This window comes from Pseudomonas sp. GW821-FHT02H06 (assembly GCF_059421525.1).
This window is the reverse complement of sequence record NZ_JBWKVD010000004.1, coordinates 1-55,144: the sequence shown is the minus strand read 5'-3', so window position 1 is coordinate 55,144 and position 55,144 is coordinate 1. Positions and strand designations below refer to the sequence as shown.

Sequence of the window (55,144 nt, the reverse complement as noted above, 5' to 3'; positions counted from 1 at the left end):
CCGCGGTGGCGCCGCCGTCCTTCCAGGTTGAGAGCAGATCGACCACTTGCCCGAGGAACGAGAAGAGCCAGGCTTCGTAAAGCGATACACAGGCGCTGAGCACCGCAAGGGCGAGGATATAGCCACGCGCTCCACGGGTGCAGGCCCACAGAAAACGCGCCAGACCTACTGGTGGCGGCGGTGCTTCGTCGGGTGGGAAGGGGTCGAGCCGTCGTTCAAATACGCGCAGCATGAGGGTCTCCAAAACTGTCCAGTGGCGCAGATTCTGCCATTGAATGGCTAACTTGAGGGTTCGAGGCTTTCACGGGTGGGTCGTTCCGCCCGATTTCGAGACTGTCTCGCGGCGTCCGGGACGCCAACATGATGGTTGAAGATCAGCAGTCGGTGACTGCCGGTAAGTGATCGCTCAACAGATCCCGTGCTAACTTCCCGGCCGTTTTCTATCATGCGGACTTTCCGTCCGTACGCGCATTCAGGTCCACCGACATGACACACATCTCCGAACGCCTTCTGGTCCAAGCGCACCTGGACGCCAAACAGCCCAAAACCCTGAGCCCGGAAGAGGAGGCTGAGTACCGCCGTTTGATCGCCGCCGAGCTCAAGGCTCAGGACGCTGTGCTGGTCGCTCACTACTACTGCGATCCGGTGATTCAGGCGCTGGCGGAAGAAACCGGCGGTTGCGTTTCGGATTCTCTGGAGATGGCGCGATTCGGCAAAAACCATCCGGCGAAAACCGTTTTGGTGGCCGGGGTGCGTTTCATGGGTGAAACCGCAAAAATCCTCACTCCCGAAAAACGCATCCTGATGCCAACCCTTGAGGCTACCTGCTCGCTGGACCTTGGTTGCCCGGTCGAGGAGTTCGCTGCGTTCTGCGATCAGCATCCCGAGCGTACCGTGGTGGTTTACGCCAATACCTCAGCCGCTGTAAAAGCCCGTGCTGATTGGGTGGTGACGTCCAGCTGCGCGTTGGAGATCGTCGAGAGCCTGATGGACAACGGCGAGAAAATCATCTGGGCGCCCGACAAGCATCTGGGGCGTTACATCCAGCGCGAGACCGGGGCCGACATGCTGTTGTGGGACGGCGCCTGCATCGTGCACGAGGAGTTCAAGTCCCGGCAGCTTGAGGACATGAAAGCGTTGTACCCGGACGCTGCCATTCTGGTGCACCCGGAGTCCCCCGAATCGGTTATCGACCTGGCTGACGCCGTGGGCTCTACCAGCCAGTTGATCAAGGCGGCGCAAACGCTGCCGAACACCACCTTCATCGTCGCCACCGATCGCGGCATCTTCTACAAGATGCAGCAGCTGTGCCCGGACAAGGTCTTCATTGAGGCACCGACCGCAGGTAATGGCGCCGCATGCCGCAGTTGCGCCCATTGCCCGTGGATGGCGATGAACACGCTGGCGCGCACGCTTCAGTGTTTGCGCGAAGGTACCAACGAAATCTTCGTCGACCCGGCGGTTATCCCTCACGCCGTTCGGCCGTTGCAGCGCATGCTCGACTTTACTCAGGCGGCGCGGATGAAAGCTTCGGGTAATGCATGATCTGTAGCGGCAAGCTTCAAGCTTCAAGCTTCAAGCTTCAAGCTTCAAGCTCCAAGCGAAAAGGCGATTTGCTGCGTTCCACCTTGCAGCTTATGGCTTGCCGCTTGTAGCTGACTTCAGTTCATCATGTCCTTCACCGCCCGCTCCTGAGCAATGATTTCCTGCTGCCGCGCGTCGATGCGTGAGGCCAGCTGGAAGTTGTTGTTCGCCCGTCGCTTGGCAAATTCAAGCTGTTGAATCGCCTGCTTGAAATCGCCCATCAGCGCGAAGTATTCGGCACGGGCCTGGTGCAGGCCGATGGTGTTGCCCGACAAACCACGGGTATCCGCCACCTGATTCCAGATGTCCGGATCGTCCGGGCGGCTCTTCAACAGAATCTCCAGAGACTTCAGCGCTTCCGGCGCCTTGGACTGCTTGAGCAGGACGTCGACTTTCGCCTGATTGAGCGGGTAGTTGTCCGGGTACAGGTTCAACATCCGGTCCACCCGCTGTTGAGCATCGGGCAGGCGATTGTTGGAGATGTCCAGATTCACGGCGGCGAGGTTGTAGGGAATGTTGTCCGGCGCCTTGTCGAGCAGGGGCTTCAGCGTCTCGCGGCCCTCATTCAGCTGACCCGCTTTGGTCTGGGCCAGTGCCAGACCGTAGCGAGCCGCATCGTTTTTCGGGTTCTCAGCCAGTTGCGCACGGAAACGCTTGGCCGCCATGCCCGGGGTTTCTTCGTATATCAGCACGGTGCGTGCGCGCATCAGTTGATACGCAGGGCTGTCTTCCTTGCCGCCGGGCTTGGCTTGCTCGGCGCGGTTGCGCGTGTCGGCAATACGGGATTCGGTCACCGGGTGGCTCATCAGGAATTCCGGTGGCTTGGCGTCATAGCGATACTGGCGCGCCAACCGCTCGAACATGGTGGGCATGTTGCGCGGATCGTAGCCGGCCTTTTCCAGATTGAGAATGCCGATGCGGTCGGCTTCTGCTTCGTTTTGCCGGGAGAACCGCGCCTGCTCCTGAATCGCGGCGGCCTGGGTGCCGGCAATCGCGGCAATCCCCGCATCCCCCGCGCCCGCTGCGGCCATGACAATACCGGCGAGCATCGCCGCCATCACCGGCACTTGCATGCGCTGCTGCGCCTGCACGCCCCTGGCGAAGTGCCGTTGCGACAAGTGAGCCAATTCGTGGGCGAGGACCGCGGCGTATTCGCCTTCGGTCTCGGCATGGAGGAACAACCCGCCGTTGACTCCGATGATCCCGCCGGGCGCTGCGAAGGCGTTGATCTCCGGCGTGTTGATCAGGATGAATTCGAGCCGGCGGTCCTGCACCTGGCTGGTTTCGGCCAGCCGATAGACCGAGGACTCGACGAAGTCCTTGAGCAGCGGGTCGGACAGCTGCGCCACTTCAGAGCGCAGCAGCCCGAGCCAGGCACGCCCCAGGTCATGTTCTTGCTGGGGAGAAACGATGGATGAACTCGCGTCGCCGAGGGAGGGCAGGTCATCTTCTGCGAAGCTCGGCGCTGCCAGCAGGCATGCGAGGGTCAGCAGCGTGGGGCGCAAAAAATTCATGCACGAAACTCTGGGGCAGAAAGGCGCCACTGTAGCTGGCTCGATGGCTTGCTGACCAGAGTGGGGTATTCTGGAAAACTTGTAAGAATGTTCTTCCGCCTGACTGCTTTTATGCGAGGGCGGATGTGTCTATCCGGAGAGAAACGATGTCTGACGCTGTAGGACACCCCGCACCCTGCGATGCAGAGCTCGACGCCAGCGGCCTGAACTGCCCGCTTCCCTTGCTCAAGGCCAAGATGGAACTCAATCGTCTGGCCAGCGGCGCGGTCCTCAAAGTGACGGCCACCGATGCAGGCTCGCAGCGCGACTTCCGTACCTTCGCAAAACTGGCCGGGCACGTGCTGCTCCACGAAGAAAACGCTGACGGCATTTATCGGTATTGGCTACGCAAGGCCTGAGCGTTTCTGACCCCTCGCAACCCCCTTAGGATTCTTGATGTTCAAAGTGCTTCGCGACTGGATACAGCGCTACTTTTCCGACGAGGAAGCGGTAGTGCTGGCAGTGCTGTTGGTTCTCGGATTTACCGTTGTTCTCACCCTCGGCGGCATGCTTGCCCCGGTGCTGGCCGGACTGGTGCTCGCCTTTCTGATGCAGGGGTTGGTCAACCTGCTTGAACGCCTGCGGGTCCCGGAAGGTGGCGCAGTCGGACTGGTCTTCGCGTTATTCATGGGGGCGCTGGCGCTGTTTTTGCTGGTTCTGGTCCCACTGCTGTGGCGACAGCTCATCACCTTGTTCAACGAATTGCCCGGCATGCTCGCCAAGTGGCAGTCGTTGCTGTTGCTGCTGCCGGAGCGTTATCCGCATCTGGTGTCGGACGAACAGGTCCTGCAGGCCATCGAAGTGGCGCGCGGCGAGGTCGGAAAGTTCGGGCAATGGGCGCTGACGTTTTCCCTGTCCAGCTTGCCGCTGTTGGTCAACATGATGATCTACCTGGTGCTGGTGCCGATCCTGGTGTTCTTCTTCCTCAAGGATCGTCGGATGATCAGCCGTTGGGCGAGGGGCTATCTGCCCCGGGAACGTACGCTGATTACCCATGTGGCCGAGGAAATGAATCGGCAGATCGCCAACTACATTCGCGGCAAGGTCATTGAGATCTTCATCTGTGGCGGGGTGACGTACATCGCCTTCGTGACCATGGGGCTGAATTACTCGGCGTTGCTGGCGATGCTGGTGGGGATTTCGGTGGTCGTGCCGTACGTGGGCGCAGTCGTGGTGACGGTGCCGGTGGCGTTCATCGCGCTGTTCCAGTGGGGCTGGAGCGATCAGTTCATCTATCTGATGGTGGTCCACGGCATTATCCAGACCCTGGACGGCAATGTGCTGGTGCCGCTGCTGTTCTCCCAGACCGTGAGCTTGCACCCGGTCGCGATCATCTGCGCCGTGCTGTTGTTCGGAGGGCTATGGGGGTTCTGGGGGATTTTCTTTGCGATTCCGCTGGCGACCCTGTTCAAGGCCGTACTGGACGCGTGGCCACGGAACGAACCGACGGTGGCGCCGTTGTTATAGGCGTTGCCTCGCTTTTTGTAGGAGTGAGCTTGCTCGCGATCGGCGTCGTCATGGTCAACCTACGATGACTAAACGGCCCCCGATCGCGGGGAAGCTCAGGCCTACATTATGGCGATCAAGCCTTGTTCAGCGCCTTGGCTGCTTCCAGCACCGCCGCCACATGCCCCGGCACTTTCACGCCGCGCCACTCTTTACGCAGCACACCGTCCTTGTCGATAAGGAAGGTGCTGCGGTCGACGCCCAGGTATTCCTTGCCGTACAGCTTTTTCAGCTTGATCACATCGAATAGCTGGCACAGCGATTCATCTTTGTCCGAAATCAGCTCGAACGGGAATTCCTGCTTGGCCTTGAAGTTCTCGTGGGATTTCAGGCTGTCCCGCGAAACACCGAACACCACCGTGTTGGCGGCCTTGAAGTCGGCGTGATGATCGCGAAAGCCCTGGCCCTGGGTGGTGCAACCCGGGGTGCTGTCTTTCGGATAGAAATAAAGAACGACTTGCTGACCTTTGAGCGCCGACAGGCTGACCGCCTGTTCGCTCGTGGCCTGCACCTGAAAGTCGGCAACCGCTTGGTCGAGTTCTACAGCCATTCGAGACTCCTTACATCGGTGCTTGAGGGCGCCATGGTTCGATCAGCGCATCGAGATTGAGTGCGTCGGCGAAGTCCAGGAACTGGTCACGCAGCCAGCTGATCTGGGTACCGGCCGGCAATGTGACGGTGAACGTCGCGTTGAGCATGGTGCCGCCGGTCTGTGGGGCCTGATAGGTGTCGCAGATCAGGTTTTCCAGCTCGACGTTGTGGTCGATGAAGAACTGGCACAGCTCGTTGATAATGTCCGGGCGATACGCCGAACTGACGTACGCCACGTAAGGCAGGGCTTCCGGACGGTTTTCCAGCGAAGCACTGCGCACCACATTGACGGTGAAGGCGTGTTTCTTCGCCAGGTTGGGCAGGCCGGTTTCCAGACGCGCCAGGGCGTCCCAGCTGCCGGATATCTGCAGGATCAGCGCGCTGCACTCACCGTGGCGAGTGAGGCGAGAGCTGACGACCGAGCAACGGCTTTCGTTACTGGCGCGGCACAGGACGTTGGTCAGCTCCATTGGGTTGGCGCCAAGGGCACTGATGACAAGGAATTGTTCGCGAACTGTGGGGATGGATGACATGCAGCATTCCTAAACGATGAGCGGTCGGTACGCAGCAGGCCTGTGCCGGCGGGCTCGACGGACGAAGGCATCGTGATGTCGCCCCGACCCGCAGCCGTCAATCGCGGCCATGAGCCTGTCATGGCCGCGATAACGACGCAGGGCGGGTAAGTGACGACAAAATCGAGCAGTCGAACGAGCCGGGCAGATGACCCGTACCGATCAAAGACCGAAGGGTAGCGAAAACCGGCGCCGAGGGGAATGCTCGCCTTGTGCAAGGATCATGGCGCCAGTACCATTACCGCTCTCTTTTTCCGGCAGGAGCGGTTTGCATGATTGCGGGCAGTATGGTGGCACTGGTCACACCCATGGATGCACAAGGTCGTCTCGACTGGGACAGCCTGAGCAAACTGGTGGACTTTCACCTGCAAGAGGGCACCAACGCCATTGTTGCCGTCGGCACCACCGGTGAATCCGCGACGCTCGACGTCAACGAGCACATCGAAGTCATCCGCCGCGTGGTTCAGCAGGTCGCTGGCCGCATTCCGGTCATCGCCGGCACAGGCGCCAACTCCACCCGCGAGGCGGTCGAACTGACCACCAACGCCAAGAACGCCGGTGCCGATGCCTGCCTGCTGGTCACCCCGTACTACAACAAGCCGACCCAGGAAGGCTTGTACCAGCACTTCAAGCATATCGCCGAAACTGTCGACATCCCGCAGATTCTGTATAACGTGCCGGGCCGTACCGCCTGCGACATGTCAGCCGAAACCGTTATCCGCCTGTCGACAGTCAAAAACATCATCGCCATCAAGGAAGCCACCGGAGACCTGCAGCGCGCCAAGGATATTCTTGCCGGCGTGAGCAGCGACTTCATGGTCTATTCCGGCGATGACGCAACTGCCGTCGAGCTGATGTTGCTCGGTGGCAAAGGCAACATCTCGGTCACCGCCAACGTCGCGCCGCGCGCCATGGCCGACCTGTGCAAGGCCGCGATGGCCGGTGATGCCGACACCGCCCGCGCCATCCACGAAAAACTGATGCCGCTGAACAAGACCTTGTTCATCGAATCGAACCCTATTCCCGTGAAATGGGCCCTGCATGAGATGGGTTTGATGCCAGACGGTATTCGTCTGCCGCTCACCTGGCTCAGCGAGTCCTGCCGCGAGCCGCTGCGTCAGGCCCTGCGCCAGTCCGGTGTATTGGTCTAATGAGGAAGCATTACGCAATGAAGCGACTGGCCGGACTTTCCGCACTAGCCTTGATTATCTCCAGCACCAGCGGTTGCAGCTGGCTTTTTGGCCAGGACGGTTACTTCCGCGATCGCAGCAGCGATTACCTGGAAGCGACCCAGAAGCCGCCGATGCAATTGCCCGAAGGCGTTCAGGAAGTCAAACGTCTGGACCCGTTGCTGCCGATTCCGCGCAACGTCGCCGATGACACCCAGAAGGGTGAATTCACCGTGCCGCGTCCGCAACCTCTGACTACTGCTCAGGACTCCGGCGACTACACGCTGCAAAAGAGCGGCGACAACCGCTGGATTCTTGCCCAGCGCGCACCGGCTGAAGTCTGGCCTGTGGCGCATCAGTACTTTGAAGACAACGGCTTCCGTATTGCCGAAGATCGTCCGCAGACCGGTGAATTCAACACCACCTGGCAGCGCATGGACGAACTGTCCGCATCGGTTGCCAAGCGCATGGGTTCCAGTGGCGATGCCGCCAACACCGAAACCCGCGTCCGCGTTCGTATCGAGCCGGGCGTGCAGCGCAATACCAGTGAAATCTATGTGGTCAGCGTGCAACGTCCGGCCGGCAGCCGCGATGACCCTGCCTTCCCGTCCCGCAGCACCAACGTTGGCCTCGACTCCGTGCTGACCGATGACATGCTGGCAAGCCTGACCCGCACTGCCGAGAAGGGCGGTTCGGTTTCCCTGCTGGCGGCGCGTGATTTCGACACCCCAAGCCGCGTTTCCCTCAGCGAAGACGGCAGCGGCAACCCGGTGCTGAACCTGGGCGCGGATCTGGATCGCGCGTGGTCGAGCGTCGGTCGTGCGCTTAACCAGGGCGACTGGCGCGTTGAGGACATCAACCGCAGCCTGGGCCTTTACTACATCAACTTGGCGGAAAAAGCCGACAAGCCTGAAAACAAGCCTGGCTTCCTCAGTCGCGTATTCGGCAGTGAAGAGTCTAAGGAAGAGAAGGAAGCCCGCGCGGAGCGTTATCAGGTTCGCCTGAGCAAGGTCGGTGAAAACGTTCAGGTCACGGTCGAGAAGAACATCAACACCGTTGCACCGACTGAGGTCGCTCGTCGTGTGTTAAGCGTCATTCAGGACAACCTGGGTTAAGTGCGCTTCGCGGTTCTGGGCAGCGGCAGTCGCGGCAATGCCACGCTGGTTGCGAGCAACGACACGTACGTGCTGGTCGATTGCGGTTTCTCCCTGCGGGAAACCGAACGACGGCTCGACAGGCTGGGCGTCAGCGGCAAGCAGCTGAGCGCCATTCTAGTGACCCACGAACATGCCGATCATGTGCATGGCGTGGGTTTGCTGTCTCGGCGCTACGATGTGCCGGTGTATCTCAGTGACGGCACGCTGCGCGGCATGCGCAAGCCGGTTGAAGCAGGGCTTCGGCTGGTGGGCGGGCAGGGTCTGCGCATTGGTGGTCTGGGCATCGACGTGGTGTCGGTGGCTCACGATGCGCTGGAGCCTACCCAATTCGTGTTCAACGACGGACGCCGGCGCTTCGGGCTGTTGACTGACCTTGGTTCGTATTGCCCGATGGTGCTCGACAGCTACCGTGGGCTCGACGCGCTCATGGTCGAGTCCAATCACTGTCGCGATCTGCTCGCCCGGGGTCAGTACCCGTACTTTCTCAAGCAGCGGGTGGGTGGTGATCACGGTCATTTGAACAATCATCAGGCTGCCAGTCTGGTGAACGAGCTGGGATGGCAGGATCTGCAGCACTTGGTGCTGGCCCATCTGAGCAGCAAGAACAACCTGCCGCATCTGGCCCGGCAGTGTTTTGTCGACACCCTTGGGTGCGACGAGGACTGGCTACAATTGGCCGATCAGGATTCAGGGCTCGACTGGCGCGAAATCGCCTAGCGTCCCAAACGGGCGACTCGCCCCCCACTATTCAGCAAGACTCAGCAAGCGGAGCCCATCATGGAAAAACGTGAAGAACTCTACCGCGGCAAAGCCAAGTCGGTTTACAAGACCGATGACGCTGACCGCTTGATCCTGGTGTTCCGCAACGACACCTCGGCGTTCGATGGCAAGCGCATCGAACAACTCGACCGCAAAGGCATGGTGAACAACCAGTTCAACGCCTTCATCATGCAGAAGCTCGAAGCCGCCGGCATTCCGACCCAGTTCGACAAACTGCTGGGCGACAACGAAGTGCTGGTCAAGAAGCTCGACATGATCCCGGTCGAATGCGTCGTGCGTAACTACGCCGCCGGCAGCCTGGTCAAGCGCCTGGGCGTAGAAGAGGGCATGAAGCTCAACCCTTACACGTTCGAGCTGTTCCTGAAGGACGACGCCAAAGGCGACCCGTTCATCAACGACTCCCACGTCGTCGCGTTCGGTTGGGGCACCGCCGAGCAACTGGTTCGCATGAAAGAGCTGTCCCTGAAGGTCAACGAAGTCCTGAGCAAACTGTTCGACGACGCCGGCCTGCTGCTGGTCGACTTCAAGCTTGAGTTCGGCGTCTTCAGCGACGGCTCGATCGTCCTGGGCGACGAGTTCAGCCCGGACGGCTGCCGCCTGTGGGACAAAGAAACCCGCAAGAAAATGGACAAGGACCGCTTCCGTCAGGGTCTCGGCGATGTCATCGAAGCCTACGAAGAAGTCGCCCAGCGTCTCGGCGTACCGCTCTGATCCAATGCTTCAAGCGCAAAATGCTGCAAGCATCTGAAAGAACGCGAAAAAATCCTTTAAAAGGGTTCGCGTTCCTCGAACGAACTGTTATGATGCGCGCCGTTGGAGAGATGCCGGAGTGGCCGAACGGGACGGATTCGAAATCCGTTGTACTGGCGACAGTACCTAGGGTTCAAATCCCTATCTCTCCGCCATTATTTGAAAAGCCCCAGAAGTTATGCTTCTGGGGCTTTTTCGTTTCTGGCGTTTGGAATACCGGAAATCGTGAGGAGCACAGCCGGCTTCCGCTGTTTTCTGCATCACTGGTAAGCTGAGGGTGCTTTGCATTTTTTCGCTTGGAGGCGGTGATGCGCGGATATACCCAGTTAATTGATTTTATGCAGGATTTGGGCGATGGCATTCTTGACCACCTCCCGGAGGAGCAAAGGGTAGCAATTCTGAGTGTCGAGGACATTGTCGAGCTTTGGATGCAGCGGAAGTCATATCTTCAAGCCCTTTCTTTAAAAAAAGACATAGTGAGCTACGCAAAGCTTGATGAGGCAGGCGATTATTCTGTTGATCAGCTTCTCGATGACTTTGATCTGTGCTTTATCCCGGAAAGATTTGGTTGTGAGGATCACATTTTTCTCACCGGTATCCTTGATTTGATTAATTTGCATATCGAGAAAAAGCGTCAAGGTATGCTTGTTAAGTACTTTGGTTGGTTAGGTTATCAGGAAGCATGAGGTAATCATGCGTCAGTACGTACGGTTGATTGATTTCATGCTGTCTTTAGGCACGGCCATCCAGGATTATTTGCCTGAAGATGAGCGCGCCAACGTCCCTGACTTGAAATCTTTTCTGGATGAATGGACTTCGAGAACTTCGCTTATCGAGCTTTACCGGCTGCGTAGCGACATCAGGTCATATTTAGTTAAGCACACTGCCGGTGGTTACACCGTAGATGAATACAGTGTCACTTCTTAGCAACCTCAAGAGGTGTCCATGCGCGGATTTATGGAACTCATCGACTTCATGAAACATCTGGCTGAGGGGCTACTGGATTATCTGCCTGAGGATCAGAGGGTAGGACAGCTCACAGCGGATCAGGTAATAGAGAAATGGATGAAAGGGAAGTCGTATTTTGCAGCACGTTCCCTCAGGCATGATCTCAAAAGCTATATAAGGCTTTATAAGTCCGGAGACTATTCCGTAGATGAAATATTGTCGTGGTACGACCTTTCCTTCATTCCAGAAAGGTTTGGCTGTGAAGAGTGGGAATTGTTCGCGAGCATATTGTGTTCAATCGACGCCCATGTTGAGAGAAAACGAAAGGATCTGTTGATCAAGGGATTTGGCTGGCTAGGTTTTCGCTAGATCAAGTCAGTGCCGGGCTGGGGAAATGCTTCGTCACCTTGCCCGGAACTTTACTTTTCCCAACCCCCGCCTACTCTCGATCTCACGCCCACTAGCGGTACAAGATCGCTCCACGCCCCACCCCAATCCTTCCAGTCAGTCAGAGAAGCCATGATCACCATCCAAGAGCTCAACGACTTCATCAGCAATCCGGAACTCAATGACTCGATCGCCCAGGTCTGGACGTTGATCGGCAAGCATTTCGAGCAGGCGCAGAGCACGTTGCCGGCTGAGCGGGCGATGCCGCGCAAGGAGTTGTCGTTTCATGATCATGTGCGGCTATTGGGTTACCTGGCGCTTCTGGTCGAAGGCATCCCCGGGGATGTGGTCGAGATTGGTGTCTGGAAGGGCAAGTCGCTGGTGCTGATGAATGAAGTCTGCAACCGCGAGCGCCGCATCATCGGGATTGATCCGTTTGAGCTGCCCAATCAGTTTGAAGAGTTCAGCTATTACCAGGAGAACCTGTTCTCCAACGCCCTGGTGCTGAGGGGCTATTCGGAGTTGTGCGCCGAGCGTTTCTACAACCTGTCGCCTAAGGTGGCGCTGTTGCACATTGATGGCGGTCACGCCGGGCGCAATGTGCTGCTGGATTTCCTGCTGTATTCGCCAAGCGTCGTACCAGGCGGGTTTATCGTCTTCGACGACTACGGGGACTTTCAACACTCACCGGAGGTAGGCCCGGCGGTCGATTTGCTTCGCGCCACGGGCTATTTCAAAGGATTCAACGTGATTGGGTGTGTGCATGGCTTTGAGGCGAGCTATGTGATCCAGCGCGCTGGATAGGGCTCCCCCAGCACCAAAGGTCGGTGCACCGGTTGAGATTACACACAATCAAACCCATTCCGCCCAACGCACCGCCGTCAATCCATACCGCCGGGCATGGGCGATCAGTGCCGTTAGCTCTTCCCGGGTCTTGGACAAATTGTGCAGTACGCCGATGCCCGCGTGCAGGCAGGCGTAGTACCAGGCATCGGCTTCGTTCAGCGCTGAATCGGGTTGGAGGAATACTCGCTGCTCGTCCAGAAAGCGGTAGTGGATACGAAAGATGCGCTGGCCTGACATTAATATCTCCGATTTGATGTCAATGTGACTGCAATGGCTCATCGCCAGTTCAATATGTCAGGTGTTTAGTACCTAGGCCTGAGGTGACTACGGCCAAAACTCCATTTCTCAAAACAGCCAGTCCGGCAGCACGTCGTTTCCTCTGTGACCCGCCGCGCCATTTTTGTTCCTGATACGGGGCTATTTCCTGACCGCTCCGACGACTTCCGGCCATCATTTCGCAATCGGTGAGCGACAAAATGTCGCAATCGTTTTCAGGCGAGTAAGATAGGCACCCTGTTTTTACCCCCCTATTTTTTCGGACGGATCCTGCGTTGAGCGTCGTGTACATCGACCTCCGGGGCATCGTTTCGACGTCGTATTGATAGAGCAAACAGAGAAAAGGCGATCACTGCAAATGACCAAGACCTCGCGACCTTTATATATTTCCTATGCTGGCCCTTCGTTGCTGGAGATGCCGCTGCTCAACAAGGGCAGTGCCTTTACGCCGCAAGAGCGCATCGATTTCAACCTGGTCGGCCTGCTGCCCCAGAACGTCGAAACCATCGAAGAGCAGGTCACCCGCGTTTACAACCAGTACCGGCAATGCGCGAGCGACCTGGATAAACACATTTATCTGCGCTCGATTCAGGACAACAACGAAACCCTGTTCTTCCGCCTGCTGGATTCGCACCTCGACGAGATGCTGCCGATCATCTACACCCCGACCGTGGGTCAGGCGTGTCAGGAATTCTCGAAAATCTACCGCACCCACCGCGGGCTGTTCATCTCCTACCCCGAGCGCGATCGCATCGACGATATCCTGCGCAGCGCGACGAAAGATCGCATCAAAATCATCGTGGTGACGGACAGCGAGCGCATCCTTGGCCTGGGCGACCAAGGCATTGGCGGCATGGGCATTCCGATCGGCAAGCTGTCGCTCTACACCGCATGTGGCGGCATCAGCCCGGCGTACACCTTGCCGATCGTGCTCGACGTGGGCACCAACAACAAAGAGCTGCTGGACGACCCGATGTACATGGGCTGGCGCCATGAGCGCGTCACCGGCAAGGAGTACGACGACTTCATTGCTCTGTTCATCGAGGCGGTGCAGAGCCGCTGGCCGGACGTGCTGTTGCAGTTCGAAGACTTCGCCCAGACCAACGCCATGCCGTTGCTGGAGAAGTACCGCGATGAGTTGTGCTGCTTCAACGATGACATTCAGGGCACCGCGTCGGTTGCCGTGGGCACCCTGCTGGCGGCGTGCAAAGCCAAGCACGAAACCCTGGGCCAGCAGCGGGTTGTGTTCCTGGGCGCGGGTTCGGCCGGTTGCGGGATCGCCGAGCACATCATTGCGGCCATGGTCATCGAAGGCCTGAGCGAAGCCGAAGCGCGCAAGCGCGTGATGATGGTCGACCGCTTCGGGCTGCTGACTGACAGCATGGACAACCTGCTGGACTTCCAGAAGAACCTCGCGCAGAAGTCTGCCGATGTGGCGGGCTGGTCGAGCGGCGAGGGTTCGCCCGAGTTGCTGGACGTGGTCGCCAACGGCAAGCCGACTGTGCTGATCGGCGTGTCCGGCCAGCGCGGCCTGTTCACCGAGCAAGTCATCCGCGAGATGCACAAGCACTGCGCCAAGCCGCTGGTCATGCCGCTGTCGAATCCGACCTCTAAGGTCGAAGTCACGCCGCAGGAAGTACTGACCTGGACCAATGGCGACGCGCTGGTGGCGACCGGCAGTCCGTTTGCTCCGGTCACCGTAGGCGATCGAACGTTCCACATCGCACAGTGCAACAACTCCTACATCTTCCCGGGCATCGGCCTGGGTGTTGTGGCGTCGAAAGCCACGCGCATCACCGACAAAATGCTGATGGCCGCCTCCAACGCGCTGGCGGAATGCTCGCCAATGGTGACGGGCAAAGGTGACGCTGTCCTGCCGCCGCTGAAAGAGATCCAACAGGTGAGCAAGAAGATTGCCCTGGCCGTGGCCAAGCAGGCTCAGGCTGAAGGCATGGCGCTTGAGACCACCGAAGAGATGCTCGTCGAAGCCATCGAGCGCAACTTCTGGATGCCGAACTACCGCAGCTACCGTCGCAGCGCGGTGTAATCGCATCCGTTACTGACAGCAAACGCTTCAACCCGGACCGCCCCATGGAAACATGCGGCGGTCTTTTGTTTTGTGGCGAAAAACTTCAGGATGGGCCCTGCATAAAAACAAAAAATATCAGCGAGGGATGCATGCAAACGGACGTCGGTCTCCATGACTACATCATCGTCGGCGCAGGCCCGGCGGGCTGCCTGCTGGCCAATCGGCTGTCGCAGAATCCTGCTCACCGGGTTCTGCTGCTCGAAGCCGGCGGTCAGGACAACTACGCCTGGATTCATGTGCCGGTGGGCTACCTCTACTGCATCGGCAATCCGCGCACCGACTGGTGCTTCAAAACCGAAGCGGAGCCCGGCCTCGGCGGACGTGCGCTCAACTATCCTCGCGGCAAAGTACTGGGCGGATGCTCCTCCATCAACGGCATGATCTACATGCGTGGCCAGGCCCGGGACTACGACGGCTGGGCGGAGCAGGGCAACTCGGGATGGGGATGGAAAGACGTCTTGCCGATCTTCAAGCGCTCGGAAAACCACTACGCCGGCGACTCTGAATTCCATAGCCAGAAAGGTGAATGGCGCGTCGAGCAGCAGCGTCTTTCATGGACGTTGCTGGATGCGTTCCGTGAGGCAGCGGCGCAAACCGGCATCCCGTCGATCCCCGACTTCAACGGCGGCGACAACGAAGGGTGCAGCTATTTTCAGGTCAATCAGCGGCGCGGTGTGCGCTGGAATGCGTCCAAGGCATTTCTTCGGCCTGCGTTGAAACGCCCGAACCTGACGGTGATCACCGATGCGGAAGTGTCGCGCGTGGAGTTTGAGAACAGCCGCGCTAGCGGGGTGATTGCACGCGTCAACGGAAAGGAACAGACGCTTCGCGCCCGGCGGGAGATCATCCTTTGCTGCGGCGCCATCGGATCGCCCATGGTCCTGCAACGCTCCGGCATCGGGCCGCGTCCGCTGCTGGAAAAGCTCGGCATTGGCGTACGGCATGAGCTGCCCGGCGTCGGCGCGAATTTGCAGGATCACCTGCAGTTGCGCCTGATCTACAAGGTCAGCAACGGGCAGACGCTGAATCAGATGGCGGGCAGTGTGTGGGGCAAGATGAACATGGGCCTGCGCTATGCCCTCAATCGCAGCGGTCCGTTGGCGATGGCGCCGAGTCAGTTGGGTGCTTTTGCACGCTCGGGGCCGGAGCAGACAAGCGCCAATCTCGAATACCACGTGCAGCCCTTGTCCCTTGAGCGCTTCGGCGAGCCGCTGCACGGATTTCCCGCATTCACTGCGTCCGTGTGTGATTTGCGCCCGCAGAGCCGTGGCACGGTGGAGATCCGTTCGGCGCTGGCCGATGCCGCGCCGATCATTCGCCCGAACTACCTGAGTCACGAGACCGACCTCAAAGTGGCCGCCGACGCGATTCGCCTGACCCGTCGCATCGCCGCCGCGCCTGCGCTCGCTCGCTTCGAGCCGGTCGAGTACCTGCCCGGCGCGAGCCTGCAAACCGAGGAAGAACTGCGCGAGGCGGCCAGCGTTGTTGGCACGACGATCTTTCACCCGGTAGGCACCTGCAGGATGGGGCAGGGCCGTGATGCCGTAGTCGACGAACGCCTGCGCGTGCACGGCATAACCGGCCTGCGCGTAGTAGATGCGTCGATCATGCCGAACATCACCTCCGGCAACACCTGCTCGCCGACCGTAATGATCGCCGAGAAGGCGGCGCAGATGATTGTTGAGGATGAATTGAGGAACGGAATGCCAGAAATAACGAGCCTGACCACCTCTCTTGAAACCGAGGTTGATTTGGGCGAGCGCTGAACTCTATTGCTCTACAAGCAAACGCCTAAACCGCGCTCAGGCGGTCAACCATGTCAGGGAATTTTTCGACCAGTTTGATCAGCAAAGCAGCCTGTGCATTGGGTTTGGACTTCTCCTGCTCCCAGTTGCGCAGGGTGCTCGTGCTGGTCCGGATCCGCCGCGCAAAAACGTTCTGAGACATGTGCAGCCTTTGCCTCAAGGCCACTATTTCCTGCGCAGAAATCTCAGGCGCAGGCCTGTCTTGAAAGGTATCGCCGCGAAGGGTGAGCTTCCCTTCTCGGTGTGCAGACATTTCCTCAACGCCCTCCATCATTTCTGCGAACAGGTCGCGCTTATTGCTCATCGTTTGCCTCTCTTGCGCAGCTCTGCGTCGATAGCGGCCTTCAATTGACGCTGCTGATCAGCGGTCAAGTTCGAGACCTCATCCTTGTCATAGATCGAAAACATCCAGATCTGGCGATCATTGATTAGCCAATAATAGATAACCCGCAGGCCGCCACGCTTGCCTTTGCCTCGACGTTCATCGTGCCAGCGCAGCTTTCTGAATCCGCCCGTTCCTGGCATGAGATCCCCTGACTCGGGGCTTGCCAAGATATGAATCTGGAGCGCGCGATAGCCATCATCGTCGAGGTAGCCCGGCCTCAGCCGGCTGAAAGTTGTTGTTTCGAAAAATACAGCATCCATAAAAGGGTAGGCAACCTGATTATGTTTGGTCGTAGCTGTAAGCTAGCGGTCGCAGTGAAATGCTTCACCTCGTTTTCTGCCACCAGCTGTTGCATCGCTTCATTGCGTCCAGCGAAATGCCGCGGCAACACAACAATCCCACCCCCACCAATCGTTCTCATCCTTTTCACAAAAAATTGATGGCCCGATGCCTAAAGTTCGCAGCATCGGCGGGGTTCCTCCCGCGTTTATATTCTCATTTCCAGCCAAGCAGACTTTTATGCTCAACGTCAAAGCAGTTCGTCCCGAGCTTGTGACAGTGCTTGCCAGTGCCTTTTTGTTGATCGGGTTTAACCTGACCCTCTGGCAGCATCTATTTGCGATTACCGACTCGGACGGTAAGGGCCTGTTGTTGCGTTGTGCTTTTGCGCTGATGGTGTTCTGCGCGTTTAATATTTTCTTCACGCTGTTAGCGTTCAAGCGTGTATTGAAACCCGTACTGATCTGTCTCTTTTTTATCAGCGCCGGTGTGGCTTATTTCATGAGCCAGTATGGCGTGATGATTGATTCGGGCATGTTCCGAAACTTCGCTGAAACCAATGTCACCGAAGTGCGCGATCTGCTTTCTTTGAAGTTACTCTGCTACTTGTTCTTTCTGGGTGTCGTGCCTTCGGTGATTCTTTTCAAAACACCCATTGCCTATCGGCGCTGGCCTCGCGAGTTGCTGAGCAAAGCGCTGGTGTCCGTCGTGTGCGCGGTCGCTATCGGTGGTGTTGCGTTGATGAATTACCAGGGGCTGTCCTCGCTGTTTCGCAATCATCACGAGTTGCGCCTGATGGTCGTGCCGAGCAATTACCTGGCGGCGTCCGTGGGTTACTTGAGCGAGCAGGCCAAGTCTGCGCAGCGGCCGTTCGTGAGTATTGGTCAAGACGCCAAACTTGCCAGCGATTGGCAGCAGCACAAGCGCAAGTCACTGACCGTGCTGGTCGTTGGCGAAAGTGCGCGGGCCGAGAACTTCGGCATCCTGGGCTACAACCGCGACACCACGCCACAGCTGAGCAAGGAGCGTGGCCTGCTCACGTTTACTGACGTGCATTCCTGCGGCACGGAGACGGCGGTGTCGGTGCCGTGCATGTTTTCCAACATGGGCCGCAAGGATTACAACGCCACGACCGCACGCAATGAAGAAGGCGTGCTCGATGTGCTGAAGCGCGCCGGGCTCGATGTCATCTGGCGCGACAACCAATCGGGCTGCAAGGGCACCTGCGACCGGGTGACGATGCAGGATGTCAGCAACTTCAAGGATCCGGCGTTGTGTGCCAACAACGAGTGCCGCGATGAAATCCTGCTACAGGGGCTGCAACACTTCATCGACACACTGGACAAAGACACCGTGCTGGTACTGCACCAGATGGGCAGTCATGGTCCTGAGTACTTCAAGCGTTATCCGAAAGAGTTCGAGAAGTTCACCCCGGTGTGTGAAAGCAATGCGCTGAATAATTGCTCGCGGGAAAGTATCGTTAACGGTTACGACAACACATTGCTGTACACCGACCATGTACTCGCGATGTTGATCGACATCCTGCGCAACAATCAGGGCAAAGTAGACACGGCCATGGTTTATCTTTCCGACCACGGCGAGTCGTTGGGTGAATACAACCTGTTCCTGCACGGCACGCCTTATATGCTGGCGCCCGATCAACAGAAACATGTCCCGATGATTGCCTGGTTTTCCGAGAGCTATCAGCAGTCGTTCGCTGTGGATACCCACTGCCTGCAAAAAGAGCGAAACGCGCCGCTCAGTCAGGACAACTTGTTTCATTCCATGCTGGGCCTGTTGCAAGTGCGCACAAGCGTTTATAACCCGGCGCTGGACATGTTCGCGGGCTGTCGGGGGATTTATACGGACGGGGTACTGGCCAATGAGTGAGCCCCTCAGCAAGCAGGTTCACGTCGAAGACGTGCGCCAGCATGAGCACACTCTCAGCCGACGCCTGAGTCTGTGGCGCGATGCGCAGCTGGCGCGCAAAGCGTTGCGGAATGCGGGCGAGCCCGGGCTGGTGCTGGACTTGCCATCGGGCTCCGGGCGTTTCTGGCCGGTGCTGGCCGAACACGCCAATCGGGTGATCCTCGCGGCCGATCCTTCAACCGACAGGCTGGCGTTCGCCGAGGCACAGTCATCCAGCGAGGTGCGCAAGCGCATCCGCACGTTCCAGAGTTCGGCGTTTTCCATCGGCCTGTCCGCCAACGCGGTGGACTGCATATTCTGCATGCGTTTGTTCCATCACCTGGGCGATAGCGAAAAACGCGGTGCGATTCTCGACGAGTTTCACCGGGTGACCCGCGACACGGCCATCGTCGCGCTGTGGGTCGACGGCAACGTGAAATCGTGGCGTCGCAAACGTCAGCAGGGCCGACTGGAGGTTGGTATGTCCGCCCCTCGTAATCGATTCGTGGTGTGCCGCAGCGACATCGAATCCGAGTTCGCGCGGGCGGGTTTCAGAATCGTTGATCACCACGACTTTCTCCCCGGCTACGCCATGTGGCGCGTGTACGTGCTGCGCAAGGCGGGCCAGTGATCAGTGATCGGATGGACGGTCGTCGCCACGGCGGCTATTTGCGCGCTTCAAAGATGAAGTTGTTCGAGACTTGCAGGACGGATGCCCGGTAACTGCTTGTAGCGATATATACTGCGCGCCATTCTTCGAGGGAGAGCCGTGTGGCCATCGATATTCACTGGATTCGCGACGACCATAGCCTCGCCGAACATTGCGCACAGTGGCAGACCCTGCCCTACGTCGCGCTCGACACCGAATTCATGCGGGTCGACACCTTCTATCCCATCGCCGCGCTGTTGCAGATCGGCGATGGTTCAAGCGCCTATCTGATCGACCCGTTGCTGATCAGCGACTGGAAGCCTCTGGCCGCGCTGCTGGAAAACCCTGACGTCATCAAAGTCGTTCACGCCTGCAGCGAGGACCTCGAGGTGCTGTTGCGCCTGACCGGCAGCCTCCCGGCGCCGCTGTTCGATACGCAACTGGCCGCGGCCTACCTGAACCTCGGGTTCTCGATGGGTTATTCGCGTCTGGTCCAGGAAGTGCTGAACATCGACCTGCCTAAAGGCGAAACCCGCTCGGACTGGCTGCAACGCCCCCTCTCGGAAACCCAGATCAGCTACGCCGCCGAAGACGCCGTTCACCTGGCCGAGGTGTACAACCTGCTGCGTCCGCGTCTTTCCGATGAAAAGTACGCGTGGGTGCTGGAGGACGGTGCTGAACTGGTCGCCAATCTACGCCGCGAAACCGATCCTTATGACGCTTACCGCGACGCCAAGCTGGCGTGGAAGCTGTCCCGTGCGCAGCTCGCCGTGCTGCGTGAGCTCTGCGCCTGGCGCGAGCAACAGGCGCGCCTGCGTAATCAGCCACGCAATCGCATCCTGCGCGAACATTCGCTCTGGCCGCTGGCCAAATCCCAGCCCGACAACCTCGCCGCGCTGGCGAAGATCGACGACATGCACCCCAAGACCGTGCGTCAGGACGGAGAGTTTCTGCTCGACCTGATCAAGAAAGCCGGCAGCGTGTCGCCGGATCTTTGGCCGCCCGCGTTACCGGAGCCGCTGCCGATCGAGGCCTCCAATGTGCTCAAGAGCCTGCGCGTCATTGGCCAACAGCAAGCCGAGCGTCTCGACATGGCGCCGGAATTGATGCTGCGCAAAAAGACCCTCGAAGCCCTGCTCAAGACCGGTTACCCAGACGGTCCCTATAAACTGCCCGATTCGCTGCGTGGCTGGCGCCGCGAATTGATGGGCCAGATGCTGCTCGACAGCCTGGCCAACGTCGGAGAACAGCCTTGAAACGTATTTGCTCCATCTACCGTAGCCCGCGCAGGAACGAAATGTACCTGTATGTCCTCAAGAGCGACGCCCTGGAGCGTGTGCCCGAGGAATTGCTGACCGCGTTCGGCAAGCCGCAGCACGCCTTCAATCTGGTCCTGTCGCCGGAGCGCGCCCTGGCCCGCGAAGACATTCACGCGGTGCTCGCCAATCTGGACAAGCAGGGTTACCACCTGCAGATGCCACCGGCCGAAGACGATTACATCGAGCACCTGCCCGAAGAGCTGCTGCGCCGCAACGATCCGATGTGATCGATTTCTGACCCTGCAATCCACCGCAGGGGTACACCGGACCGTCGCATGCGTCAGACCTGACCGGCTCAACCGAGCGCGGTCCGGAACGCTGCGCGGTCGCATGCCCCGTTTATTCGAGTTTTGAAGCCATGCGCGTTCTGATCGCCGAACACGATTACCCCATTTACACCGAACTGCTCCGCCAGACAGCCCCCGAGATCGAAGTGCTGAGCAGCGGTAACTCCGCCGAACTGTCAAAAATGGCCGCCGAGGCGCCGATCTGGCTTGGCCAGCCTGACCTGCTGGCGAATCTGCTGCGCCAGGGCCACAAACCGAAATGGCTGCAATCGACCTGGGCTGGCATCACGCCGCTGCTGGCTGACGGCCTGTACCGCGACTATCAACTCACCCGCGCGGTTGGCATCTTCGGTCAGGTGATGGCCGAGTTCGTGCTGACCTACATGCTGGTCCACGAACGTGAAGTGCTGGCGCGGTTGGTCAGTCAGGTCGAGCGCAAGTGGGACAACCGCATGGGCCGCAGCCTGTCCGGGCGCAAGGCGTTGATCGTCGGGACGGGCGACATTGGCCGGTGCGTGGCGCAGTTCCTCGTGCCGTTCGGCGTCGAGCTGTATGGCATTGCGTCGAGTGCGCGGACCGAAGCGCCGTTTGTTGAGGTGGCTGCGCTGGAGGACCTGCCGCGTCTGGTGGCCGAGGTTGATTTCGTCATCAATCTGCTGCCCAACACGCCGCAGACCCAGGATCTCTACAACGCCAAACTGTTTGCCCGCTTCAAGCCTTCGGCGTTGTTCATCAACGTCGGTCGGGGCACGGCGGTGGTGGATGCGGATCTGGTCGAAGCGCTGAAGGAAGGACATCTGGCGGGGGCGGTCATTGATGTCTGCCGGCAGGAGCCGCTGCCCCAGCGTCACCCGTTCTGGACGGCGTGGGGCCTGTTGCTCACCGGTCACAGCTCGGCACCGACGTCGCCGCCGGCGATGACCCAGCTGTTTGTGGACAACCTTAAGGCCTATAAGGCCGGCGGGGCGTTGCGCGGAGAAGTGGATTTCGCGAAGGGGTATTGAAGCCTGTCCTTGTGGGACCGGCTTCAGCCGGGAAGAGGCCAGTGTGTACGCCATCCATTTTGTGGAGTGGCCCCGACGCCTTCCCGGCTAAAGCCGGTCCCACTAAAACCGAGCGTCCAGCTCTTACAAACTGAAATCCCCCTCAGCCGCCAGCTCAGCCAGCGGCCGACGCGGGCTCGGCGTCTCGCGGGCCTGAAGGTATTCAGCCAGCGTCGATTTATCCCCCAGCTTGCCGATCGCCACCGCCGCATGCACTGCGTATTCCTCCGGAATCTTCAGCGCCTGGCGAGTCAGTTCCTGATCGAACCCCGCCATGCCGTGGGTGTGCCAACCGCTGAGGCTTGCTTGCAGCGCCAGGTATCCCCACGCCGAACCCGTGTCGAAGGTGTGCCACAGCGCCGGTGTTTCTTCAGTCGCGCCGGGAGCGGTGAAGGTGGTTTTGGAAATAATGATCACCAGCGCCGAGGCATGCTGTGCCCAGCCGCGATTGAATTCATTCAGCAGGCCGAGGAAACGCTCCCAGTTCGGCGTGTCTCGGCGGGCGTAGAGAAAACGCCATGGCTGTGAGTTGTACGCAGAGGGCGCCCAGCGCGCGGCTTCAAAAAAACTCAGCAGGGTTTCCTCGGGAATGCTCTCGCCGCTGAACGCGCGCGGCGACCAGCGCTCGATGAATTGAGGGTCGATGGCGTACTCGGCAACACGGGGATTGGCGCTCATGGATGCGATCCTGAAAGAGAGATAAAACCATCCGCCTGGGGCCAGGCGACGTGATCATTCAGATGGGCCGTGGACGGCAGGCATCGTCGAAAAAGACTAGGGTAAGGCGCGGGCATTGGTGGTGCTGCCCGCGAGGGCCTAACGCTACTGCGCCGCCTCGCTGCTGACAAGCCTGCCGTATTTCCCGCTCAAACCCGATCTATCAGGCGCGCGCGTCTTACCGACAGTCGCCAATGCTTGGCCCAACTGCCGTGTACCTCTAGACTGGCGGCCTTTCATTGCCCCACAGCTGTTTGCGCGAGAACCATGGCCGCCATCGTTGAACCCTTCTGGATACGCAAAACCCTCGATCAACTCGATGCCGTCGAGTGGGAGTCGCTGTGTGACGGCTGCGGTTTGTGCTGCCTGCAAAAGCTCGAGGACGAGGACGACGGTAGCGTTTATTACACGCGCATCGCCTGCAAGCTGCTGGACCTGAAGACCTGCGCCTGCACTGACTACCCGAATCGCCGGGCCCAGGTCCCGGACTGCATTCAGCTGACGCCCGGAAAAGCCGACGAATTCAAATGGCTGCCGCCCACCTGCGGCTATCGGCTGGTCAGCGAGGGCAAGGACCTGCCGCTCTGGCACCATCTGGTGTGCGGGGACCGGGAACAGGTGCACAAACAGCGTATTTCTCAGTCCGGGCGCATGCTCAGCGAAGGCAGCGTGCCTGAGGACGACTGGGAGGATTACCTGATTTTTCGTGCGGGCTAACGCAAAAAGCTCGTGAGGCTGTCGGTTCAGCCGTCACGAGCTTGCTTGCGATGCAGCGTCGATCAGACGCCTTTCGGACCTTTCAACGCGTCGACGCCGGTGTCGACAGCATCTTCTACAGCCACTTCAGCCTTGGTTTTCAGCTTGCTCAGTTCTGCGCCGGCTTCTTCGATGCGCGAACGGGCCACGTCCATCTCGCTGCGACTTTTGTCGATCAGCGCTTTGGCCGAGCAGTGGCCGGTGATGCCACGGGCCAGAACGGCGCCGCCGATTGCCAGTTGCACCAGACCAAAGATCCCGCCGCGGCGCAGGCCTTTGCCCATCATCAGGACACCACCTGCCAGCGAGCCGATGCGCTCCCAGCCTTGTACGTTCTGCTCCGGGTAATCGTGCAAAGGTCGTTCGATGCGTTCAATGATCGGGGTGTCGCTCATGATGCGTTCTCCGTGAAGGGTAGGGTCCTTAAAGCTGACTGTCACCAGCGCAAACTGTTCAATGCGTTTTATCAGCGCTCGAACGTCAGGTGCGATCGGTTTCCCGTCCGAACTGCGGGCCAGAGCGGGTGTTGATGCCTTTGGCCATGCGGTCGTAAAGCACGACGTTGACGGTCGCGGCGAGGTTCATGCAGCCCGTCGTGGGGATGTACACCACGTCTTCGCACCAATCGCGGATCTCTTTATCCAGCGAACCGTCTTCCGGCCCGAAGATATAGATCGCCCGATCAGGGTGGGTGTACTCCGGCAACGCACGTGCGCCCTCGACCAATTCCACGGCCACCGGCACGCAGCCCAGCGGGATGATCTTTCGCAGATCATCAATACCGATCAGCGGGATGTCCTGGTGGATCTTCTTGGTGTCGGTAACGAAATCACGGGCACGCTCGTAGCGCTTGCCGGTGTAGAACACCGACGCCACGCCATAGCAGCCTGCTGCGCGCATCACCGAACCGACGTTTTCCGGGGATTTGGGATTGAACAAGCCGATGCAGGCATAGCGTTTGTTGGCCACGGGGGAGGGTGCTCATCAGAGAAAGCGCGGGATTATAGGGGAAAGAGGCAGCAGGAAGCTGCAAGCCTCAAGCTTTAAGCTGCAAGAGGCGGTGAACGGTGGCCCGACAAACGCCGCTGTGCTTTTACTTGCAGTTTGCCGCTTAAAACTTGCAGTTCAACGCCTCAATCCTTCTTCATCAGCCCGGCCAGCGCGGCGAACGGGTTGTGCGTCGCCTTGGCGGTTTTCGGGCTGCTGGTCGAGCTTTCCGAGAAGTATTGCTGGTCGGTGTAGCGCGAGTGTTCGTTGTCGTGGCAGTACAGGCACAGCAGTTCCCAGTTGGAGCCGTCCTGGGGGTTGTTGTCGTGGTTGTGGTCGCGGTGGTGAACGGTCAATTCGCTGAGGCGTTTACCGGCAAATTCCCGGGCGCAGCGGCCGCAGACGTGAGGGTACATGCGCAGGGCTTTGTCGCGGTAACCCATTTCGCGGTCACGCTGGTTGTCGGCGAGGATGCGGTCCAGTTTGGAAGTATTGGTTGGCGTGTTGGCCGAACTCATGGCGTCACCTGTTTCGTGTTCTGTTGGCGGTGGAGAGCAATGCAGGCAAGTCTAGCGCTTTGCCCGTCGATCAGCCCTTGAGTTTTTCAGCGATCCAGATGGTATGCCGTGTGCCCTTGTTGCCGTGGGCGTAGACCTTGACCTCTTCGGCCTTGAAACCGGCCTTGCGCAGTTTGTCGCTGAAGGCCGCATCGGCGCTGGCGGACCACACGGCCAACACACCTTTGGGACGTAGCGCGCTGGCGCAGGCCGCAAGACCGCCGGTCGAATACAGCCAGCTGTTGGACTTTTGCGTCAGGCCTTCAGGGCCGTTGTCGACGTCGAGCATGATCGCGTCAAAGCCCTGGGGCTCGGCTTTCAGCACTTGGGCGACGTCTTGCACCACCACTTTGGCGCGCGGGTCCTGCAACGGATTGCCCGACTTCTCACCCAGCGCACCGCGGTTCCAGTCGACGACGCCGGGCACCAGCTCAGCGACGACCACTTCGCCGTTCTTGCCCAGGTGCTTGAGTGCCGACGCCAGGGTGAAGCCCATGCCCAATCCGCCGATGAGTACCCGCGGGTTGAGGCGGGACGCGACCTTCTTGCAGGGGATTTCGGCCAGAGCGTCTTCGGAACCGTGCATGCGCGTGTTCATCAACTGGCCGCCGTCGCCACCCTGGATCTTGATGACAAAATCCTCGCCGTACTCGAACAGGCACAAGGCGCCGCCGTTATCGGGGATCGGAGTGGTGTCGAGCAGAACAAAACGTTTCATGGATAACTCGTCAAAAGGGTCGGGCCGCATACAGCGCAATTTGTCAGAGCGCGATGGGTTGCGCAGGAGTAGCCTGAGCGATAAGCGAAAGATTGGCAGGGGAGGCCAACGATGAAGTGCTCCATTCTACTGACGATTGTCATCACTGTGCTCGGCGTGTCGCAAGCGTCTGCCGAGAGCCTGCAACCTGTTCTGAATACGCCCGAGCCCATTGCGGCGTCCGCCGGTTCGCCCGGCACCGCAACGCCAACGCCGTACCCGCAAGTTGCACCGCCGGGCATTCCCCACGCAGGCGGGCAGGGCAACCCGCCACTGCTGCCGAAGATCCCCCAGCCAGGTCCGCCAAAGGACGATGAGCCGTTGCCGGGCTTGCAGCCGTCCGCCAAGCCGAATCCCTGAAGGCCGTTCTGCTTAATCCTGCTGCGCCACCACCTGCCCATCCATCATGCGCAGCCGCTTCGACATCGCCACCGCAATCGCGCGGATGATCTTCGCCGCCACTTTCGGCGCTTCGTTGAGCATCTTGTCCAGCGAGTCCTTGCCCAGGTTCAACAGATCGCACGAAGACGCGGCAACGCAGGTAGCAGAGCGGCGTTCGCCGTCCAGCACCGCCATTTCGCCAAACGCCCTGCCACTGCGCAGAATGGCGGTCTCCACCGGATGACCGTCGCTGTTGAGCTTCTGCACCGACACCGTGCCCGAATGAATGATGCACATGAACGTGCCCGCGTCGCCTTCGTTGAAGATCGCTTCACCTTTTTCAATGTTGCTGATGCTGAAGTATCCCGCAGCCGCAGCAAATTCCGCGGGCGTCAGGGCGATGAACAGACCGCAGTCCATCAGCATGTCGCGGATTTCTTTGTTGAGTAATGTAGACATGGCGAGTTCTTGTTGAGTGTTCAGGGAGATTGCGTGAAGCACTGACTGGCGTGAGAGCCGCCCCGGACTTTACAGCGTCCGGGGCTTCCCATGTGACACACCGCCTGCGCAGATTTCGTCAGGCCAGGTTCAGCACTTTCAGAATAAAGCCGTATTCGAGTGCTACGTCACGCAATCCCTGATAACGCCCGCTCATGCCACCGTGGCCTGCGCCCAGTTCGGTCTTGAGCAACAGCAGGTTGTCGTCGGTTTTCAGATCACGCAGTTTCGCCACCCACTTGGCCGCTTCCCAATACTGCACACGGCTGTCGTTATAGCCCGCGATCACCAGCATGGCCGGATACTGCTGCGCCGTGACGTTTTCATAAGGCGCGTAGGCCTTGATCCGCGCGTGAACATCGGGCTCTTGCGGGTTGCCCCATTCGTCGTACTCGGTGACGGTCAGCGGTAGATCGGGATCGAGCATGGTGTTCAGCACATCGACAAACGGCACTTCGGCGATGGCCGCCTTGAACAGCTCCGGACGCTGATTGACCACCGCGCCAATCAACAGGCCGCCAGCACTGCCGCCGCTGATCACCAGTTGTTCGGCAGTGGTGATGTTCTCCGCGATCAAGTGTTCGGCGCAGGCGATGAAGTCGCTGAAGGTGTTCTGCTTGTGCTCCTGCTTGCCGTTGCGGTACCAGGCCTCCCCCAGCTCACCGCCGCCGCGCACATGGGCGATGGCGAAAGCGATGCCGCGGTCGAGCAGGCTCAGCCGCGCGTGGGAAAACCACGGGTCCAGGCTTTCGCCGTATGCGCCATAGCCGTACAGATACAGCGGAACGGTCTGACCGGCCAGCTCGCGTTTGACCACCAGGCTGATCGGCACTTGCGTACCGTCGGCGGCTGTCGCCCACAACCGCTGGCTGACGTAGGCATCGGCGTCGAACACACCCAGTACGGGCGTTTCCTTGAGTACGATTTGTTCCCCGGTGGCCAGCGACAATTGCCAGACCTGCGGCGGACGGTTCAGCGATTGATAGCGCAGGCGAATGTTGTCGCTCTCGAACTCAAGGGTGTCCTGCACATACAGGTTGTACGCCGCATCCGGCAGTTGCACGCGATACGCCGGCAGGCCTTGCGGGTGCACTTCGACGATTGGCAAGCCGCCTTCGCGCAGGCTCAAGGTCAGGCCTTTGGCGTTTAGGCTGAAGCCGTCGAGCATGACCGTCTCGCTGTGGGCAATCAGGTTCTGCCAGTCGCTCCGCTCAGGTGCGCCGTCGGGTTTTTCGGGTGCGTGGTACAGCGCAAAGTTGATGCCGTCCTGATTGCTGCGGATGACCCAGCTCCACTTGCCCTCAATCAGGCCGTGATCCACTGAGTATTCGTGCCCCTCGCTGCGCGGCGCCATGCACACGAACTTCTGCTGGGGTGTGTCGGCGTCCAGCACCCAGGCCTCGCTGGTGGTTTTGCTGTCCAGCCCCACAATTAACTGCCGCTCCGAGCTGCTGCGGTAGCAATGCAGGAAGAAGCGCCCGTCGGGCTCGGTGAACACCAGCTCGGCGGATGCTTCGCCCAGTTTATGGCGGTACAGCTTGTGCGGACGATGGGTATCGTCCAGCTCGCCGAAGAACAGCGTCTGGCTGTCGTTCGCCCACGTCATGCTGCCGTCACAGTCTTCGAACGGCAGACTGCTGACCACGCCGCTGCTCAGCTCCTTGACGTACAGCTGGTAAACCTCTTCGCCGCTGGTGTCGAGGCTGTAGGCCAGGCGTTGATGGTCGGGGCTGATGCTGAACGCGCCGAGGGAGAAGAAGCCACCGCCGGCCAGTTCGTTGGGGTCGAGCAGCAACTCTTCAGCGCTTTCGTCGAGGGTCTGGGAGTCATCGGCCGGACGCGGGCAGCGGTAGTGACGGGCGTATTCGTCGCCCTCGGTGGTGCGGGTGTAGTAAAGATACGGGCCCCAGGGGGAGGGCAGTGACAGGTCGGTTTCCAGGATGCGGCCCTTGATCTCCTGAAACAGGGTTTCGCGCAACGGCTGCAGGTCGGCGAGCTGCTGTTCCTGCCAGGCGTTCTCGGCCTTGAGGTAATCGAGCACTTCATCGGTGTCGCGGTTTTGCAGCCAGGCGTACGGGTCGGCGCCGCCAGCCTTGCGGGCGACGGGGGCGTTGGAAGTGTGTGGGGCGGAAGGCATGCTGGGCTCTCTCACGTGGGCTCATCTGAACGGGATCGGTCGCGCTGCCCGGTGCTGGACACGCGGCAGACCGATAACTGAAGCCGGGGAAGCCGGGCTGGTGAAAAGTCGTTATCATAAGCGCCTCTTTACCTGCCTTACCACGGACGTCATGACCGACAACGACTATCTGATTGCCTGGGGCCTTTACGCGTTCGCCGCGTTGGGCTGTCTGTTGGTGTGGTTCAAGCTGACCGGCTGGATGTGGCGCTACCTGCGCGAACCCTTGCGCGTGATCGGCGCGGTGCTGTTGTTCTGCCCGACCATCGTCGATCCGGCCAAGGACCAATACGCCCCCGCGCTGGCGATCAGCGTGCTGGATCTGGCACTGAAGGTCGGCAACAACGTCTGGCGCGCCGTGCTCGACCTCTCCACCTACGGCGCCATCGCCCTGGGGCTCTACCTCATCTTCGCCTTGATCCGCTTGCCGTTCCTGCGCAAGAAAAAAGCCCGTCTGGCCCACGCCGAAGCCGCCGCTGCACAGGCCGCCGCCGAGCAAAAGGAACACGACGAGCCTTATGCCGATCAAGGGGCAGGGCGCTTCGCCAGCCATTCGCCCGCTTCAACGCCAGCATCTGCACCGAGCGGCCGTTATCGCGTCGAACCCAAGCTGTGATGGTGACCGGCGTCTTCCCGGACGCGTGCGTCAACGCACCGAGGCCTGAGCATGTGTGAACTCCTGGGCATGAGTGCCAACGTACCGACGGACATCGTGTTCAGCTTCACCGGGCTGATGCAGCGCGGTGGTCGCACCGGTCCGCACCGCGACGGTTGGGGCATCGGCTTCTACGAAGGCCGCGGCCTGCGCCTGTTTCAGGACCCTGCCGCGAGCAGCGAGTCGGAAGTCGCACAGCTGGTCCAGCGTTACCCGATCAAGAGCGAAGTGGTCATCGGCCACATTCGTCAGGCCAACGTCGGCAAGGTCTGCCTGTCCAACACCCACCCTTTCGTGCGTGAACTGTGGGGGCGCAACTGGTGTTTCGCCCACAACGGCCAGCTCGCGGATTTCAATCCCGGCGCTACGTTCTATCGGCCGGTGGGCGATACCGACAGCGAAGCGGCGTTCTGCGATCTGCTCAACCGGGTGCGCGAAGCGTTCCCCGAGCCGGTCGAGATCGAGCAACTGCTGCCGACCCTGGTCGAAGCCTGCAACGAATACCGCAGCAAAGGCGTGTTCAATGCGCTGCTCAGTGATGGCGACTGGCTGTTTTGCTACTGTTCGACCAAGCTGGTGCACATCACCCGCCGCGCCCCGTTCGGGCCGGCGCGCCTGAAAGACGTCGATGTCATCGTCGATTTCCAGGCGGAAACCACGCCCAACGATGTGGTGACGGTGATTGCCACCGAGCCGCTCACCGAAAACGAGACCTGGAACCCTTACGAGCCGGGTCACTGGAGTCTTTGGCGCCGCGGCGAATGCGTTGCCGAAGGCTCGGCCTGAAAGAGAGGGATCTATGCTGCGCAGCTATATACGACTGGTGTTGTTCACGGCAGGCCTGTTGATAGGCGTGCAGATTCCAGGCTTCATCAGCGATTACAGCAAGCGCGTCGAAGCGCACATGCTGGAAGCGCAGCAAAGCCTGCGCGGCTATAACGAGACCGCCCTGCGGTTCTTCAATGGCGACGTCCAGGCGCTGATCCAGCATTACCGCAGCAGCGACGACCCGGTGTTCCGCACCGACGCCGACAACATCAGCAACCTGCTCACCCGCAATCAGACACTCGACCGCGAATGGCTGGCCCTGCAAGGCCCGTGGTATGCCCGCGCCTGGCATGTGCTGACCGCTGCCGATACCAATATCCGCACTGAGACCTGGAATGGCTACACCTGGCAGGTGCTGCTGTCGCCGGAAGTCATCGGCTGGGGCCTGATGTGCGCGCTGCTGTTCTCGCTGGTCATCGAAAGTATTGTGGTGTTCATTGATTGGGTGTTTGTGGGTCGGCATCACGTGCGACCGGTGGGTCGCGACTGGCGCTGAGGCCCATTGCCGGCATTGGCTTGATTGGGCAGTGGTCTCGCTGACGCCTTCCCGGCTAAAGCCGGTCCACTAAAGACCGCGCGTGCCCATTGGGACTTCCTGACACGCCGCGCACCCAGTGGGACCGGCTTCAGCCAGGAAGGGGCCGTCCCGGTCAGCAAAGATCCCCCGCACCGTTCACTTTTTCTTATCCTCCCCCCGCGCTTTAATTAGTTGGACGCTCGAGCCATCCGCGCCGAAGAATGCTCCCAACGCACAGCCCTGTGTTCCCGCGCTGCCAACCTGACAACCCCGCGCGTACACTCGAGCTTCTCCCCGTTTCGTTCGCACAGGAGTCACGCCATTGAGCCGCCTGTTATTGAATTGTGATATCGGCGAAAGCTACGGCGCCTGGACCATGGGTCTGGACGCCGAGGTCATGCCCTACATCGATTGCGCCAACATCGCCTGCGGCTTTCATGCCGGTGATCCGAGCGTCATGCGCAAAACCGTCGCGCTGGCCCTGGCCAACAATGTCACCATTGGCGCGCACCCGGCTTATCAGGATCTGGTGGGTTTCGGCCGTCGCTCGATGGCCTGTTCTGCGCAAGAGGTTCAAGACCTGCTGCATTACCAGATCGGCGCACTCGACGGCGTTTGCCGAGCCCAGGGCAGCCACGTCAGCTACGTCAAACCCCACGGCGCGATGTACAACGACATGATGGCCAACCCGACGCAGTTGCGCGCGGTCATCGAAGCCATCGCCCGTTACAACCCGGAACTGCCGCTGATGCTGCTGGCCATGCGCGACAACTCGGCGGCGCAGGCCATCGCCGATGAATTCGGCGTCACGCTGTGGTTCGAAGCCTTCGCCGATCGCGCGTACGACAGCGTAGGGCGTCTGGTCTCCCGCAATCTGCCGGGAGCTGTGCATCACGATGCAGAGGTCATCATCGCCCAAGCCATGACCTTGTCCCGGGGCGAAGCCTTGACCGCCAGCGATGGCAGCGAGTTGCGGCTCCAGGCCCACACCCTGTGCGTGCACGGCGACAACGCCAGCTCCATCGACGCGGTCCAGCGCATTCGTCAGGCGTTGAACGGCGCTGATGCCGGACCATCCGCCCTGTGAGCCTGCGCATCGAAGTCGTCGCCATTGATTGCCTGATGGTCCGCCTGTTCGACGCCATCGACGAGGCCAACATGCCGTGGATGCTCGCCGCAACGTCGCGGTTGCGCGAGGGTTTCGCTGCGCATTTGATTGATCTGGTGCCGTCCTACACCACGCTGATGGTGCATTACGATCTGTTGGCGCTGAGTCCGACACAGGCTCGGGCAATCATTACCGAGGCGCTGACCGACCTTGCACCCGACGCCACCCAAAGCGGTCGGCAGCATGTGTTGCCGGTCTGGTACGACTTAAGCGTCGGGCCCGAGTTAAGCCTGTTGTCCGGGCGCAGCGGGTTGTCGGTGGACGAGGTGATTCGCCGCCACAGCCAGCGCGAGTATCAAGTCTTCGCGCTGGGCTTCGCACCGGGGTTCGCGTTCATGGGGCTGGTGGAGGAAGTCCTCGCCGCGCCGCGCATCAAGACCCCCCGCAAGCGCGTGGCGGCGGGAAGCGTCGGCATCGCCGAGCGGCAAACTGCGGCCTATCCGCTGGAGTCGCCCGGCGGCTGGAACATCCTCGGGCGCACCCCAGCCAAACTCTTTGATCGCGAAATCGACGGCTACAGCCTGATGCAGCCCGGCGACACCGTGCGGTTTGCCGCTGTTGATCACGCCGAGTTCATGCGACTGGGCGGCGACGATACGCCGCTGGAGGGCCTGGCATGAGCGCGCTCACGGTAAAAAGCAGCACGCCGCTGTGCCTGTTGCAGGACGCGGGCCGGTTTGGCGTAAGACACCTCGGCGTTACCCAAGGCGGGGCGCTGGATTGGGTGTCGATGTCGTGGGCCAACACACTGTTGAATAACCCGCTGGACGCTGCCGTTGTCGAAGTGACGCTGGGCGGTCTGACGCTGCTGGCCGAATCCGACTGCTGCCTGGCGCTGGCCGGTGCGGACTTGGGCGCCGTGCTCGACGAACGACCGATTGCGCCGTGGCGCAGCTTCTTCGTTCGCAAAGGTCAGCAGCTAAGTTTTACCCGGCCTATCACGGGTGCTCGCGCGTATCTCGCCGCGCCCGGCGGATTTGCGGCAGTCGATGTGCTCGGCAGCTGCGCCACCGTCACGCGCGAAGGGCTGGGCGGGCTCGAAGGAAGCGGTAAAGCGCTGGCGGAAGGCGATCAACTGACTTATTCAGGGGCGTCATTTGCGCTGCACGCGCTTCCCGATCACCTCATCCCCGACTTCTCCGATCAGCGTCCGCTGGACGTGGTGCTGGGCGCGCAGATCGGCCAGTTCAGCGGCCTGAGTCTATTCGATGCGTTCAACAGCGACTGGACCCTCGACAGCCGTGCCGACCGGATGGGCATGCGCCTGCTCGGGCCGGAACTGGTTTATCAGGGCAAACCGATGATTTCCGAAGGCATTCCGCTGGGCGCGATTCAGGTCCCGCCGGATGGTCAGCCGATCGTCCTGCTCAACGACCGCCAGACCATCGGCGGCTATCCAAGGCTTGGCGCGCTGACGCCGATGTCACTGGCCCGGCTGGCGCAGCAACTGCCGGGGAGTGTGGTGCGGATGAAAGCGGTGGTGCAGGAGGTAGCGCATCGGGAGCAGGTGGGGATTTTGCAATCGCTCGCGGGTTGTTTGGCGCTGTAGCTTATGTCCTACGTAGTTATCAGAAATTCTGGTCAGGATTAAGAGGTCACTATTTTCGAGCGAGGGTCGTTAAGCACTTCATGTGTTCTTGATATGAGGTGCAGATATGGACCTGACATTGGTCGTCAATCAAAATCACTCTTCCCCGCGGGGTGTTGAGACTACTAACGACACGATAAAACGGGAGGTGCTACTCGATTCCGGAACAGAGCAGACGCAGGCTGCAGTGCTCAAGGCCCCTGCACCGGACGTTGAATATCATGAAGTCAAGCTTGATGGAGCGCTGAGACCGTCTGGTGATGGCGGTGTTTTCTTTAGGTCCCTGAGTCCTTGGGAGTTTCGCGAACAGGTAAAGCTGGATGCTCGCAGCCGGGCAGCTGAATTGCTGGCGACGGACATGGAAGGCATGCGAGACGCTTTAAAAGCAAAGCTTGAGCATAACAACTCAGAGTTGGCAAGAAAGGCCTTCACCTTTTCCATTGATGAGGCAGGTTTAATTAAACCGGTTGGGTTAGGTTTTGAGCTGGCGCAGCAGGAAGAGAGCGTTCTGTACAGCTTGATGAATGAGGATAAAGCACTCAGTGGAGCGGCACGGGAATACATATTCATTTTGGCAGGAATCGTTCATCGAACGTTGGAAGGGTTGGACGCAAAGTATGCGAGGTTTTTTTCGCCAGCAGGCGGAAAACCCAGTAGCACAGCTTGATCCTACTGGGTTCGGCGGAAGTTATCGAACGGTGGTGGCTGAGCACATTTGCGTTAAGGGCGATGTTTCAAGACCGCCGATATCATTCCCTCTGACAGAGAAACTCCAGTATCCAGTGTTATAGGTGGCCCTCCATTTTAGTCCGCTGTTGAGGGCTTCGGTGAAGGGAGGGGTTGTGTTTCTACCGATGCAATCGTCGAATCTCATATTGCCAGAGATATAACCTGAGGGATCGGTGATGTATTCTTTGATCGTTAATTTGTGGGGTTGGTGCTCATCGGGGTTCAGGACGAGGTGGACCATTGCGCCCTCCACTGGGTGTCCTTTTGAGTCCGTTACCAAAGTTCTCCAGCTCAACGAGTGTCTAAAGAAATGGTCGTGAAAATAGGGTAGAAACCATTGGTAATCTCCAGAGAGTACAGTTCTTTTCCTGTCGATATAAGGCGCTGAGCCGAACTCCACCACATAACTGTCGCCAGTCTCCATAGTCATGCCAAGAGATCTGGAAATTCTCATTAGAACTTTCTGGTTGGGTGGCAGCTCCGAGGATATGAAGCTGTGCTTGGCCGGTACCTGAATCCAATCTTTATCAATTTTGTACTCGACGTTCCAATCCGGTCCCTCGGCTCTAGTGGGTAAGTTGTAAATCATAACCCTCTGCCCGCGAGCAGCTGTGAAGCTATAGTGCACTTTTTCATTCTCGTTATTGGTTCTGCCAAACACGCGCGTTAGTTTGTCGGGTAGCTCCATGATTTTAGGTTCGGCGGCTTTTAAAATTTCTACAGGTGGTTCGCCACTCATTGCTGTAATGAGATCGCTCATCTCAAGGTTGAGCGGCTTATTTTGTTCCGCACCAAAAAATCCCATTGCACCTGCTGGTCCGCTGCTGAAGCCGATGAATGTCAACATCATTGCCATGTGCAGGGCAGTTGTTTTGGATGTATTGTTCTTCATTGTCAATTCCATTTATTGTTTTCTAAATATCAAACAGCCGTAATCGCCGGAATGTTTTCCGTTTAGTACAGTGGCTAACTCGCTTTGTTAGGCTGCGATGATCAGTTAATTCTTAACTGATGAAATGACGTAATCAGCTACCTGCAGTCCATGTCAATGCCGAGGATGTAAAAACATATACGTTCTCATTCGGTGAGAGCGTATATGTGCGCGATGCGGCCTATGACTCGATGAAGGCCTTCAGCCTGATGTACCGCACAATCCGGTTTCACGACGACTGCGCCGCCGATCGCGGGACGAGCCACGCTCTTACGGTCTCAGCATCACTTCGCCAGATACCGCATCCCTTCCTCCAGCCCCCGCAGGGTCAGCGGGTACATCTGGTCTTCGATCAAGTCCCGCACGATGTTGGTGGAGGTGGTGTAGGCCCAGGCGTCTTTGGGGTACGGATTGATCCAGATGATCTTCTTGAATTTGGCCATGAAGCGCTGCATCCAGACATAGCCTGCTTCTTCGTTCCAGTGCTCGACGCTGCCGCCCGGTTGGGTGATTTCGTAGGGCGCCATGGCGGCGTCTCCGATGAAGATCACTTTGTAATCCGCGCCGTATTTATGCAGCAGGTCCTGAGTGGCGGTGCGCTCGGAGGTGCGGCGCTGGTTGTTCTTCCACACCGATTCGTAAACGAAGTTGTGGAAGTAGAAATACTCCATGTGCTTGAACTCGGTCTTGCAGGCCGAGAACAGTTCTTCGCAGATCTTCACATGGGCGTCCATCGAGCCGCCGATGTCGAACAGCAGCAACAGCTTGATGGTGTTGCGGCGTTCCGGGCGCATCTGGATGTTCAGCAGGCCGGCGTCGCGGGCGGTGTGGTCGATCGTGCCATCGATGTCCAGTTCGTCTGCCGCACCCTGGCGTGCGAATTTGCGCAGGCGCCGCAGGGCCACTTTAATATTGCGCGTGCCCAACTCAACCCCATCATCAAGGTTCTTGTACTCGCGCTGATCCCAGACCTTCGCGGCCTTGCCCTGACGCTGGCCGGCGTCGCCCACCCGAATTCCCTCGGGGTTGTAACCGCCCGAGCCGAACGGGCTGGTGCCGCCGGTGCCGATCCATTTATTGCCGCCGGCGTGGCGCTCCTTTTGCTCTTCCAGACGCTTCTTGAATTCTTCAATCAGCTTGTCCAGGCCGCCCAGGGACTGGATCTGCGCGCGCTCTTCAGCAGTCAGCGAGCGCTCGAATTCCTTGCGCAGCCAGTCTTCGGGGATCAACGCCTGCAGGTGATCGTCGAGCTTTTCCAGGCCATTGAAGTACGCGCCGAACGCCCGGTCGAACTTGTCGAAATGGCGCTCGTCCTTCACCAGAATCGTGCGCGACAGGTAATAGAACTCGTCCATGTCAGCGAACGTCACACGCTGCTTCAGCGCGTTGATGAGGTCGAGCAGTTCACGCAACGAAACCGGCACTTTGGCAGCGCGCATTTCGTTGAACAGGTTGAGCAACATAGTCGGCGTCCCGCGCTTGATCTAAATAAGCTTGACCAAAAAGGCTCAGCGATTGCCGCGACGGCTCATGAACGCCAGACGCTCTAACAGCTGCACGTCCTGCTCGTTCTTGACCAGCGCGCCGGCCAGCGGCGGGATGGCTTTGGTGGGGTCGCGCTCGCGCAGTACCGCTTCGCCGATGTTGTCGGCCATCAGTAATTTGAGCCAGTCCACCAGTTCGGAGGTCGAGGGTTTTTTCTTCAGGCCCGGGACTTTGCGCACATCGAAGAACACGTCCAGTGCTTCGCTGACCAGGTCCTTCTTGATGTTCGGGTAATGCACGTCGACGATCTTCTGCAGCGTGGCGCGATCGGGAAACGCGATGTAGTGAAAGAAGCAGCGGCGCAGAAACGCGTCCGGCAGCTCTTTTTCGTTGTTGGACGTAATGATGATGATCGGGCGCTTTTTGGCTTTGATCGTCTCGTCGATCTCGTAAACGTAGAACTCCATTTTGTCGAGTTCTTGCAGCAGGTCGTTGGGGAATTCGATGTCCGCCTTGTCGATCTCGTCGATCAACAGAATCACCCGCTCTTCGGATTCAAAGGCTTCCCAGAGCTTGCCCTTCTTCAGGTAATTACGAACGTCGTGGACTTTGTCGACGCCCAGTTGCGAGTCGCGCAGGCGGCTGACCGCGTCGTACTCGTAGAGGCCTTGGTGCGCCTTGGTGGTCGATTTGATGTGCCAGGTGATCAGCCGGGCGCCGAAGGATTCGGCCAGTTGCTCGGCGAGCATGGTCTTGCCGGTGCCGGGCTCGCCCTTGACCAGCAGCGGGCGCTCCAGGGTGATGGCGGCATTGACCGCAAGCTTCAGATCGTCGGTGGCGACGTAGGCGTGGGTGCCTTCGAATTTCATCGGGTAAATCCTCGAACAGCGCGAACAGGCCGTAGGCCTTAACCGCGCAAGATAGGGCGCAAAGAGTGCAGCGACTATACCGCGCACCCCGCGCCACTGTGAACGCAGACGCTTTATTCAGTATCTGAATGGGGCGTCACGACCTGACCGGCTAAAAATTGTAACGACCGTTGAGGTATCGCCAAAATAGCGATACCTTGCAGCGCATGTCTACTAACTACAGATTCAGGGACAAATACTGGATTCAACTGCGGGAAAAGGATCACCTGCCGCCTCACGTGCACCTCACCGGTGGCGGGCTGGATGTGTTGATCTGTCTGCAGTTGGTTGAACCCATGCTCGGCCACGCCCCGGCCGCCGTACTCAGGGAGGCGCTCGAATGGGTAAGGGCCCACCAAACAGAACTGCTGGAGGAATGGAAACGATGGCATCCATGAAACGTCCACGCCTCAAGACCGTAGAGGCGCTGGCTCACCAAAAATTGGCGCTGACATTTATCAACGACGTGAAATACGTTCTCGACCTGAGCAGCGACATCGCTGCATTTCCGGGGCTGCAACCGCTCAAGGATCCGAACGTGTTCAAGCAGGCGCAGATCGGCGACGACGGCTGGACCGTCGAGTGGTCCGAGCCCGACATCCAGATCGGCGCCGACACCCTGTACCTGGACGCCAAGGCGCAGGCCGCTACCGACGAGAACACGCGGATATTCATCGGCTGGCGTGCGCGCACCGGCTTGCCGCTGGCCATGGCGGCTGAAGCGCTGGGCGTCAGCACGCGCAGCATCACCCGCTACACCAACGGCAGCGAGGCGGCACCGCGCACCCTGGCGCTGGCGTGTCTGGGATGGGATGCGTTGCAGAATCAGCCAGAGAACGGCGTCTTGCTGGCCGAGAAGCGTGCGGCCTATGGCGTTGGCACAGGAAGCGGTGTAGACGAGGCGAGCGTCGCCAACAAAGGCACCGGTGAAGATGACCAGTGAGCCAGGACGGCGTTGTGTCAACGATGATCCATCGCTGACACAACGCTCGCGATCTGGCTCCATTTACGTAGGAAGTGGCCGGCTTACTTCGCCTCACTTTTGCCGCTGTCGTAGCGCGTGTTGAACGCCTTTATGAACGCATTGCGCAGGATCTGCAAAAACGCCTCGAACGCATTGATGTCCTGTTTGTGAACACTGCCGCTGAGTTCGACGCGGGTGGCAAACTGGTTTTTCCCTTGGTTCTTGAGCACCGTTTCGCTGCCGCCGACCACGGCTTCCCAGATCGATCGGAAGAAGCCTTTGTTCTGGTTCTCGACGTCCTGCTGCCAGTCAAATACATCCACATTGCGCAGCAGCGGTTTGATGTAGCCACTGAGTTGGCCATCGGTGGCCTGGGCTTCGATGACCACATCGCCGTCGCCTGCGTTGAAGTCGAATTTGCCATACGCAGAGGCGAAGTCGTTCAGGCGCTTGAGCTGAATACCGGTCGCGCGCAGCTTGAAGTCAAAGTCCTCCAGGCTGAACGGGTCGAACGTCGCGGTGCTTTCCAGTGGCGCGTGGCCCAGCAGCATGGCCTTGCCCTCGAAACGGGCATCGCGCTTGCCGGCCTTGTCTTCGACGTTGGTCAGGTTATAGATGCTGGCGTTGATGTTGTCGGCATCGATTTTTACCTTCGGCGTCGAGTTGAAATTGCTGAAGGTGATCTTGCCGTCCTGAATGCGCATCTCGTTCAGGGTGATCGGCAGCAGCTTGTCCAGCTGAGCGCGCCAGTCAGTGCCCGCACCGGTCTGGGACTGGCGCTTGTCCGGGCCACCGTCGACGAAGTTGAGTTCAGGACTGACAAATGCGACCTCGGCGACCACGGCATGGTCGTACCACAGCGAGTGCCAGCTGACAGCGAGGTCGATGACCGGCGCATTCAGCAGCGGGACGGGCACCTTGCCGTCGACCTTGACGATTTTCAGGCCATTGATGCGGTACGCCCCGCGCCACAGGGCCAGGTCCACATCGGTGACCTGACCGCGGTAGTCGCCCATGTCGGCGAGTTTTTCATTGAGGTAATTGCGCACCACGTAGGGCAGCGCGATGTGGACTGCGATCAGCAACACCACCAAGCCAACAATTGTCCATAACGGCCAGCTGTAACGACGTTTCATGTCTCCACCCTCCAGTGACGTAGTTTTGTTGACTGCTGGCGATGTGATCGGTTCGCTTCGACTGGACGTTGCACCGGCTCAAGGCATAGGCTTTGAGCTTTTCCAAACCTGCACAAGGACCCGGTCATGAGCCGTATTTACGCAGATAACGCCCATTCCATCGGCAATACGCCACTGGTGCAGATCAACCGAATCGCGCCGCGCGGGGTCACTATCCTGGCCAAGATCGAGGGGCGTAATCCGGGGTACTCCGTCAAGTGCCGGATCGGCGCGAACATGATCTGGGACGCCGAAAGCAGCGGCAAACTCAAGCCCGGCATGACCATCGTCGAACCCACCTCTGGCAACACCGGCATCGGCCTGGCCTTTGTTGCCGCAGCCCGTGGCTACAAGCTGACACTGACCATGCCGGCCTCCATGAGCATAGAGCGGCGCAAAGTGCTCAAGGCCTTGGGCGCCGAACTGGTGCTGACCGAGCCGGCGCTGGGCATGAAAGGCTCCATCGCCAAGGCCGAGGAGTTGCTTGCCAGTGACCCCGCCACGTACTTCATGCCGGCGCAGTTCGAGAACCCGGCCAACCCGGCCATTCACGAGAAAACCACCGGCCCGGAAATCTGGAACGACACCGACGGCGCTATCGACGTGCTGGTTGCGGGCGTCGGCACAGGCGGCACGATCACCGGGGTCTCGCGCTACATCAAGCACGCCATGGGCAAGCCGATCATTTCGGTGGCCGTCGAACCGCTGGGCTCGCCGATCATCACCCAGGCGATGGCCGGTGAAGAGATCAAACCCAGCCCCCACAAGATTCAGGGCATTGGCGCGGGTTTCATCCCGAAAAACCTCGACCTCTCGATTGTCGACCGCGTCGAACTGGTGAGTGACGAAGAAGCCAAGGCCATGGCCCTGCGCCTGATGCAGGAGGAGGGGATTCTCTGCGGTATTTCCTGTGGCGCGGCCATGCACGCAGCGGTGCGGATGGCCGAGAAGCCGGAAATGCAGGGCAAGACGATCGTGGTGGTGCTGCCGGATTCGGGCGAGCGCTACCTGTCGAGCATGCTCTTCAGCGACCTGTTTACTGAACGCGAGCTGACCCAATAGTCGTGTTGGCGGCCGCTTCGGCTTTTTACCCGGCGGACTAAGGCTTATGATGGCCGCCATTCGAAACCCGCCGGAAGATTGTCCCAGGTCATCCGGCGGCGGTTTCAGCGGCGTAAGCTTCGGGCCGCGCGGTTCGGCCCTGTTCCAAGGAGAGTTTCATGACCCTTTCTTTTGCTGTCAAAGCGGCGATTCTGCTGCTGTTTGTCGGCAGCACGCTGTACGTGCATCTGCGCGGCAAGGCGCGTTTGCCGGTATTGCGCCAGTTCGTGAATCACTCCGCACTGTTCGCCCCGTATAACGCCTTGATGTACCTCTTCTCCAGCGTGCCGTCCAAGCCTTATCTGGACCGCAGCAAGTTTCCCGAGCTCGATGTGCTGCGCGACAACTGGGAAACCATCCGCGATGAAGCCATGCACCTGTTCGACGAAGGCTATATCCGTGCCGCCGCGAAGGACAACGACGCGGGTTTCGGGTCGTTCTTCAAGAAAGGCTGGAAGCGTTTTTACCTGAAGTGGTACGACAAACCGCTGCCGTCCGCCGAGGCGCTGTGCCCCAAGACGGTCGAACTGGTCAGCCGCATTCCCAACGTCAAAGGCGCGATGTTCGCCCTGTTGCCCGGTGGCAGTCACTTGAACCCGCACCGCGATCCGTTTGCCGGCTCCTTGCGTTATCACTTGGGCCTGTCGACGCCGAACTCCGACGATTGCCGCATCTTTGTCGACGGTCAGGTCTACGCCTGGCGCGACGGTGACGACGTGATGTTCGATGAAACCTACGTGCACTGGGTCAAGAACGAAACCGACGTCACCCGCGTGATTCTGTTCTGCGACATCGAGCGGCCGCTGAGCAATCGTTTCATGACCGCGGTCAACCGCCGCGTCAGCGCGTTTCTGGGTCGTGCCACAGCGCCGCAGAACACCGATGATGAGCGCGTTGGCGGGATCAATCAGGCCTATGCGTTCAGCAAGCGCTTCAGCAACAGCTTCAGCGGCAAGGTCAAGCAGTTCAAGCGCGCCAACCCCAAGGCCTATCGCATCCTGCGTCCGGTGCTGGCAGTGATCGTGCTGACGCTGCTGGGCTACTGGCTGTTCGGCTAACACTCGGTTTTATCGAGCGCCGCTGCACCCTGTGCAGCGGCGCTTTTTTTATGCCTGGCGCGAGGGCATAACCGGCAAATAGCACGTCTATTCAATCCTCTCCGGGCCAGTCGGCGGACCCTGCGTTCAGCCCTTTTTGCCCGGAGACGGATGTTCATGCGCGCCAGATTCCTGATGCTTTCCGCCACGCTGTTCGGCCTGGCCGGTCCGATGGCGGCCGTGGTTGCACCGACCGTTGCCCTTGCCCAGTCCGCCGCCGTGGCCGTTGCGCCTCAATACGACACCACCCATGTGTACGTCGCGCCTGCGGATGTAGATCGCTTTGTGCAGAGCTTCACCTCGACGTTCGGCGGGCAGAGCACGCCACAGGTGGTGGTCAATGTCTTGCCGGTGCCGAGCAGCACGACGTCCCAGTTGATTCAAACGCCGGTCGGCACGGTGTCGCTGTTCGGATTCAAGACCCCGATCCCGCGTCCATTTGGCGATGAGCGCAACGGCTATCTGGTCAAGGACATGGACCTGGCGATCAAAGAAGCGCGTCAGGCCGGCGCCGACGTCATCGTTTCGGGCTTCCCGGACCCCATCGGTCGCGACGCCGTCGTGCAGTGGCCGGGTGGCGTGAACATGCAACTTTACTGGCACACCAAAGTGCCGAGTTACGCACCGTTCCAGACCATTCCCGAGAACCGCGTCTACGTGTCCAACGACCGGGCTGCCGCGTTCGTAAAAGCGTTTATCGCGTTCTCCCACGGCAAAGTTGTCAGCGACGAGAAGAAAGCGCCGGGCATCGAGATCGGTCGCGCCGATGCCACTTTCCACCGCATTCGCATCGAGTCGCCGTTCGGCAAAATGGTCGTGCTGGCCACCGACGGCCGTCTGCCGTATCCGTTCGGCCACGACAACACCGGCTATGAAGTCGCCAACCTGCAGGACACATTGAGCAAAGCGAAGGCGGCGGGGGTGAACGTGATCGTCGAGCCCTTTACCAGCGCAGGACGTACGGCGGCAGTTGTAGAGTTTCCGGGTGGCTACGTCGCTGAAATTCATCAGACCGCTGCGGCCGGTTGACCGATGGCGAGTGCTCGATTCACTTCAGGTTTGAGTGGTCTGTGCCTGGCAATCGCGCTGCCCATGGCCAGCAGCCCGGCCCGTGCTGACGAGGCTGAAACCAGGCCGGCGATCAAGACCAATCGCTGGCAGGAGGATTGGTCGGTGCTGGCCAATCCAACCCTCAGGACAGCGCCGCTGGACAGGCTGAAGTACATCTCGCTGTCTTCGGACAACCCCCAGACATACCTGTCGTTGGGCAGCACCCTGCGTGAGCGTTTCGAGATGAACGACGCCAGCGCGTTCGGCACGCGAAATGTCGCCCGGGACCGGTATCTGCTGCAGCGCTTTCAGGTGCACGTCGATCTGCACTTCAACGAGAACTGGCGCGTGTTTACCCGGCTGGAAGACGTGCGCGCCTACGACAAAACCACCCTTGGCGGCGCTGACCAGAATCGCACCGACCTGCGCCTCGCGTTCCTTGAATACACCAAGAAGCTGGGCGACAACACCTTCAAGGCGCGGGTGGGGCGGCAGGATTTCGCCTTCGACTTACAGCGCTTTATTTCGTCTCGCGACGGGCCGAACGTGCGCCAGTCGTTCGATGCGTTGTGGGCGGACTGGGAGACCGGGCTGTGGCGCTTCATCGCGATCGCCAGCCGACCGGTGCAATACCAGGACGAGCGCCACTTCGACGATCGTTCCAACCACGAATTTCGCTTTCACATGCTGCGCGCCGAGCGGCTGGTGGGCGGCAGTAACGAGCTGTCGGCCTATGTCGGGCTGTATGAACGCGACGACGCCAGTTACCTCGATGCCAGCGGCGCTGAGCACCGGAATATCTTTAACGCACGGCTCGGCGGCGCGGCCGATGGCTACGACTGGGACCTGGAGGCGATGGGGCAGACCGGTTCGGTCGGCGCCAAAAGCATTCGCGCGTGGGCGGCGGGCAGTCGCGTTGGTTACACCTTCGCCGACGTCAGGTGGACGCCGCGTCTGGGCCTGCAACTGGACGCTGCGTCGGGCGACCGAAACAACGGCGATGGCACGCTGGGCACGTTCAATCCGCTGTTTCCCAACGGCTACTATTTTTCGCTGGGGGGCTACACCGGCTATGCCAACATCCTGCACGTCAAACCGTCGATTACCATCAAGCCGATCGCCAAGCTGAGCATTCAGACGGCCCTTGGCCTGCAATGGCGGGAGACCACCGAAGACGCCGTTTACGTGCAGCCCAACATCGCGGTGGCCGGAACCGCGGGGCAGGGCAGTCGCTGGACCGGCGCCTACGGGCAGGTGCGCACGGACTATGCGTTCACCCCTAATCTGAGCGGCGCGGTCGAGGCGGTGCACTACGACGTCGGCCAGTCAGTGCGCGATGCCGGCGGGCACGACAGCAATTACCTCGGCGTCGAGCTGAAGCTGTCCTGGTAGCGCTGCATCTGGGCAATTCACGACGTCGCGTTATGGCATTGCACGAGGCACCGCTGGCTGGTTATAGTCGGCGTCGTGCCGTAACACTTGGCAACACGAGTCACTCGTTTCAGAAGATGAGCACGATGCCTGCATCCCGCACCCGGTTCGCTTTATCCGCCACGGCTCGCGCTGTTGCGGAACCGTGCAGCTGCATGCAAATCGCCTTTATCACGCGTTACCCGCCACCCCCATCTGTGAACAGCCCTGTCGTGTGCGTCGTTGCACCGCCAGGCGTCGTTGTGCTCGGCTGAGCGACTGCGTCAACGCTGTCGACCGCAGCCTGCAAACGCCCGCAAAACATCCGTGAATCCGGTTCGTGCCGGGTCCGATTTTGTCTGAATCACAGGTGACTCATGTTCGCTAATAAAGCCTTGGCCTCGATGGCCACGACGACGCTTTTCGTCCTGCTCTGGAGCAGCGGCGCGATCGTTTCCAAGTGGGGCCTGACCCACGCTTCACCGTTTGCATTTCTACTGTTCCGTTTTCTGCTGGCGCTTGTGGCGCTGGCGATCCTGATCCCGGCCTTGGGTTACAAGCTTCCCGCCACCCGCGCGTCGATGGGCTTTGCGTTGATGACAGGGGCGGTGCTGCTGGGGGCTTATCAGATCTGCTACCTGCTGGCGCTGGACATGAAAGTCGCGCCCGGCGTCATGGCCACGATCATGGGCGTGCAACCGATACTCACGGCCGTGCTGGTTGAACGCAGCCGCTCGGCGTCACGCATGTTCGGCCTGAGTCTGGGGCTGGCCGGCCTGGTGCTGGTGGTCTGGCAAGGCATCGGCGACGGCGGATCACTGGCCGGCATGGCGTTCGGCGTACTGGGCATGTTGAGCATGACCGGCGGCTCGATCATGCAGAAACGCATCACCGACAACCCCCTCGGCACGTTGCCGGTGCAATACCTCGCGGGGACATTGGTGTGTGCCGTGTTCGTGCCATTTCAGCCCTTTCATTTCGAACACAGCATCGGCTTCTTCGTGCCGGTGCTGTACATGGGGCTGGTGGTGTCGGTGCTGGCGACGTTTCTGCTTTATCGGCTTATCGCCCAAGGCAATCTGGTCAACGTTACCAGCCTGTTTTACCTGGTGCCCGGCGTTACCGCGATTATGGACTACCTGATCTACGGCAACCGCCTCGCGCTGATGAGCATGCTGGGGATGGTGCTGATTGTGGTGGGGTTGGTGTTTGTGTTCAGGAAGGTTGAATAGAACCGTCCACCCCCGCCGCGAATTCGTCGAGCACTGCGGAAGAAAACTGTAGGAGTGAGCTTGCTCCCGATCTGGCGCGCAGCGGCAGCAAACCGGTGCGTGCCGTGTGTCAGGCATTACCGGTTTCACGACTGCTTCGCAGCCGATCGCGAGCAAGCTCACTCCTACAGTGGATCATCGTTCCCATCGTGACGATACCGGCCAGCCTCAACCCAAACGCACATGCCGGCTCAACAACGCCCGCAGCGCTGCGGGCTTCACCGGTTTGGCCAGATACTCAAGGCCGGCGGCGTGTACCTGGGCGATCAGCTCCTGGCGGCCGTCGGCGCTGATGACCACGCCGGGGACCGGCTCACCCAGTTGCGTGCGCAGCCAGGCCATCAGTTCGGTGCCGATCTCACCGTGGTCCAGGTGGTAATCCACCAACGCCAGGTGCGGGCGAATGCCGTCGTTGAGCAGGGCCTGGCATTCCTCGCGATTGCGCGCCGTCCAGACCTGACACCCCCAGCGGCTGAGCAGGCTGTTCATGCCAATCAGGATGCTGTCTTCGTTGTCGACGCAGAGGATTTGCGTACCGTTGAGCGCAGCACGCGAAGGTTCGCTCGGCGCAACGGCCGGTATCGGCGATGCAGGCGCCAGCGGCACCGTGACGCTGAACACGCTGCCCTGGCCCGGCCATGAACGCACTTCCAACGAATGACCGAGCACGCGACACAGACCGTCGGCAATCGCCAGCCCCAAACCCAAGCCCTTTTCGGCGCGGGTCTGATGGCTGTCCAGCCGCTTGAACTCCTCGAAAATCACCTGCCGCTTGTCCTCGGGAATACCCGGCCCACGGTCCCAGACTTCCAGGCTCAGCTGCCCGCTTCTGCGCCGCACCCCCAGCAAAATAGGCCCCTTGGCGTAACGAAACGCATTGGTCAGGAAGTTCTGCAGCACCCGCCGCAGCAGCTTGGCATCGCTGGCCACGCGCAACGTGCTGCCGCGCACGCGGAAGTCCAGACCCTGCTCCTGAGCGAGGGCCTTGAATTCAGCGCCGAGGGTTTCAAACAGATTGTTCAGTGCGAAGGGCGTGATGGTCGGCGTGAACTTGCCGTTCTCCAGCCGCGAAATATCCAGCAGGTCGCTGATCAAGTCTTCGGCCGAACGCAGCGAGCTGTCCAGATGATGGATCAGCTGTTTCGCCTCCGCGGGCACGTTGTCGTCGTTGTGCAGCAGGGCGGCGGAGAACAAGCGGGCGGCATTCATGGGCTGCATCAGGTCGTGGCTGACGGCGGCGAGAAAGCGCGTTTTCGACTGATTGGCGGCTTCCGCATGGGCCTTGGCTTCGCTCAGCGCTGTGTTCAGCTGCGACAGTTCCCGCGTGCGTTCAGCTACGCGCTGCTCGAGACTTTCGTTGGCGCCCTTGAGCGCATGCTCGGCCTCGCGGAACGCGGTGATGTCAGTGAAGCTCATCACGAAGCCGCCGCCGGGCATCGGGTTGCCGATCAGCTCGATCACCTGCCCATTGGGAAACAACCGCTCGGACGTATGCGCGCGGCCCTGACGCATCCAGTGCAGGCGCCGGGCGACATGCACTTCGGCCTCGCCGGGGCCGAGCAAACCGCGCTCGGCGTTGTAGCGGATGATGTCGGCGATGGGCCGGCCCACGCTGATCAGGCCTTCCGGGTAATTGAACAGCTCCAGATAGCGCGCATTCCAGGCCACCAGCCGCAGGGATTGATCCACCACGCTGATGCCCTGAGTGATGTTCTCGATGGCGCCTTGCAGCAGCGCGCGATTGAACTGCAGCACCTCGGAGGCTTCGTCGGCGATGCGCACCACATCTTCAAGCTGCATGTCGCGGCCTTCGATGGCCGCCTTGACCACCGCCCGCGTCGACGACGTGCCCAGCACCCCCGCCAGCAAGCGTTCGGTGTGGGCGATCCATTCGCCGTTGGCGTTCTGGTTGGGGTTGAAACCTTTGCCCTGCCGGTAGGCGAAACGGATGAAGCTCTGTTGCGCCCGTTCTTCTCCGACGAAACGCGCCGAGAGCTTGAGCAGGTCCTCGATCTGCACCGCCAGCAGCGAGCGGTTGTTAGGCCGCGCCTGCAATTCCTGGCCGATGAAACGGCCCGCCTGCCAGTGTTCGGACACCCGCGTTCGCGACAGCAGCGAGACCCACACAAACAAAGCGAGGTTGCCCAGCATCGACAGCACCACGCCCTGGGTCAGCGGGCTGATCGGCAGATTGAACGGGTTGCTGTGCAGCCACGCCAGCAGCGGAAAACTGCTCAGCGACCAGCCCATGCTGTGGGCAATGATCGGCAGCACCAGGGTGTAAAACCAGATGAACACCCCGGCGGCAAGCCCGGCGAACACCCCGCGACGATTGGCCGGCTTCCAGTACAGCGCGCCGATCATCGCCGGCATCAACTGCGTGATGGCGGCGAAGGCGATCTGGCCGATGGTCGCCAGACTGGCAGTCGAGCCCAGCAGCCGGTAGCTGACGTAGGCGAGCAGCAGAATGACGACGATGCTGACCCGGCGCACCGAGAGCATCCAGTGGCGGAACACCTCAAACGGGCGCTCGGCGGTTTTGCGCCGCAGCAGCCACGGCAGCAGCATGTCGTTGGAAACCATGGTCGACAGTGCAACGCTGGCGACGATGACCATCCCGGTGGCCGCCGAAGCCCCGCCGATGAACGCCAGCATCGCCAGTGCCGGGTGCGCGTGGGCCAATGGCACGCTGATCACGAACGAGTCCGGCAGCACCGAGGCGGGTAGCAGCATCTGCCCCGCCAGCGCAATCGGCACCACGAACACCGCGGCCAGCAGCAAATACGCCGGGAACACCCACTTGGCCAGGCGCAAGTCCTGCGGCTCGATGTTCTCCACCACGGTGACGTGAAACTGCCGGGGCAGACAGATGATCGCCATCATGGCGACGCCGGTCTGCACCACCATCGATGGCCAGTTGACCGTTTCTTTCCAGTACTCCTCCAGACGCGGTGCGAGCATGGCCTGGTTGAACAGGTCATCCACCCCGTCGTACAGGCCGAAGGTCACGAACGCGCCGACGGCCATGAAGGCGAACAGCTTGACCAGCGACTCGAAGGCAATCGCCAGGACCATGCCGCGGTGGTGCTCGGTGGCGTCGAGGTTGCGGGTGCCGAAGACGATGGTGAACAGCGCCAGCACCAGCGACACGATCAGCGCAGTGTCCTGGGCGCGAGTCCCTGTGGCGTCGGCGCCGGCACCGATCAGAATGTTCACCCCCAGCACGATGCCTTTGAGTTGCAGCGCGATGTAGGGCAGCACGCCGATCAGGCAGATCAGCGCGACGACCACGGCGAGGGTTTGCGACTTGCCGTAGCGGGCGGCGATGAAGTCGGCGATTGAAGTGATGTTTTCCTGCTTGCTGATCAGCACCATTTTCTGCAGCACCCAGGGCGCCAGCAGCATCAGCAGAATCGGCCCGAGGTAGATCGGCAGAAACGACCACAATTGCTCGGCGGCCTGGCCGACCGAGCCGAAAAACGTCCAGCTGGTGCAGTAAACCGCCAGCGACAGGCTGTACACCCAGGCGCGCAGGCGCGGCGGCAGCGGGGTACTGCGGCGGTCACCGTAAAAGGCGATGGCGAACATGATGGCCATATAGGCCAGGGCGACGGCAGCGATCAGCCCGCTGGACAGCGACATGGGAACTCCGGAGGCAAGCGGCTAGCGGTTTCGGTGGCGATCCCTCGCCGGCCGGACAGTCTCGCACGCCGCGTAGGGTTCGTCTGTTACGACCAAGGTCTGAGCGGCGCGGTGTCGCAGGGGGGGCGGCGAATCCCATGATCAGTGTATATCTGGGAAATCTATGACCTATAGCTAAATTACCCGCTTAGTCGATATCAGCTGCCGTCCTACTATGGGGACCACCTCACACGAGGACAGGAGCCCGCCATGACCCACGCCATTTTCTGCCCGCAAAGACCCTTCAGCCAACTGAGTCACCCTCGGGAAGTCATCCGCCAATTCACCCCCAACTGGTTCGCCGCGACCATGGGCACCGGGATTCTGTCGGCTGTGCTGGTGCAGCTTCCGGTGCCCATCCCCGGTCTGTTCCAGCTGGCCGAAGCCTTGTGGATGCTCAACATCGTGCTGTTCCTGACCTTCAGCGCCCTCTACATCGCCCGGTGGGTGATGTTTTTCGACGAGGCACGGCGGGTGTTCGGGCATTCCACGGTATCGATGTTTTTCGGCGCGATTCCCATGGGCCTGGCGACGCTCATCAATGGGCTGCTGACTTTCGGCCTGCCGCGATGGGGCGACGCCGTGCTGCCGATTGCCGAGATGTTGTGGTGGCTGGACGTGGCGATGTCCCTGGCCTGCGGCGTGGTCATCCCGTTTTTGATGTTCACCCGCCAGGAACACCGTATCGATCAGATGACCGCCGTCTGGCTTCTGCCGCTGGTGGCCTGCGAAGTGGCGGCGGTGAGCGGCGGGCAGCTGGCGCCACATCTGACGGACAGTCACAGCCAGTTCAGCGTGCTCATCACCAGCTACGTGCTGTGGGCGATGTCGGTGCCGGTGGCGTTCAGCATTCTGACCATCCTGCTGTTGCGCATGGCCCTGCACAAACTGCCCCACGAAAGCATGGCCGCATCGAGCTGGCTGGCCCTCGGGCCGATCAGCACCGGCGCATTCGGTTTGATTGTGCTGGGCGCCGATTCGCCACTGATCTTCAACGCCAACGGCCTGCCCGGCGTCGGCGAAATCGCCTCGGGCCTTGGCCTGATCGGCGGCGTGATCTTGTGGGGTGTCGGGGTGTGGTGGTGCCTGATGGCGCTGCTGATCACCGCGCGTTACCTGCGCAACGGCATCCCGTTCAACCTGGGCTGGTGGGGTTTTACCTTTCCGCTGGGGGTGTTCGCGCTGACCACCTTGAAGCTGGGCGCGGTGCTTCATCTTGTGTTCTTTGCGGTTCTCGGCAGCGTGCTGGTCGCCGCGCTGAGTGTCCTGTGGCTGGTGATCATGAAGCGCACCGTGACCGGGGCCTATAAAGGCGAGCTGTTCGTTTCGCCCTGCATCGCTGGCTTGCGCTAGATGGCGCTCCCACGCTCTAACGGGTTATGCGTTGGAGCGCGTGCTCGACTTTGACGCCGGATACGTCTTCAATGTGGCCCGGAACCGCCTTTCGGCGTTCCCATCCGAAAGCCGATACCGGCGCCACTCAGGACCAGGGAAGATGAGTCAGTCGCAGTTCAGTTTGTTGGGTAAGCGGCGCTTTCTGCCGTTTTTCGTGACCCAGTCCCTCGGGGCGTTCAACGACAACATCTTCAAGCAGTCGCTGATCCTCGCCATCCTCTACAAGCTGAGCATCGACGGCGACCGCTCCATCTACGTCAACCTCTGCGCCTTGCTGTTCATCCTGCCGTTCTTTCTATTCTCGGCGCTGGCCGGGCAGTTCGGCGAGAAATACCCCAAGGACAAGCTGATCCGCATGATCAAGGTCCTGGAGATCGTGATCATGGTCGTGGGGGCAACGGGTTTTCTCTTTAATCACCTGTCGCTGATGCTGGCGGCGCTGTTCGCCATGGGCACCCACTCGGCGCTGTTCGGGCCGGTGAAGTACTCGATCCTGCCCCAGCACCTGCATGAGAACGAACTGGTGGGCGGCAACGGCCTGGTGGAAATGGGCACGTTTCTGGCGATCCTGGCCGGCACCATCGGCGCCGGGGTGATGATGTCGGCGACCCATTACGCCCCCATCGTGGCGGCAGCCATGGTCTCGGTGGCGTGCCTGGGTTATCTCGCCAGCCGAGGCATTCCGCCAGCAGCGGCCGCTTCGCCGGACATGCGCCTGAACTGGAACATCTTCAGTGAATCCTGGGCCACCCTGAAACTCGGCCTGGGGCAGACCAAAGCGGTGTCGCGTTCCATCGTCGGCAACTCGTGGTTCTGGTTCGTAGGGGCGATTTATCTGACGCAGATCCCGGCCTACGCGAAGGACTTTCTGTATGGCGATGAAACCGTCGTCACACTGATTCTGACCGTGTTCTCCATCGGCATCGCCGCTGGCTCCATGCTCTGCGAGCGACTGTCAGGCCGCAAAGTGGAGATTGGCCTGGTGCCGTTCGGCTCCATGGGCCTGACCGTGTTCGGCTTGTTGCTGTGGTGGCATTCCGGTGATTTCCCGCAGAACGTGCAGGCCAATAACTGGCTGGCGATTCTGGGGTACGGGCAGGCGTGGTGGGTGTTGCTGGACATCCTCGGCATCGGCGTCTTCGGCGGGTTTTACATCGTGCCGCTGTACGCGCTGATCCAGTCGCGGACGCCGGAGAAAGAGCGCTCGCGGGTCATCGCGTCCAACAACATCCTCAATGCGCTGTTCATGGTGGTCTCGGCGATTGTCTCGATCGTCCTGTTGAGCGTGGCGAAGCTGTCGATCCCGCAGCTGTTCCTCGTCGTGTCGCTGATGAACATCGCGGTTAACGCCTACATCTTCAAAATCGTGCCCGAGTTCACCATGCGCTTCATGATCTGGCTGCTCAGCCATTCCATGTACCGCGTGGAGCATCGCGACCTCGACCTGATCCCTGATGAGGGCGCGGCATTGCTGGTCTGCAACCATGTCTCGTTCGTCGATGCGCTGTTGATTGCCGGGTCTGTGCGCCGGCCTATCCGCTTCGTCATGTACTACAAAATCTTCAATCTGCCGGTGCTGAATTTCGTGTTCCGCACGGCGGGCGCCATCCCGATTGCCGGTATCAAAGAGGACAAGGCAGTGTTCGACAGCGCGTTCGAACGCATCGCCCATTACCTTAAGGAAGGCGAGCTGGTGTGCATCTTTCCGGAAGGTAAGCTGACCACCGACGGCGAGATCGACACCTTTAAGAGTGGCATGACCCGGGTCTTGCAGGAGACTGATGTGCCGGTGATTCCAATGGCATTGCAGGGGTTGTGGGGCAGCTTTTTCAGCCGCGACCCGAACAAGGGCGTGTTCCGCAGGCTGTGGTCGCGAGTGACCTTGGTGGCCGGGCCGGCGTTGACGGGAGAGGAATCGCAACCGGCGCTGGTGCGTGAGCGGGTAGCGGAATTGCGGGGGGCGGTGCGCTAAGGCGAGTGCCAGCGCGTTAATAAGAAACCCGATATTTCTGGTGTCGAAATAACTTGTGGGAGTGAGCTTGCTCACGAAGACGGTATTCCCGCCGCAGAAAAATGAGCGGATGTACCGGCCTCTTCGTGAGCAAGCTCGCTCCCACAGGGATCGCATTTTGCCGGATGATGCGTGGGTGATCGGGGATCTCCCACAGGCGCCATGCCGATCACCCTACAATCGGCTTCTCTTCCGCAACCACCGCATCCGGCGTCATCTTCCGGAAGTACGTCGAAAGCAACGCGCCCGAAATGTTGTGCCAGACGCTGAACAGCGCGCTCGGCACCGCCGCCAGTGGCGAAAAGTGCGCAGCGGCCAGCGCGGCGCCGAGGCCTGAGTTCTGCATGCCGACTTCCAGGGACAGCGATTTGCGCTGAGCCAGTGGCAACTTGAACAGCTTGCCGGTGAAGTAACCCAGCAGAAAGCCGAAGCTGTTGTGCAGGATCACCACGGCCATGATCAACAGGCCCGACTCGGCAATCTTCGCCTGACTCGCCGCCACCACTGCACAGACGATCATCACAATGCTCACCACCGACACCAGCGGCAGCACGTCGACGGCAAAACTCACCTTGGCGCCGAGTAAACGTTGAGCGATGACGCCGAGCACGATCGGCAGCATCACCAGCTGCAGGATCGACCAGAACATTTCCATGAAGGACACCGGCAGCCACGCCGAGGCCAGCAGCCAGATCAGCGCCGGAGTCAGCAGCGGGGCGAGGAGGGTGGTGACGGCGGCGATGGCCACCGACAGCGCCAGATCGCCCTTGGCCAGCCAGGTCATGACGTTGGACGACGTGCCGCTCGGGCAGCAGCCGACCAGAATCACGCCCACGGCGATTTCCGGCGGCAGGTGAAACAGCTGGCAAAGCAGCCAGGCCACGCCGGGCATGATCACGAAATGCGCGACCACCCCCAGAGCCACGCGCCAGGGATGGCGCACGACTTCAGAAAAATCATCAAGCTTCAGGGTCAGGCCCATGCCGAACATCACCAGCCCCAGCAACGGCACGATGTACGACTTGAGGCCGATGAACCAAGACGGGAACAGGAACGCCAGCACGGCGAACAGCAGCACCCAGTACGCGAAGGTATTACCGACAAAACGACTCAACGCAGCCAGGGCACGCATGGCCTGCTCCTTTCTTATTGGTATGAATGAACCCGGAAACGGAAGGAGCCAGCAAGCCGGCTCCTGCGCCGTAGGCGAAATCAGATCCCCTGGGGAATCTCTTCGCCGCCCAGTGCTTCCATCAGCTCCGGCAGGAACTCGCCGAATGTCAGCATCATCAGGGTGAAGCTGGCGTCCTGCTGACCCAGCGCATCGTCGCCGCCGTTCTGCTCGGCTTCATCCTGCAGCAGGTCTTCGAACTTCAGGCGTTTGATACCGAGCTTGTCGTCCAGCACGAACGACAGCTTGTCCTGCCACGCCAGCGACAGCTGAGTGACGACTTTGCCGGTGCTCAGGTGCAGCTGGATTTCGTCGCTGGTGAGGTCCTGACGTTTGCATTTCACAATGCCGCCGTCTTCGTGGGTGTCGCGCAGTTCGCACTCGTCCAGCACGAAGAAGTGCTCGGCGGTCTGGCTGGTCTTGACCCATTCGGTCATCACAGCGGTTGGCGCGGTCTTGACGGTCACGGGGCGGACGGGCAACGAGCCGACCACTTCACGCAGGGTCGACAGCAGGTCTTCGGCGCGCTTGGGGCTGGAAGCGTTGACCAGAATCACGCCTTGCTTGGGGGCGATGGCGGCGAAAGTGGCCGAGCGGCGGATAAAGGCGCGGGGCAGGAAGGCCTGGATGATTTCATCCTTGAGCTGATCGCGTTCCTTCTTGTAGACCTTGCGCATCTGCTCGGTCTCGATCTCTTCGACTTTCTCTTTCAAGGCATCGTTGACCACACTGCCGGGCAGAATGCGTTCTTCCTTGCGCGCCGAGATCAGCATGAAATCACCGCTGACGTGCACCAGTGGCGCGTCTTCGCCCTTGCCGAACGGGGCGATGAAACCGTAAGTGGTCAACTCCTGGCTGGCACAGGCACGTGCAGGCTTGGTCGCCAACGCGGTTTCCAGCGCCTCGGCGTCAAATGGCAGGTCCTGGGTCAGGCGATAGACAAGCAGGTTTTTGAACCACATGGGGTACATCTCTCCTTTATACAAAGGGGGGCATTATTCGCTGCTGTGACCCTGCGGCCAACCCTGATGTAAGCCTTTGGAAGGATTATAAAATTTATTTCAAAAAGTGCTTGCCAGCTTTTTGATCGCTCCGTAGAATGCGCGCCACACCGAAGCGAAGGGTGATTAGCTCAGCTGGGAGAGCGTCTGCCTTACAAGCAGAATGTCGGCGGTTCGATCCCGTCATCACCCACCATTCGTTTCAAGTGTTACGCGCAGCGGTAGTTCAGTCGGTTAGAATACCGGCCTGTCACGCCGGGGGTCGCGGGTTCGAGTCCCGTCCGCTGCGCCATATT

57 protein-coding genes and 3 tRNA genes (1 of these 60 cut by a window edge) are annotated in these 55,144 nt (G+C 60.1%); 39 read left to right on the top strand and 21 right to left on the bottom strand.

What is annotated here, in order from left to right; all coding sequences use genetic code 11:
* Positions 1-232: the 5' end (the start) of an ABC transporter ATP-binding protein gene (locus AC07VF_RS08550; protein WP_495007834.1), read on the bottom strand. 1,628 nt of this gene lie to the left of the window's left edge; 232 of the gene's 1,860 nt are visible here — the first part of the coding sequence; the start codon lies at positions 230-232; the stop codon falls past the left edge of the window.
* Positions 233-486: 254 nt separating this feature from the next.
* On the opposite strand from AC07VF_RS08550, the gene nadA reads away from it, so the two are divergent.
* On the top strand, positions 487-1,545 hold the full coding sequence (gene nadA / locus AC07VF_RS08545) for a quinolinate synthase NadA (RefSeq protein WP_346630108.1): 1,059 nt from the start codon (positions 487-489) through the stop codon (positions 1,543-1,545).
* A 116-nt stretch (positions 1,546-1,661) separates the two neighbouring features.
* Here nadA and AC07VF_RS08540 read toward each other — a convergent pair whose 3' ends face one another.
* Positions 1,662-3,098, bottom strand: coding sequence for a M48 family metalloprotease (locus tag AC07VF_RS08540; protein WP_065986750.1), 1,437 nt, complete (start codon positions 3,096-3,098; stop codon positions 1,662-1,664).
* Between the two features lie 146 nt (positions 3,099-3,244).
* On the opposite strand from AC07VF_RS08540, the gene AC07VF_RS08535 reads away from it, so the two are divergent.
* Together AC07VF_RS08535 and AC07VF_RS08530 are read left to right on the top strand one after the other, a co-directional pair.
* Positions 3,245-3,496 (top strand): sulfurtransferase TusA family protein, encoded by a 252-nt coding sequence (locus tag AC07VF_RS08535; RefSeq protein WP_192170877.1) that lies wholly within the window; start codon positions 3,245-3,247, stop codon positions 3,494-3,496.
* 37 nt (positions 3,497-3,533) lie between these two features.
* Positions 3,534-4,604 (top strand): AI-2E family transporter, encoded by a 1,071-nt coding sequence (locus tag AC07VF_RS08530; RefSeq protein WP_133772851.1) that lies wholly within the window; start codon positions 3,534-3,536, stop codon positions 4,602-4,604.
* 115 nt (positions 4,605-4,719) lie between these two features.
* On the opposite strand, the gene AC07VF_RS08525 is transcribed toward AC07VF_RS08530, so the two are convergent.
* The gene (locus AC07VF_RS08525; protein ID WP_192170878.1) at positions 4,720-5,193 is read right to left on the bottom strand and encodes a peroxiredoxin; all 474 of its coding nucleotides are present in this window, start codon (positions 5,191-5,193) and stop codon (positions 4,720-4,722) included.
* Between the two features lie 10 nt (positions 5,194-5,203).
* A complete protein-coding gene (locus AC07VF_RS08520) occupies positions 5,204-5,767 on the bottom strand; it encodes a glycine cleavage system transcriptional repressor (RefSeq protein ID WP_037014004.1) in 564 nt (187 codons plus the stop codon).
* Between the two features lie 311 nt (positions 5,768-6,078).
* Here AC07VF_RS08520 and dapA point away from each other — a divergent pair, with 311 nt between their 5' ends.
* From dapA to AC07VF_RS08475, 9 genes are all read left to right on the top strand, one after another.
* A complete protein-coding gene (dapA, locus tag AC07VF_RS08515; protein WP_495007833.1) occupies positions 6,079-6,957 on the top strand; it encodes a 4-hydroxy-tetrahydrodipicolinate synthase in 879 nt (292 codons plus the stop codon).
* Positions 6,958-6,974: 17 nt separating this feature from the next.
* On the top strand, positions 6,975-8,090 hold the full coding sequence (gene bamC, locus AC07VF_RS08510; RefSeq protein WP_192170880.1) for an NlpB/DapX family lipoprotein: 1,116 nt from the start codon (positions 6,975-6,977) through the stop codon (positions 8,088-8,090).
* Positions 8,091-8,849, top strand: a complete 759-nt coding sequence (locus tag AC07VF_RS08505; protein ID WP_205484543.1) for an MBL fold metallo-hydrolase — start codon at positions 8,091-8,093, stop codon at positions 8,847-8,849.
* A 60-nt stretch (positions 8,850-8,909) separates the two neighbouring features.
* Complete coding sequence (gene purC, locus AC07VF_RS08500) at positions 8,910-9,623, top strand: phosphoribosylaminoimidazolesuccinocarboxamide synthase (protein WP_495007832.1); 714 nt, start codon at positions 8,910-8,912, stop codon at positions 9,621-9,623.
* A 104-nt stretch (positions 9,624-9,727) separates the two neighbouring features.
* A tRNA-Ser gene (locus tag AC07VF_RS08495) sits at positions 9,728-9,817 on the top strand.
* A 153-nt stretch (positions 9,818-9,970) separates the two neighbouring features.
* Positions 9,971-10,348, top strand: coding sequence for a hypothetical protein (locus AC07VF_RS08490; RefSeq protein ID WP_495007831.1), 378 nt, complete (start codon positions 9,971-9,973; stop codon positions 10,346-10,348).
* 7 nt (positions 10,349-10,355) lie between these two features.
* The gene (locus tag AC07VF_RS08485; RefSeq protein ID WP_495007830.1) at positions 10,356-10,589 is read left to right on the top strand and encodes a hypothetical protein; all 234 of its coding nucleotides are present in this window, start codon (positions 10,356-10,358) and stop codon (positions 10,587-10,589) included.
* An 18-nt stretch (positions 10,590-10,607) separates the two neighbouring features.
* Positions 10,608-10,979 (top strand): hypothetical protein, encoded by a 372-nt coding sequence (locus AC07VF_RS08480; RefSeq protein WP_495031054.1) that lies wholly within the window; start codon positions 10,608-10,610, stop codon positions 10,977-10,979.
* Between the two features lie 150 nt (positions 10,980-11,129).
* Complete coding sequence (locus AC07VF_RS08475; protein WP_192170896.1) at positions 11,130-11,801, top strand: class I SAM-dependent methyltransferase; 672 nt, start codon at positions 11,130-11,132, stop codon at positions 11,799-11,801.
* Positions 11,802-11,849: 48 nt separating this feature from the next.
* Here the strand turns inward: AC07VF_RS08475 and AC07VF_RS08470 are convergent, their stop codons facing one another.
* Positions 11,850-12,080 carry a DUF6555 family protein gene (locus AC07VF_RS08470; RefSeq protein ID WP_192170897.1) on the bottom strand — a complete coding sequence of 77 codons (231 nt, stop codon included), beginning with the start codon at positions 12,078-12,080 and terminating at the stop codon, positions 11,850-11,852.
* Positions 12,081-12,477: 397 nt separating this feature from the next.
* Between AC07VF_RS08470 and AC07VF_RS08465 the strand changes: the two genes are divergently transcribed.
* A complete protein-coding gene (locus AC07VF_RS08465) occupies positions 12,478-14,166 on the top strand; it encodes an NAD-dependent malic enzyme (protein WP_282370543.1) in 1,689 nt (562 codons plus the stop codon).
* A gap of 131 nt (positions 14,167-14,297) precedes the next feature.
* On the top strand, positions 14,298-15,974 hold the full coding sequence (locus tag AC07VF_RS08460; RefSeq protein WP_495007828.1) for a GMC family oxidoreductase: 1,677 nt from the start codon (positions 14,298-14,300) through the stop codon (positions 15,972-15,974).
* Between the two features lie 25 nt (positions 15,975-15,999).
* Here AC07VF_RS08460 and AC07VF_RS08455 read toward each other — a convergent pair whose 3' ends face one another.
* Positions 16,000-16,317: a helix-turn-helix domain-containing protein gene (locus AC07VF_RS08455; protein WP_495007827.1), complete on the bottom strand. Its 318-nt coding sequence runs from the start codon at positions 16,315-16,317 to the stop codon at positions 16,000-16,002.
* Positions 16,314-16,658, bottom strand: coding sequence for a toxin (locus AC07VF_RS08450; RefSeq protein ID WP_192170901.1), 345 nt, complete (start codon positions 16,656-16,658; stop codon positions 16,314-16,316). The genes AC07VF_RS08455 and AC07VF_RS08450 overlap by 4 nt, the downstream gene beginning before the upstream one ends.
* A gap of 259 nt (positions 16,659-16,917) precedes the next feature.
* Here AC07VF_RS08450 and AC07VF_RS08445 point away from each other — a divergent pair, with 259 nt between their 5' ends.
* The 5 genes from AC07VF_RS08445 to AC07VF_RS08425 all read left to right on the top strand — a co-directional run bounded on the left by AC07VF_RS08445 (position 16,918) and on the right by AC07VF_RS08425 (position 21,844).
* Entirely contained in the window at positions 16,918-18,567 is a 1,650-nt protein-coding gene (locus tag AC07VF_RS08445) for a phosphoethanolamine transferase (protein WP_495007826.1), read from the top strand.
* Complete coding sequence (locus tag AC07VF_RS08440; protein WP_495007825.1) at positions 18,560-19,216, top strand: class I SAM-dependent methyltransferase; 657 nt, start codon at positions 18,560-18,562, stop codon at positions 19,214-19,216. Before AC07VF_RS08445 ends, AC07VF_RS08440 begins: the two co-directional genes overlap by 8 nt.
* Before the next feature lie 140 nt (positions 19,217-19,356).
* Positions 19,357-20,490 (top strand): ribonuclease D, encoded by a 1,134-nt coding sequence (gene rnd / locus AC07VF_RS08435; RefSeq protein WP_192170904.1) that lies wholly within the window; start codon positions 19,357-19,359, stop codon positions 20,488-20,490.
* Positions 20,487-20,780 (top strand): YcgL domain-containing protein, encoded by a 294-nt coding sequence (locus AC07VF_RS08430; protein WP_122537448.1) that lies wholly within the window; start codon positions 20,487-20,489, stop codon positions 20,778-20,780. Before rnd ends, AC07VF_RS08430 begins: the two co-directional genes overlap by 4 nt.
* Before the next feature lie 131 nt (positions 20,781-20,911).
* Positions 20,912-21,844 (top strand): D-2-hydroxyacid dehydrogenase, encoded by a 933-nt coding sequence (locus tag AC07VF_RS08425; RefSeq protein ID WP_495007824.1) that lies wholly within the window; start codon positions 20,912-20,914, stop codon positions 21,842-21,844.
* Positions 21,845-21,967: 123 nt separating this feature from the next.
* On the opposite strand, the gene AC07VF_RS08420 is transcribed toward AC07VF_RS08425, so the two are convergent.
* The gene (locus AC07VF_RS08420; RefSeq protein WP_192170906.1) at positions 21,968-22,561 is read right to left on the bottom strand and encodes a nitroreductase family protein; all 594 of its coding nucleotides are present in this window, start codon (positions 22,559-22,561) and stop codon (positions 21,968-21,970) included.
* A gap of 306 nt (positions 22,562-22,867) precedes the next feature.
* Between AC07VF_RS08420 and AC07VF_RS08415 the strand changes: the two genes are divergently transcribed.
* Entirely contained in the window at positions 22,868-23,317 is a 450-nt protein-coding gene (locus AC07VF_RS08415) for a YcgN family cysteine cluster protein (protein ID WP_192170907.1), read from the top strand.
* 62 nt (positions 23,318-23,379) lie between these two features.
* Here AC07VF_RS08415 and AC07VF_RS08410 read toward each other — a convergent pair whose 3' ends face one another.
* The 4 genes from AC07VF_RS08410 to AC07VF_RS08395 form a co-directional block, all read right to left on the bottom strand.
* A complete protein-coding gene (locus AC07VF_RS08410; protein ID WP_108122086.1) occupies positions 23,380-23,751 on the bottom strand; it encodes a YgaP family membrane protein in 372 nt (123 codons plus the stop codon).
* A gap of 85 nt (positions 23,752-23,836) precedes the next feature.
* Positions 23,837-24,325 (bottom strand): RNA methyltransferase, encoded by a 489-nt coding sequence (locus tag AC07VF_RS08405; protein ID WP_065986778.1) that lies wholly within the window; start codon positions 24,323-24,325, stop codon positions 23,837-23,839.
* 164 nt (positions 24,326-24,489) lie between these two features.
* On the bottom strand, positions 24,490-24,861 hold the full coding sequence (locus AC07VF_RS08400) for a YajD family HNH nuclease (protein ID WP_074890657.1): 372 nt from the start codon (positions 24,859-24,861) through the stop codon (positions 24,490-24,492).
* A gap of 70 nt (positions 24,862-24,931) precedes the next feature.
* A complete protein-coding gene (locus AC07VF_RS08395; protein ID WP_495007823.1) occupies positions 24,932-25,618 on the bottom strand; it encodes a spermidine synthase in 687 nt (228 codons plus the stop codon).
* Between the two features lie 111 nt (positions 25,619-25,729).
* Here AC07VF_RS08395 and AC07VF_RS08390 point away from each other — a divergent pair, with 111 nt between their 5' ends.
* Entirely contained in the window at positions 25,730-26,017 is a 288-nt protein-coding gene (locus AC07VF_RS08390) for a hypothetical protein (protein WP_282370573.1), read from the top strand.
* 12 nt (positions 26,018-26,029) lie between these two features.
* Here the strand turns inward: AC07VF_RS08390 and AC07VF_RS08385 are convergent, their stop codons facing one another.
* Together AC07VF_RS08385 and AC07VF_RS08380 are read right to left on the bottom strand one after the other, a co-directional pair.
* A complete protein-coding gene (locus AC07VF_RS08385; protein ID WP_346625491.1) occupies positions 26,030-26,497 on the bottom strand; it encodes a Crp/Fnr family transcriptional regulator in 468 nt (155 codons plus the stop codon).
* Between the two features lie 118 nt (positions 26,498-26,615).
* Positions 26,616-28,673 carry a S9 family peptidase gene (locus AC07VF_RS08380; RefSeq protein ID WP_495007822.1) on the bottom strand — a complete coding sequence of 686 codons (2,058 nt, stop codon included), beginning with the start codon at positions 28,671-28,673 and terminating at the stop codon, positions 26,616-26,618.
* A gap of 151 nt (positions 28,674-28,824) precedes the next feature.
* Between AC07VF_RS08380 and AC07VF_RS08375 the strand changes: the two genes are divergently transcribed.
* From AC07VF_RS08375 to AC07VF_RS08345, 7 genes are all read left to right on the top strand, one after another.
* Entirely contained in the window at positions 28,825-29,328 is a 504-nt protein-coding gene (locus tag AC07VF_RS08375) for an MFS transporter (RefSeq protein ID WP_495007821.1), read from the top strand.
* A 51-nt stretch (positions 29,329-29,379) separates the two neighbouring features.
* The gene (locus AC07VF_RS08370) at positions 29,380-30,153 is read left to right on the top strand and encodes a class II glutamine amidotransferase (protein ID WP_495007820.1); all 774 of its coding nucleotides are present in this window, start codon (positions 29,380-29,382) and stop codon (positions 30,151-30,153) included.
* A gap of 13 nt (positions 30,154-30,166) precedes the next feature.
* Positions 30,167-30,691, top strand: coding sequence for a DUF2937 family protein (locus AC07VF_RS08365; RefSeq protein WP_192170912.1), 525 nt, complete (start codon positions 30,167-30,169; stop codon positions 30,689-30,691).
* Positions 30,692-31,034: 343 nt separating this feature from the next.
* Positions 31,035-31,799, top strand: a complete 765-nt coding sequence (locus AC07VF_RS08360; protein WP_495007819.1) for a 5-oxoprolinase subunit PxpA — start codon at positions 31,035-31,037, stop codon at positions 31,797-31,799.
* Positions 31,796-32,500, top strand: coding sequence for a 5-oxoprolinase subunit B family protein (locus AC07VF_RS08355; protein ID WP_495007818.1), 705 nt, complete (start codon positions 31,796-31,798; stop codon positions 32,498-32,500). The genes AC07VF_RS08360 and AC07VF_RS08355 overlap by 4 nt, the downstream gene beginning before the upstream one ends.
* On the top strand, positions 32,497-33,429 hold the full coding sequence (locus tag AC07VF_RS08350) for a 5-oxoprolinase subunit C family protein (RefSeq protein ID WP_495007817.1): 933 nt from the start codon (positions 32,497-32,499) through the stop codon (positions 33,427-33,429). Before AC07VF_RS08355 ends, AC07VF_RS08350 begins: the two co-directional genes overlap by 4 nt.
* Positions 33,430-33,535: 106 nt before the next feature.
* On the top strand, positions 33,536-34,135 hold the full coding sequence (locus AC07VF_RS08345) for a hypothetical protein (RefSeq protein ID WP_192170916.1): 600 nt from the start codon (positions 33,536-33,538) through the stop codon (positions 34,133-34,135).
* Between the two features lie 21 nt (positions 34,136-34,156).
* Here AC07VF_RS08345 and AC07VF_RS08340 read toward each other — a convergent pair whose 3' ends face one another.
* From AC07VF_RS08340 to AC07VF_RS08330, 3 genes are all read right to left on the bottom strand, one after another.
* The gene (locus tag AC07VF_RS08340) at positions 34,157-35,089 is read right to left on the bottom strand and encodes a hypothetical protein (protein ID WP_495007816.1); all 933 of its coding nucleotides are present in this window, start codon (positions 35,087-35,089) and stop codon (positions 34,157-34,159) included.
* A gap of 323 nt (positions 35,090-35,412) precedes the next feature.
* Positions 35,413-36,591: a vWA domain-containing protein gene (locus tag AC07VF_RS08335; RefSeq protein WP_122537461.1), complete on the bottom strand. Its 1,179-nt coding sequence runs from the start codon at positions 36,589-36,591 to the stop codon at positions 35,413-35,415.
* A 45-nt stretch (positions 36,592-36,636) separates the two neighbouring features.
* Positions 36,637-37,482, bottom strand: a complete 846-nt coding sequence (locus tag AC07VF_RS08330; protein WP_192170919.1) for an AAA family ATPase — start codon at positions 37,480-37,482, stop codon at positions 36,637-36,639.
* Positions 37,483-37,688: 206 nt separating this feature from the next.
* Between AC07VF_RS08330 and AC07VF_RS08325 the strand changes: the two genes are divergently transcribed.
* Positions 37,689-37,919: a DUF4160 domain-containing protein gene (locus AC07VF_RS08325; protein WP_495007815.1), complete on the top strand. Its 231-nt coding sequence runs from the start codon at positions 37,689-37,691 to the stop codon at positions 37,917-37,919.
* The gene (locus tag AC07VF_RS08320) at positions 37,916-38,464 is read left to right on the top strand and encodes a DUF2442 domain-containing protein (RefSeq protein WP_423574015.1); all 549 of its coding nucleotides are present in this window, start codon (positions 37,916-37,918) and stop codon (positions 38,462-38,464) included. The genes AC07VF_RS08325 and AC07VF_RS08320 overlap by 4 nt, the downstream gene beginning before the upstream one ends.
* Positions 38,465-38,547: 83 nt before the next feature.
* Here the strand turns inward: AC07VF_RS08320 and AC07VF_RS08315 are convergent, their stop codons facing one another.
* Positions 38,548-39,621, bottom strand: coding sequence for a DUF748 domain-containing protein (locus tag AC07VF_RS08315; protein ID WP_423574016.1), 1,074 nt, complete (start codon positions 39,619-39,621; stop codon positions 38,548-38,550).
* A 126-nt stretch (positions 39,622-39,747) separates the two neighbouring features.
* Between AC07VF_RS08315 and cysK the strand changes: the two genes are divergently transcribed.
* From cysK to AC07VF_RS08290, 5 genes are all read left to right on the top strand, one after another.
* Positions 39,748-40,722, top strand: a complete 975-nt coding sequence (gene cysK, locus AC07VF_RS08310; protein ID WP_495007814.1) for a cysteine synthase A — start codon at positions 39,748-39,750, stop codon at positions 40,720-40,722.
* Positions 40,723-40,880: 158 nt separating this feature from the next.
* Positions 40,881-41,819, top strand: coding sequence for an aspartyl/asparaginyl beta-hydroxylase domain-containing protein (locus AC07VF_RS08305; RefSeq protein ID WP_133773082.1), 939 nt, complete (start codon positions 40,881-40,883; stop codon positions 41,817-41,819).
* Between the two features lie 156 nt (positions 41,820-41,975).
* Positions 41,976-42,887 carry a glyoxalase gene (locus tag AC07VF_RS08300; protein ID WP_495007813.1) on the top strand — a complete coding sequence of 304 codons (912 nt, stop codon included), beginning with the start codon at positions 41,976-41,978 and terminating at the stop codon, positions 42,885-42,887.
* A 63-nt stretch (positions 42,888-42,950) separates the two neighbouring features.
* On the top strand, positions 42,951-44,300 hold the full coding sequence (locus tag AC07VF_RS08295) for an alginate export family protein (protein ID WP_495007954.1): 1,350 nt from the start codon (positions 42,951-42,953) through the stop codon (positions 44,298-44,300).
* Between the two features lie 395 nt (positions 44,301-44,695).
* Positions 44,696-45,550: a DMT family transporter gene (locus AC07VF_RS08290; protein WP_192170925.1), complete on the top strand. Its 855-nt coding sequence runs from the start codon at positions 44,696-44,698 to the stop codon at positions 45,548-45,550.
* Positions 45,551-45,757: 207 nt separating this feature from the next.
* On the opposite strand, the gene AC07VF_RS08285 is transcribed toward AC07VF_RS08290, so the two are convergent.
* The gene (locus tag AC07VF_RS08285) at positions 45,758-49,231 is read right to left on the bottom strand and encodes a hybrid sensor histidine kinase/response regulator (protein ID WP_495007812.1); all 3,474 of its coding nucleotides are present in this window, start codon (positions 49,229-49,231) and stop codon (positions 45,758-45,760) included.
* Between the two features lie 249 nt (positions 49,232-49,480).
* Here AC07VF_RS08285 and AC07VF_RS08280 point away from each other — a divergent pair, with 249 nt between their 5' ends.
* The gene (locus tag AC07VF_RS08280) at positions 49,481-50,623 is read left to right on the top strand and encodes a TDT family transporter (protein ID WP_495007811.1); all 1,143 of its coding nucleotides are present in this window, start codon (positions 49,481-49,483) and stop codon (positions 50,621-50,623) included.
* Positions 50,624-50,765: 142 nt separating this feature from the next.
* Positions 50,766-52,637, top strand: coding sequence for an MFS transporter (locus AC07VF_RS08275; protein WP_495007810.1), 1,872 nt, complete (start codon positions 50,766-50,768; stop codon positions 52,635-52,637).
* 208 nt (positions 52,638-52,845) lie between these two features.
* Here AC07VF_RS08275 and AC07VF_RS08270 read toward each other — a convergent pair whose 3' ends face one another.
* Together AC07VF_RS08270 and rdgC are read right to left on the bottom strand one after the other, a co-directional pair.
* Complete coding sequence (locus AC07VF_RS08270; RefSeq protein ID WP_122623088.1) at positions 52,846-53,808, bottom strand: bile acid:sodium symporter family protein; 963 nt, start codon at positions 53,806-53,808, stop codon at positions 52,846-52,848.
* A gap of 80 nt (positions 53,809-53,888) precedes the next feature.
* Positions 53,889-54,809: a recombination-associated protein RdgC gene (gene rdgC, locus AC07VF_RS08265; protein WP_122537474.1), complete on the bottom strand. Its 921-nt coding sequence runs from the start codon at positions 54,807-54,809 to the stop codon at positions 53,889-53,891.
* Between the two features lie 159 nt (positions 54,810-54,968).
* On the opposite strand from rdgC, the gene AC07VF_RS08260 reads away from it, so the two are divergent.
* A tRNA-Val gene (locus AC07VF_RS08260) sits at positions 54,969-55,044 on the top strand.
* A gap of 19 nt (positions 55,045-55,063) precedes the next feature.
* Positions 55,064-55,140 (top strand) — tRNA-Asp (locus tag AC07VF_RS08255).
* Positions 55,141-55,144: the final 4 nt, after the last annotated feature.

Bases quoted from the DNA above. Each gene is read 5' to 3' on its own strand.
- rdgC (WP_122537474.1), bottom strand. From the start codon at position 54,809: ATGTGGTTCAAAAACCTGCTTGTCTATCGCCTGACCCAGGACCTGCCA.
- AC07VF_RS08540 (WP_065986750.1), bottom strand. From the start codon at position 3,098: ATGAATTTTTTGCGCCCCACGCTGCTGACCCTCGCATGCCTGCTGGCA.
- AC07VF_RS08535 (WP_192170877.1), top strand. From the start codon at position 3,245: ATGTCTGACGCTGTAGGACACCCCGCACCCTGCGATGCAGAGCTCGAC.
- AC07VF_RS08465 (WP_282370543.1), top strand. From the start codon at position 12,478: ATGACCAAGACCTCGCGACCTTTATATATTTCCTATGCTGGCCCTTCG.
- AC07VF_RS08485 (WP_495007830.1), top strand. From the start codon at position 10,356: ATGCGTCAGTACGTACGGTTGATTGATTTCATGCTGTCTTTAGGCACG.
- AC07VF_RS08425 (WP_495007824.1), top strand. From the start codon at position 20,912: ATGCGCGTTCTGATCGCCGAACACGATTACCCCATTTACACCGAACTG.
- AC07VF_RS08475 (WP_192170896.1), top strand. From the start codon at position 11,130: ATGATCACCATCCAAGAGCTCAACGACTTCATCAGCAATCCGGAACTC.
- AC07VF_RS08450 (WP_192170901.1), bottom strand. From the start codon at position 16,658: ATGGATGCTGTATTTTTCGAAACAACAACTTTCAGCCGGCTGAGGCCG.
- AC07VF_RS08385 (WP_346625491.1), bottom strand. From the start codon at position 26,497: ATGTCTACATTACTCAACAAAGAAATCCGCGACATGCTGATGGACTGC.
- AC07VF_RS08365 (WP_192170912.1), top strand. From the start codon at position 30,167: ATGCTGCGCAGCTATATACGACTGGTGTTGTTCACGGCAGGCCTGTTG.
- AC07VF_RS08315 (WP_423574016.1), bottom strand. From the start codon at position 39,621: ATGAAACGTCGTTACAGCTGGCCGTTATGGACAATTGTTGGCTTGGTG.
- AC07VF_RS08400 (WP_074890657.1), bottom strand. From the start codon at position 24,861: ATGAGTTCGGCCAACACGCCAACCAATACTTCCAAACTGGACCGCATC.
- AC07VF_RS08375 (WP_495007821.1), top strand. From the start codon at position 28,825: ATGACCGACAACGACTATCTGATTGCCTGGGGCCTTTACGCGTTCGCC.
- AC07VF_RS08410 (WP_108122086.1), bottom strand. From the start codon at position 23,751: ATGAGCGACACCCCGATCATTGAACGCATCGAACGACCTTTGCACGAT.
- AC07VF_RS08460 (WP_495007828.1), top strand. From the start codon at position 14,298: ATGCAAACGGACGTCGGTCTCCATGACTACATCATCGTCGGCGCAGGC.
- AC07VF_RS08420 (WP_192170906.1), bottom strand. From the start codon at position 22,561: ATGAGCGCCAATCCCCGTGTTGCCGAGTACGCCATCGACCCTCAATTC.
- AC07VF_RS08440 (WP_495007825.1), top strand. From the start codon at position 18,560: ATGAGTGAGCCCCTCAGCAAGCAGGTTCACGTCGAAGACGTGCGCCAG.
- nadA (WP_346630108.1), top strand. From the start codon at position 487: ATGACACACATCTCCGAACGCCTTCTGGTCCAAGCGCACCTGGACGCC.
- dapA (WP_495007833.1), top strand. From the start codon at position 6,079: ATGATTGCGGGCAGTATGGTGGCACTGGTCACACCCATGGATGCACAA.
- AC07VF_RS08480 (WP_495031054.1), top strand. From the start codon at position 10,608: ATGCGCGGATTTATGGAACTCATCGACTTCATGAAACATCTGGCTGAG.
- AC07VF_RS08415 (WP_192170907.1), top strand. From the start codon at position 22,868: ATGGCCGCCATCGTTGAACCCTTCTGGATACGCAAAACCCTCGATCAA.
- AC07VF_RS08345 (WP_192170916.1), top strand. From the start codon at position 33,536: ATGGACCTGACATTGGTCGTCAATCAAAATCACTCTTCCCCGCGGGGT.
- AC07VF_RS08295 (WP_495007954.1), top strand. From the start codon at position 42,951: ATGGCCAGCAGCCCGGCCCGTGCTGACGAGGCTGAAACCAGGCCGGCG.
- bamC (WP_192170880.1), top strand. From the start codon at position 6,975: ATGAAGCGACTGGCCGGACTTTCCGCACTAGCCTTGATTATCTCCAGC.
- AC07VF_RS08305 (WP_133773082.1), top strand. From the start codon at position 40,881: ATGACCCTTTCTTTTGCTGTCAAAGCGGCGATTCTGCTGCTGTTTGTC.
- AC07VF_RS08325 (WP_495007815.1), top strand. From the start codon at position 37,689: ATGTCTACTAACTACAGATTCAGGGACAAATACTGGATTCAACTGCGG.
- AC07VF_RS08380 (WP_495007822.1), bottom strand. From the start codon at position 28,673: ATGCCTTCCGCCCCACACACTTCCAACGCCCCCGTCGCCCGCAAGGCT.
- AC07VF_RS08320 (WP_423574015.1), top strand. From the start codon at position 37,916: ATGAAACGTCCACGCCTCAAGACCGTAGAGGCGCTGGCTCACCAAAAA.
- AC07VF_RS08530 (WP_133772851.1), top strand. From the start codon at position 3,534: ATGTTCAAAGTGCTTCGCGACTGGATACAGCGCTACTTTTCCGACGAG.
- AC07VF_RS08350 (WP_495007817.1), top strand. From the start codon at position 32,497: ATGAGCGCGCTCACGGTAAAAAGCAGCACGCCGCTGTGCCTGTTGCAG.
- AC07VF_RS08455 (WP_495007827.1), bottom strand. From the start codon at position 16,317: ATGAGCAATAAGCGCGACCTGTTCGCAGAAATGATGGAGGGCGTTGAG.
- AC07VF_RS08270 (WP_122623088.1), bottom strand. From the start codon at position 53,808: ATGCGTGCCCTGGCTGCGTTGAGTCGTTTTGTCGGTAATACCTTCGCG.
- AC07VF_RS08395 (WP_495007823.1), bottom strand. From the start codon at position 25,618: ATGAAACGTTTTGTTCTGCTCGACACCACTCCGATCCCCGATAACGGC.
- AC07VF_RS08525 (WP_192170878.1), bottom strand. From the start codon at position 5,193: ATGGCTGTAGAACTCGACCAAGCGGTTGCCGACTTTCAGGTGCAGGCC.
- AC07VF_RS08300 (WP_495007813.1), top strand. From the start codon at position 41,976: ATGCGCGCCAGATTCCTGATGCTTTCCGCCACGCTGTTCGGCCTGGCC.
- AC07VF_RS08330 (WP_192170919.1), bottom strand. From the start codon at position 37,482: ATGAAATTCGAAGGCACCCACGCCTACGTCGCCACCGACGATCTGAAG.
- AC07VF_RS08285 (WP_495007812.1), bottom strand. From the start codon at position 49,231: ATGTCGCTGTCCAGCGGGCTGATCGCTGCCGTCGCCCTGGCCTATATG.
- AC07VF_RS08370 (WP_495007820.1), top strand. From the start codon at position 29,380: ATGTGTGAACTCCTGGGCATGAGTGCCAACGTACCGACGGACATCGTG.
- AC07VF_RS08290 (WP_192170925.1), top strand. From the start codon at position 44,696: ATGTTCGCTAATAAAGCCTTGGCCTCGATGGCCACGACGACGCTTTTC.
- AC07VF_RS08390 (WP_282370573.1), top strand. From the start codon at position 25,730: ATGAAGTGCTCCATTCTACTGACGATTGTCATCACTGTGCTCGGCGTG.
- AC07VF_RS08275 (WP_495007810.1), top strand. From the start codon at position 50,766: ATGAGTCAGTCGCAGTTCAGTTTGTTGGGTAAGCGGCGCTTTCTGCCG.
- AC07VF_RS08340 (WP_495007816.1), bottom strand. From the start codon at position 35,089: ATGAAGAACAATACATCCAAAACAACTGCCCTGCACATGGCAATGATG.
- AC07VF_RS08470 (WP_192170897.1), bottom strand. From the start codon at position 12,080: ATGTCAGGCCAGCGCATCTTTCGTATCCACTACCGCTTTCTGGACGAG.
- purC (WP_495007832.1), top strand. From the start codon at position 8,910: ATGGAAAAACGTGAAGAACTCTACCGCGGCAAAGCCAAGTCGGTTTAC.
- AC07VF_RS08520 (WP_037014004.1), bottom strand. From the start codon at position 5,767: ATGTCATCCATCCCCACAGTTCGCGAACAATTCCTTGTCATCAGTGCC.
- AC07VF_RS08335 (WP_122537461.1), bottom strand. From the start codon at position 36,591: ATGTTGCTCAACCTGTTCAACGAAATGCGCGCTGCCAAAGTGCCGGTT.
- AC07VF_RS08445 (WP_495007826.1), top strand. From the start codon at position 16,918: ATGCTCAACGTCAAAGCAGTTCGTCCCGAGCTTGTGACAGTGCTTGCC.
- cysK (WP_495007814.1), top strand. From the start codon at position 39,748: ATGAGCCGTATTTACGCAGATAACGCCCATTCCATCGGCAATACGCCA.
- AC07VF_RS08490 (WP_495007831.1), top strand. From the start codon at position 9,971: ATGCGCGGATATACCCAGTTAATTGATTTTATGCAGGATTTGGGCGAT.
- AC07VF_RS08280 (WP_495007811.1), top strand. From the start codon at position 49,481: ATGACCCACGCCATTTTCTGCCCGCAAAGACCCTTCAGCCAACTGAGT.